Genomic DNA, 57002 nt, shown 5'->3' with positions numbered 1-57002 from the left:
GGGACGAGATCGCCCGCACGGCGGCCAGGGCGGACGACGAGCGCATCGTCGTCAACATGGGTCCGCAGCACCCCTCCACCCACGGAGTGCTGCGCCTGATCCTGGAGATCGACGGCGAGACGGTCACCGAGGCCCGCTGCGGCATCGGCTACCTGCACACCGGCATCGAGAAGAACCTCGAATTCCGGAACTGGACGCAGGGCACCACCTTCGTGACGCGCATGGACTACCTGACGCCGTTCTTCAACGAGACGGCGTACTGCCTCGGCGTCGAGAAGCTCCTCGGCATCACCGACCAGATCCCCGACCGCGCCACCGTCATCCGCGTCCTGCTGATGGAGCTCAACCGGCTCTCCTCGCACCTGGTGTGCATCGCCACCGGCGGCATGGAGCTCGGCGCGACCACGATCATGATCTACGGGTTCCGGGACCGCGAGCTGATCCTCGACGTCTTCGAGCTGATCACCGGCCTGCGCATGAACCACGCCTTCGTCCGCCCCGGCGGCCTCGCCCAGGACCTGCCCCCCGGCGCGGTCGACCAGCTGCGCGAGTTCGTCAAGACGATGAAGAAGAACCTGCCGGAGTACGACAAGCTCGCCACCGGCAACCCCATCTTCAAGGCCCGCATGCAGGACGTCGGCTACCTCGACCTCACCGGCTGCATGGCCCTCGGCGCCACCGGCCCGATCCTCCGCTCGGCCGGCCTGCCGCACGACCTGCGCAAGGCCGACCCGTACTGCGGCTACGAGGACTACGAGTTCGACGTCCCCACCACCGAGAGCTGCGACTCCTACGGGCGCTTCCTGGTCCGCCTGGAGGAGATGCGCCAGTCGCTGCGGATCGTCGAGCAGTGCCTGGACCGGCTGGAGCCCGGACCGGTGATGGTCGCCGACAAGAAGATCGCCTGGCCGGCGCAGCTCGCCATGGGCCCCGACGGCCTCGGCAACTCCCTCGACCACATCAAGAACATCATGGGCACCTCCATGGAGGCCCTCATCCACCACTTCAAGCTGGTGACCGAGGGCTTCCGGGTCCCCGCCGGACAGGCGTACGCGGCCGTCGAGTCCCCCAAGGGCGAACTCGGCGTGCACGTCGTCTCCGACGGCGGCACCCGCCCCTACCGGGTCCACTTCCGCGACCCGTCCTTCACCAACCTGCAGGCCATGGCCGCGATGTGCGAGGGCGGCCAGGTCGCCGACGTCATCGTGGCCGTCGCCTCCATCGACCCCGTGATGGGAGGCGTCGACCGATGACGGAGATCTCGCTGGGCATGCCCCAGCTGCCCGCCCCCGACTATCCGGCGGAGGTGCGCGAGCGGCTGGCGGCCGACGCCGCCGACGTCATCGCCCGCTACCCCGACAGCCGCTCCGCGCTGCTGCCGCTGCTGCACCTGACGCAGTCCGAGGAGGGCTACGTCTCGCGCACCGGCATCCGCTTCTGCGCCGAGACGCTGGGCCTGACCACGGCCGAGGTCACCGCGGTCGCCACCTTCTACACGATGTACCGCAGGAAGCCCTCCGGGGACTACCAGGTCGGCGTCTGCACCAACACCCTGTGCGCGGTGATGGGCGGCGACGCCATCTTCGACGAGCTCAAGGAACACCTGGGGGTCGGCAACAACGAGACCACCGACGACGGCAAGGTCACGCTGGAGCACATCGAGTGCAACGCGGCCTGCGACTACGCGCCCGTGGTGATGGTCAACTGGGAGTTCTTCGACAACCAGACCCCCGAGTCCGCCAAGGCGCTCGTCGACGACCTCCTCGCGGGCCGCCCGGTCGAGCCGACCCGGGGCGCGCCGCTGTGCACGTACAAGGAGACCGCCCGGATCCTGGCGGGCTTCCCCGACGAGCGCGAGGGCGCGGTGGAGGCGAGCGGCGGCGCGGGCCCCGCCTCCCTGATCGGCCTGCGCATCGCCCGCGGCGAGACCCCGCACACCCCGATCGTGCACCCGCGCGGCGAGGCGCGTACCGAAGGAGGGGAGGCATGACCGTGTCGTCCAAGGAAAGCCATGGGGGCACCTCCCAGCCGGAGGCTGGGGGAGGTACGAGTCCGGAGAAGCTGCTCTCGCCCGTCCTGTCGGCCTTCTGGGACGACCCCCGGTCCTGGACGCTGGAGACCTACCGGCGCCACGAGGGCTACGAGGGCCTGCGCAAGGCCCTCGCGATGACCCCGGACGAGGTGATCGCGTACGTCAAGGACTCAGGTCTGCGCGGACGCGGCGGCGCGGGCTTCCCCACCGGGATGAAGTGGCAGTTCATCCCGCAGGGCGACGGAAAGCCGCACTACCTCGTCGTGAACGCGGACGAGTCGGAGCCGGGCACCTGCAAGGACATCCCCCTCCTCTTCGCCAATCCGCACTCCCTCGTCGAGGGAATGATCATCGCCTGCTACGCGATCCGGTCGGAGCACGCCTTCATCTACCTGCGCGGTGAGACGGTCCCCGTGCTGCGGCGCCTGCACGAGGCCGTACGGGAGGCCTACGCCGCCGGATACCTCGGCAAGGACATCGACGGCACCGGCCGCAACCTCGACATCACGGTGCACGCGGGCGCGGGCGCGTACATCTGCGGCGAGGAGACGGCACTGCTCGACTCCCTCGAAGGCCGGCGCGGTCAGCCCCGGCTGCGTCCCCCCTTCCCCGCCGTCGAGGGGCTCTACGCGTGCCCCACTGTCGTCAACAACGTCGAGTCCATCGCCTCGGTTCCCGCGATCCTGAACAAGGGCAAGGACTGGTTCAAGGCGATGGGGACGGAGAAGTCCCCCGGCTTCACCCTGTACTCGCTCTCCGGGCACGTCGCGGGCCCCGGCCAGTACGAAGCCCCCCTCGGCATCACCCTGCGCCAGCTCCTCGACATGAGCGGCGGGATGCGTCCCGGGCACCGGCTGAAGTTCTGGACCCCCGGCGGCTCCTCCACCCCCATGTTCACCGACGAGCACCTCGACGTCCCCCTCGACTACGAGGGCGTCGGCGCCGCCGGCTCCATGCTCGGCACCAAGGCGCTCCAGTGCTTCGACGAGACCACCTGCGTGGTCCGCGCCGTCACCCGCTGGACCGAGTTCTACGCCCACGAGTCCTGCGGCAAGTGCACCCCCTGCCGCGAGGGCACGTACTGGCTCGTCCAGCTCCTGCGCGACATCGAGGCGGGCAAGGGCGTCATGTCCGACCTCGACAAGCTGAACGACATCGCCGACAACATCAACGGCAAGTCCTTCTGCGCGCTCGGCGACGGCGCGGCCAGCCCGATCTTCTCCTCGCTGAAGTACTTCCGCGCGGAGTACGAGCAGCACGTCACCGGCAAGGGCTGCCCCTTCGACCCCAGGAAGTCGACCCTCTGGGCCGACACGGAGGTACACGCATGACCGTCGTCACGAACGCCCCGGCGGGCGGCGGCGAGGCGGCCAAGCCGCCGCAGGACCTGGTGTCGCTGACCATCGACGGCATCGAACTGTCCGTCCCCAAGGGGACCCTGGTCATCCGGGCCGCCGAACAGCTCGGCATCGAGATCCCCCGCTTCTGCGACCACCCCCTCCTCGACCCGGCCGGCGCCTGCCGGCAGTGCATCGTCGAGGTCGAGGGCCAGCGCAAGCCGATGGCCTCCTGCACCATCACCTGCACCGACGGCATGGTCGTCAAGACCCAGCTGACCTCCGAGGCCGCCGACAAGGCCCAGCGCGGCGTGATGGAGCTGCTGCTCATCAACCACCCGCTGGACTGCCCCGTCTGCGACAAGGGCGGCGAATGCCCCCTGCAGAACCAGGCGATGTCCCACGGCAACGCCGAATCCCGCTTCGAGGGCCGCAAGCGGACCTACGAGAAGCCGGTCCCGATCTCCACGCAGGTGCTGCTGGACCGCGAGCGGTGCGTGCTGTGCGCGCGCTGCACCCGCTTCTCCAACCAGGTCGCCGGCGACCCGATGATCGAGCTCGTCGAGCGCGGCGCCCTCCAGCAGGTCGGCACCGGCGAGGGCGACCCGTTCGAGTCGTACTTCTCCGGCAACACCATCCAGATCTGCCCCGTCGGCGCCCTCACCTCGGCCGCCTACCGGTTCCGCTCCCGCCCCTTCGACCTCGTCTCCTCCCCGAGCGTGTGCGAGCACTGCGCGGGCGGCTGCGCGACCCGGACCGACCACCGGCGCGGCAAGGTGCTGCGCCGCCTCGCCGCCGAGGACCCCGAGGTCAACGAGGAGTGGATCTGCGACAAGGGCCGCTTCGCGTTCCGGTACGCGCAGCGCCCCGACCGGCTGACCACCCCGCTGGTGCGCGGTACGGACGGGGTCCTCGCCCCGGCGAGCTGGCCCGAGGCACTGGAGGCCGCCGCCGCCGGACTCGCCGCCGCGCGCGGCCGGGCCGGCGTCCTGACCGGCGGGCGGCTGACCGTCGAGGACGCCTACGCGTACGCCAAGTTCGCCCGGGTGGTGCTCGACACCAACGACATCGACTTCCGGGCCCGGGTGCACAGCGCGGAGGAGACCGAGTTCCTGGCCGCCGCCGTCGCCGGCACCGGCAAGGACCTCGACGGCACGGGCGTCACGTACGCCTCCCTGGAGGCGGCCCCCGCCGTGCTCCTCGTCGGGATCGAGGCCGAGGAGGAGGCCCCCGGGGTCTTCCTGCGGCTGCGCAAGGCCCACCGCAAGCACAAGCAGCGGACCTTCGCCCTCGCCCCCTTCGCCACCCGCGGCCTCACCAAGGCGGGCGGCACCCTGCTGGCCGCCGCCCCCGGCACCGAGCCCGAGTGGCTCGACGCCCTCGCCACCCGCACCGGCCTGGAGGCCGGCGGCTCCGAGGCCGCCGAGGCGGTCCGGCTGCCCGGCGCGGTCATCGTCGTCGGGGAGCGCCTCGCCGGCGTGCCCGGCGCGCTGACCGCCGCCGTACGCACCGCCACCGCCACCGGCGCCCGGCTGGTGTGGATCCCGCGCCGGGCCGGGGAGCGGGCCGCCGTGGAGGCCGGTGCGCTGCCGTCCCTGCTGCCGGGCGGCCGCCCCGCGACGGACCCGCGGGCCCGCCAGGAGGTCGCCGCCGCCTGGGGGCTGGAGGAACTCCCGCACCGCTACGGCCGCGACACCGGGCAGATCGTCGAGGCCGCCGCCGGCCGGGAGCTGTCGGCCCTGCTGGTCGCGGGCGTCGAGGTCGCCGACCTGCCCGACCCGGAGCGCGCCCGCACCGCGCTGAAGGAGGCCTTCGTGGTCTCCCTGGAGCTGCGGCCCGGCGAGGTCACCGACCACGCCGACGTGGTGCTGCCGGTCGCCGCCGTCGCCGAGAAGGCCGGCACGTTCATCAACTGGGAGGGCCGGGTCCGCCCGTTCGAGGCGGCCCTCAAGCCCGACCAGATGACCCGCCGCCTGGCCCCCGCCGACGCCCGCGTGCTGCACATGCTGGCCGACGCCGCCGACCGGCCCCTCGCGCTGCCCGACGTGCACGCCGTACGCCGGGAGCTGGAGCGGCTCGGCCCCTGGGAGGGGGAGCTCGCGCCCGAGCGGTCCACCGGCCCCGAGCCGCTGCCCCGCCCCGGCGCCGGCGAGGCGATCCTGGCCGGCCACCGGCTGCTGCTGGACCTCGGCCGGCTCCAGGAGGGCGACGACGCCCTCGCCGGGACCCGGCACGAGGCCAGTGCCCGGCTCTCTGCCGCCACCGCCGCCGAGACCGGCGTCAAGGACGGCGACGCCCTCGCCGTGACCGGCCCGGCCGGCTCGGTGGAACTCCCGCTGCGGATCACCGAGATGCCCGACCGGGTCGTGTGGCTCCCGCTGAACTCCACCGGCTCCGGCGTCCTCGCCGACACCGGAGCCCGCCCCGGAACCCTCGTACGGATCGGCCCGGCCGGGACCGGCCCCGCGGCCGGAGCGGAGGTACGACCGTGACCCACCTCGCCCAGCTCGCGGCCCAGCCGCAGCACCTCCTGGCCGCCGAGGACCTGTCCCTGTTCGGCAGGGACGTCTGGTGGCTCGTCCTCCTGAAGGCGGTGTTCTGCTTCGCCTTCCTGATGGTGACCGTGCTCTTCTCCATCGTGTGGGAGCGCAAGGTCGTCGCCTGGATGCAGCTGCGCATCGGCCCCAACCGGCACGGCCCCTGGGGCATGCTCCAGTCGCTCGCCGACGGCGTGAAGCTGATGCTGAAGGAAGACGTCGTCGTCAAGCGCGCCGACAAGGTCGTCTACGTCCTGGCGCCGATCATCGCGGCGATCCCGGCGTTCATGGCCATCGCGGTGATCCCCTTCGGCCCCTCGGGCAACGAGGTGTCCATCTTCGGGCAGCGCACCACGATGCAGCTGACCGACCTGCCGATCGCGATGCTGTACGTCCTCGCGGTCGCCTCGGTCGGCATCTACGGCATCGTCCTCGCCGGCTGGTCCTCGGGCTCCACGTACCCGCTGCTCGGCGGCCTGCGCTCCTGCGCGCAGATGATCTCGTACGAGATCGCGATGGGCGCCGCGTTCGCGTCGGTGTTCCTCTACTCCGGGTCGATGTCGACCTCGGCGATCGTGGAGGCGCAGGCGGACCGCTGGTACATCGTGCTGCTGCCGGTGTCCTTCATCATCTACGTCGTCACGATGGTCGGCGAGACGAACCGCGCCCCCTTCGACATGCCGGAGTCCGAGGGCGACCTCGTCGGCGGCTTCAACACCGAGTACTCCTCCATCAAGTTCGCGCTGTTCATGCTGGCCGAGTACGTCAACATGGTCACCGTCTCCGCGGTCTCGGTCACCCTCTTCCTGGGCGGCTGGCGGGCCCCGGCGCCGATCTCCACGTACTGGGAGGGCGCGAACCACGGCTGGTGGCCGATGCTCTGGTTCGTCATCAAGGTGCAGCTGCTGCTGTTCTTCTTCATCTGGCTGCGCGGCACCCTCCCGCGCGTGCGCTACGACCAGCTGATGAAGCTCGGCTGGAAGGTGCTGATCCCGGTCTCCGTGGTCTGGCTGATGCTGGTCGCCACCGTCCGGGCGCTGCGCAACGAGCGCTACGACTTCAGCGAGATCGTCCTCTACGTCGGGGGCGCGGTCATCGCGATCCTGCTGATCTCCTCCGTCGCCGACCACTTCAGGGACCGGCGGGAGAAGACGGCCGCGGCCGGGAAGGCCGCCGCGGCCGAGCCCTTCGACCCGATGGCGGGCGGTTTCCCCGTACCGCCCAAGCCCGGCCAGCACCTGGCACCCGTACCGCGCCGACGTCCCCGCGCGGAGCGGGAGCTGATTGTCAGTGGCGGGGCGAATACTGACAGTGACCGAGAGGAGGGTGCTGACAATGTCTGACGCTGACCAGAGCGAGAAGTGGCAGAACCCGGTGGCCGGCTTCGGCGTGACCTTCAAGGCCATGTTCAAGAAGCGGCTCACCGAGCAGTACCCGGAGCAGCAGAAGACCACCGCTCCGCGCTTCCACGGGCGGCACCAGCTCAACCGCCACCCCGACGGTCTGGAGAAGTGCATCGGGTGCGAACTGTGCGCCTGGGCCTGTCCCGCCGACGCGATCTACGTGGAGGGCGCGGACAACACCGAGGAGGAGCGCTACTCCCCGGGCGAGCGGTACGGGCGCGTCTACCAGATCAACTACGCCCGCTGCATCCTGTGCGGGCTGTGCATCGAGGCGTGCCCGACGCGCGCGCTGACGATGACGAACGAGTTCGAACTGGCCGACGCCAGCCGCGAGTCCCTGATCTACACCAAGGAGCAGCTCCTCGCCGGGCTGACCGAGGGCATGGTCGAGGCCCCGCACTCGGTCTTCCCGGGCACCGACGAGCAGGACTACTACCGCGGTCTGGTGACGGGCGCCGCCCCGGGCACGGTCCGGCAGGTGGCGGTCTCCAAGGGCGAGACGGCCGAGGGCGGGACGGCGGAGGCCGGCAAGGCCGAGGAGGTCGGGGCATGAGCGCCATCGCCGCGGCCGCCTCCGCGACCTCCACCGGCGAGGCCATCCAGTTCTGGGTGCTCGGCACGGTCGCCGTCATCGGCGCGCTGTGCACGATCCTGATGAAGAAGGCCGTGCACAGCGCCCTCTGCCTCGCCGGGACGATGATCATCCTGGCGGTCTTCTACCTCGCCAACGGGGCCTACTTCCTGGGTGTCGTCCAGGTCGTCGTCTACACCGGCGCCATCATGATGCTGTTCCTCTTCGTGGTCATGCTCGTCGGCGTCACGGCCGCGGACTCCCTGAAGGAGACCATCAAGGGGCAGCGCTGGCTGGCCGTTCTGTGCGGGCTCGGCTTCGGCATCCTGCTGATCGCCGGCATCGGCAACGCGGGCCTGACCCACTTCAACGGACTCGGCAAGGTCAACTCCGCCGGGCACGTCGAGGGCCTCGCCGAACTGATCTTCACCCGCTACATCTTCGCCTTCGAGATCACCGGCGCCCTGCTGATCACGGCGGCCGTCGGCGCGATGGTGCTCACCCACCGCGAGCGCACCGAGCGGGCCGCCACCCAGCGCGAGCTCGCCGAGCAGCGCGTACGCGACGGCGTGCAGCTCCCGCCGCTGCCGGCCCCCGGCGTCTACGCCCGGCACAACGCCGTGGACGTCGCCGGCCTGCTCCCGGACGGCACCCCGTCCGAGCTGACCGTCAACAAGACGCTGCGCGCCCGCGGCCAGATCCGCGACGTGTCCGCCCAGGCCCTGGACGACCTCAAGGCGCTGGAGCAGGCCTCCGCGGAGCGCCTCGGCCGAGAGGAGGCCTCGAAGTGAATCCGGTCAACTACCTGTACCTGGCCGCCCTGCTGTTCACCATCGGCGCGGCCGGCGTCCTCATCCGGAAGAACGCGATCGTGCTGTTCATGTGCGTCGAGCTGATGCTCAACGCCTGCAACCTCGCCTTCGTGACCTTCTCCCGGATGCACGGCAACCTCGACGGCCAGATCATCGCGTTCTTCACGATGGTCGTCGCCGCCGCGGAGGTCGTGGTGGGCCTCGCGATCATCGTGTCGCTGTTCCGTACCCGCCACTCGGCCTCGGTCGACGACGCCAGCCTGATGAAGCTGTAAGGGGCGTTCACAGTGGAGAATCTGATTGCGCTGCTCGTGGCGGCGCCCCTGCTCGGAGCGGCGGTGCTGCTGTGCGGCGGCCGGCGCCTCGACAAGGCCGGCCACTGGATCGGCACCCTGCTCGCGGCCGTCTCCTTCGGCATCGGCGTCGTCCTCTTCGCGGACATGCTGGGGCGCGGGGCCGAGGACCGGGCCCTGCACCAGCGGCTGTTCAGCTGGATCCCGGTGGAGGGCTTCCAGGCGGACATCGCCTTCCAGCTGGACCAGCTGTCGATGACCTTCGTCCTGCTGATCTCCGGGGTGGGCACGCTCATCCACGTGTACTCGATCGGGTACATGGAGCACGACGAGCGCCGCCGCCGCTTCTTCGGCTACCTCAACCTGTTCGTCGCGGCGATGCTGCTGCTCGTCCTCGCCGACAACTACCTGCTGCTGTACTTCGGCTGGGAGGGCGTCGGCCTCGCCTCGTACCTCCTGATCGGCTTCTGGCAGCACAAGCCCAGCGCGGCCACCGCCGCGAAGAAGGCCTTCCTGGTCAACCGGGTCGGCGACATCGGCCTGTCGATCGCGATCATGCTGATGTTCACCACCTTCGGGACCTTCGCCTTCGGGCCGGTCCTCGCGTCCGTCGGGGAGACGGGCGAGGGCACGCTGACGGCGATCGGCCTGATGCTGCTGCTCGCCGCCTGCGGCAAGTCGGCGCAGGTGCCGCTGCAGTCCTGGCTCGGCGACGCGATGGAGGGCCCGACCCCGGTCTCGGCCCTGATCCACGCGGCCACCATGGTCACCGCCGGCGTCTACCTGATCGTCCGCTCCGGGGCCGTCTTCAACGGGGCGCCCGACGCCCAGCTCGTCACCACCGTCGTGGGCGCGGTGACGCTCCTCTTCGGTGCGATCGTCGGTTGCGCCAAGGACGACATCAAGAAGGCCCTGGCCGGCTCGACGATGTCGCAGATCGGCTACATGATCCTCGCCGCCGGCCTCGGCCCGATCGGCTACGTCTTCGCGATCATGCACCTGGTCACGCACGGCTTCTTCAAGGCCGGCCTCTTCCTCGGCGCCGGATCGGTCATGCACGGCATGAACGACGAGGTCGACATGCGCAAGTACGGCGCCCTGCGGACGTACATGCCGGTCACCTTCGTCACCTTCGGCCTCGGCTACCTCGCGATCATCGGCTTCCCCGGCCTGTCCGGCTTCTTCTCCAAGGACATGATCATCGAGGCGGCCTTCGCCAAGGGCGGCACCCAGGGCTGGATCCTCGGCGGGGTCGCCCTGCTGGGCGCCGGCATCACCGCCTTCTACATGACCCGGGTCATGCTCCTCACCTTCTTCGGCGAGAAGCGCTGGCAGCCCGACGCAGAGGGCCACGAGCCGCACCCGCACGAGTCCCCGAAGTCCATGACCATCCCGATGATCATCCTGGCGTTCGGATCGGTCTTCGCCGGCGGGTTCTTCGAGATCGGCGAGCGCTTCCTGAACTGGCTGGAGCCCGTCACCGGCTACGAGCACGGCAACCCGCCGGTCAGCGCCATGACGGTCACCGCCTCCACCATGGTCGTCCTCGTCGTCGGCGTCGCCATCGCCTGGTCGATGTACGGCCGCCGGCCCGTCCCGGTCACCGCCCCGCGCGGCTCGTTCCTCACCCGCGCGGCCCGCCGGGACCTGTTCCAGGACGACTTCAACCACGTGGTCCTCGTCCGCGGCGGCGAGCACCTGACCCGCTCCCTCGTCTACCTCGACCACAGCGTCGTCGACGGAGTGGTCAACGGCACGGCCGCCTCGGTCGGCGGGCTCTCCGGCCGGCTGCGCAAGCTGCAGAACGGCTACGCCCGCAGCTACGCGGTGTCGATGTTCGGGGGCACGGCGATCCTCATCGCCGCGACCCTGCTGATGAGGGCGGTGTGAGATGAGTTTCCCGCTACTGACGCTGACGGCCGCGGTCCCCGCGGCCGGCGCGATCCTCACGGCGGCCGTCCCGGCCGCCCGCCGGACCGTCGCCAAATGGCTCGCCCTGCTGTTCTCGCTCGCCACGCTGGCCCTGGCCGTCCTGGTCGCGGTCCGCTTCGAGCCCGGCGGCGACCGCTACCAGCTCACCGAGTCCCACGCCTGGATCGCCGACTTCGGCGTCCGCTACGAACTGGGCGTCGACGGCATCGGCGTGGCGCTCATCGCCCTCACCGCGCTGCTGATCCCCTTCGTGATCGTCGCCGGCTGGCACGACGCCGACCCGCTGGAGACCAACTCATCCCGCTGGCGGCCCACCCAGGGCTTCTTCGCCCTGATCCTGCTGGTCGAGGCGATGGTGGTGATCTCCTTCGAGGCCACCGACGTCTTCCTCTTCTACATCTTCTTCGAAGCCATGCTCATCCCGATGTACTTCCTCATCGGCGGCTTCGGAGACCGTGCCCACGCCGGCACCGACGAGAACGCCGCCGCGCAGCGCTCGTACGCGGCGGTCAAGTTCCTCCTCTACAACCTCGTCGGCGGCCTGATCATGCTGGCCGCCGTCATCGGGCTGTACGTCGTCGCCGGGAACTTCTCCCTCCAGGAGATCGCGGAGGCCCGCGCCGCGGGCACCCTCGACATGGCGACCAACACCGAGCGGCTGCTCTTCCTCGGCTTCTTCTTCGCCTTCGCCGTGAAGGCCCCGCTGTGGCCGCTGCACACCTGGCTGCCCAACGCGATGGGCGAGTCCACCGCCCCCGTCGCCGTCCTCATCACCGCGATCGTCGACAAGGTCGGCACCTTCGCGATGCTCCGCTTCTGCCTCGGGCTCTTCCCCGAGGCCAGCAAGTGGGCCACCCCCGTGATCCTCGTCCTGGCCCTGATCAGCATCGTCTACGGCGCGCTCCTCGCCGTCGGCCAGCGCGACATCAAGAGGCTGATCGCCTACGCCTCGATCTCGCACTTCGGCTTCATCATCCTGGGCATCTTCGCGATGACCTCCCAGGGCCAGTCCGGAGCCACCCTCTACATGGTCAACCACGGGATCTCCACGGCGGCGCTGATGCTCGTCGCCGGATTCCTGATCTCCCGGCGCGGCTCCCGCCTCATCGCCGACTACGGCGGCGTGCAGAAGGTGGCCCCGGTCCTCGCCGGCACCTTCCTGATCGGCGGCCTCGCCACCCTGTCCCTGCCCGGCCTCGCCCCCTTCGTCAGCGAGTTCCTCGTCCTCGTCGGCACCTTCGCCCGCTACCCGGTCGTCGGGATCATCGCCACCGTCGGGATCGTCCTCGCCGCCCTGTACGTGCTGGTCCTCTACCAGCGCACCATGACCGGCCCCGTGAAGGAGGAGGTCCGCAGCATGCCGGACCTGCGCGCACGGGAACTGCTGGTGGTCGCCCCGCTGATCGCGCTGCTGATCGGACTGGGCGTCTACCCGAAGGTGCTCACCGACATCGTCAACCCGGCGGTGGAGCACACCATGTCGGACGTGAAGCAGACGGACCCGAAGCCCGAGGTCCCCGTCCAGAACGTGGAGGCGGCCAAGTGATCGCTGCCCAGAGCCTGCTGACCCTGGCGGCCGAAGGACCGGCCGACCGGATCCCGGCCCCGCACATCGAGTACGCACAGCTCGCGCCCACGCTGATCGTGGTGGGCGCGGCGATCCTCGGAGTCCTCGTCGAGGCCTTCGTCCCCCGCAAGTCCCGCTACCCCGTGCAGGTGTTCCTCGCCGTCGCCGCGCTGGCCGCCGCCTTCGCGGCCGTCGTCGCCCTCGCCGCCGGCGGCTACGGCAGCACCAAGGCGCACGTCGCGGCCATGGGCGCCATCGCCGTCGACGGCCCGGCGCTCTTCCTGCAGGGCACCATCCTGCTGGCCTCCGTCGTCGCGGTGTTCACCTTCGCCGAGCGCCGCCTCGACCCCAAGGCACATGGCAAGCGGGTCGACTCCTTCGCCGCCCAGGCCGCGTCCGTACCGGGCAGCGACAGCGAGAAGGCCGCCGTCAAGGCCGGGTTCACCACCACCGAGGTGTTCCCGCTGGCCCTGTTCGCGGTCTCCGGCATGCTGATCTTCCCGGCCGCCGACGACCTGCTGACGCTGTTCATCGCGCTGGAGGTCTTCTCCCTCCCGCTGTACCTGCTCTGCGCCCTCGCCCGCCGCCAGCGGCTGATGTCGCAGGAGGCCGCGGTCAAGTACTTCCTGCTCGGCGCCTTCTCCTCCGCCTTCCTCCTCTTCGGCATCGCGCTGCTCTACGGCTACGCGGGCTCGGTCTCCTACGCGGTGATCGCCGACGTCGTCGACGGCACCGTCGCCCGGATCGACCCGGCGCTCGCCTCCACCATGGGCAACGACGCGCTGCTGCTCATCGGCGGCGCGCTGATCCTGATGGGCCTGCTGTTCAAGGTCGGCGCGGTCCCCTTCCACATGTGGACCCCGGACGTCTACCAGGGCGCCCCGACCCCGGTCACCGGCTTCATGGCGGCGGCGACCAAGGTGGCCGCGTTCGGCGCACTGCTGCGGCTGCTGTACGTGGTGCTGCCCGGCCTGCGGTGGGACTGGCGGCCGGTGATGTGGGGCGTCGCGATCGTCACGATGCTCGCGGGCGCCGTGATCGCGGTGACCCAGACCGACGTGAAGCGGCTGCTGGCGTACTCCTCCATCGCGCACGCCGGGTTCATCCTGGCCGGTGTGATCGCCACCTCGGAGGAGGGCGTCAAGTCCGTCCTGTTCTACCTGGGCGCCTACTCCTTCGTGACGATCGGCGCGTTCGCGGTGGTCACCCTGGTGCGGGACGCGGGCGGCGAGGCGACGCACCTGTCGAAGTGGGCGGGGCTCGGGCGGCGTTCGCCGCTGACCGCGGCCGTCTTCGCGGTGTTCCTGCTGGCCTTCGCGGGCATCCCGCTGACCTCCGGCTTCACGGGCAAGTTCGCGGTGTTCAAGGCGGCGGCGGAGGGCGGTGCCGGGGCGCTGGTCGTCGTCGGTGTGATCTCGTCGGCGATCGCCGCGTTCTTCTACATCCGCGTCATCGTGCTGATGTTCTTCAGCGAGCCGAAGGCCGACGGCCCGACGGTTGCCGTGCCGTCGCCGCTGACGATGACCACGATCGCGGTGGGCGTGGCGGTCACCCTGGTCCTCGGTCTGGCCCCGCAGTACTTCCTGGACCTGGCGGGACAGGCGAGCACGTTCGTCCGCTGATCCGGTCCCGGCTCCGCGTACGGAAGGGCCCGGCCCCCTCGGGGGGCCGGGCCCTTCGCCGTGCGGCCTAGTGGCTGTGCGCGTGCGCGTGCGCCGGGGTCTTCTTCGGGGGACAGGTCAGGGCGGGGTTCCAGTTGTGGAAGCGGCCGGCCGGGTTGTCGGCGTACGCCCACATGTGGAGGTCGTAGTGCTTCGGCATGCCGGTCCAGTGGCCGGGCATCGGGCCGTCGAACGGCAGCCCGAACATGGTGGGCCGGTCGTCGGTGGTCTTCAGGTCCTGGTCGCGGTCGGCGGACATCCACTCCACCGTCTGGAGCTTGCGCCGGCCCTTGCTGTCCTTGTGGGTGCTGTAGAGCAGCGCGGTGGGCTTCGCGGGGTCCGTCGAACCCCAGTTGGACTCCTTGACGTAGTGGTAGCCCATGGTGCCGACCCCGAACGGGTTGGTCATGCACTCCTCGCCGTGCGGGACGTACCCGTCCTTGAGGGCCTCCCGCTCGTCCACGTACCTGGCGGTCACCGCCATCGCCGTGGCCATGTCGCGCATCGCCTGCGCGTTGCGGGGGTCGGGGGCCGGGCCGTCGACCGCCTGCGCCGCCGGGGGCAGGGCGGCCAGGACCAGGGACGCGCCGGCGACGGCACAGGCGAGCAGGGCCTTCGGGCTGCGGTGCACGGACATGGGAGCTCCTGGTGGTTCGGGGCCTGTCCCGGAGGGGCTGTCGTTCGTCCACCTTCGCGGCGGGGCCGCGGGCGTGCACGCGGCGGGATGCCAAACGGGGGGTCAGGAGGGCGCGGCGGCCGGGGGAACGGCGGGCACGGCGGCGGGCGCGGCGGGCGCGACGGGCGCGGCGGGGCGCGGCCGGGTGGTGCCGGGGCGGCAGACGACCTTCGGGTTGAAGGGCTCGAACCGCCCGGAGGGGTTCCGCTTCCACAGCCACAGGTGCAGCGAGTAGTGCACCTTCTGGCCCGCGTACCGGGCGGGCAGCGGCCCGCGGAAGGGCTGCCCGAACAGGGAGGGCCGGTCGTCGTCGGTGTCGGTGCGGCCGTCGCGGTCCACGACCATCCATTCGAGGCCGGCCAGCTTCCAGTGCCCCGCGCCGTCGCCCTCGTAGAGCAGGGCCGTGGGCTTCCTGGGGTCGGTGGAGCCGTCCAGGGCGTGGTTGAAGTGCGGGTAGCCGAGGGCCCCGCCGCCTTCACCGGGGTTGACCACGCAGTACTGGTCGGGGACGTAGCCGGCGGCGACGGCCAGCCGGTGGTCGCGGTACTTGGCGGTCGCCACGAACGTCGCGGTCAGCTGGGCGGTGGGCGTGGCCGTCGGGGTGGCGGGGGCCGCGCCGAGCGTGAGGGAGGCGGTGGCCGCGAGGGCCAGCGGGGCGAGCTTTGCGGTACGAGGGGCCATGCGAGCAGGGTCACCTCGGCCCCGGACCCCCGCCACCCGGGCGGCGCGGGCGGAGTAGGGGACGGCGGGCCGCCGTCCCCTCTCCTCCCGTCAGGCGGCGGTGATGCGGCCGGTGACCTCGCCGAGGCCGACGCGCGTGCCGTCGGCACCGGGCGCCCACGCGGTGAGGGTGACGGTGTCCCCGTCCTCCAGGAACGTGCGCTTGCCGTCGGCGAGCTCCACCGCGTCACGGCCGTTCCAGGTGAGCTCCAGCAGGGAGCCGCGCTCGTCGACCTCCGGGCCGCTGACCGTGCCGGAGCCGAACACGTCGCCGGTGCGCAGCGAGGCGCCGTTGACGGTCATGTGGGCCAGCTGCTGGGCGGCCGTCCAGTACATCGAGGCGAACGGCGGCCGGGCCACCTCCTGCCCGTTGATGGACACCGTGATGTGCAGGTCGAAGCCGCCGGGGCGGTCGACCTCGGAGTCGTCCAGGTAGGGCAGCAGCGGGAAGTCCCGGGCGGGCGGGGCGACGCGGGCCGCGTCCAGCGCCTCCAGGGGGGTCACCCAGGCGGAGACGGACGTCGCGAAGGACTTGCCGAGGAACGGGCCGAGCGGCACGTACTCCCAGGCCTGGATGTCGCGCGCGGACCAGTCGTTGAGCAGGAACAGCCCGAAGACGTGCTCCTCGAAGTCGCCGAGCGCGACCGGACGGCCCATCTGCGAGGGAGCGCCGACGACGAAGCCGACCTCGGCCTCGATGTCGAGCTTCACGGACGGCCCGAAGACCGGCGCGGGGTCGGTGGGCGCCTTGCGCTGCCCGGAGGGGCGCACCACATCCGTGCCGGACACGACGATCGTCCCGGACCGGCCGTGGTAACCGATCGGCAGGTGCTTCCAGTTGGGGGTGAGCGCGTCCCCGTCCGGGCGGAAGATCTGTCCGACGTTGGTGGCGTGGTGCTCGCTCGCGTAGAAGTCGACGTAGTCGGCGACCTCGTACGGCAGGTGCAGCGTGACCTCGTCGAGCGGCAGCAGGTGCGGCTCGACGGTCCCGCGGTGACCGGGGTCGGTGACCCAGGCGGTCAGCGCGCGGCGCACGTCGCGCCAGGCGGTGCGGCCGGCGGCCAGCAGCGGGTTCAGCGAACCCTGGGCGAGCAGCCCGGCGTACGGGGACCCGAGCGCGACGGCCACGGCCCCCGCGTCGAGCACGTACCCGCCGATGCGCACGCCGACCCGGCGGCGCTCCGGCTCCGCCGGGGTGGTGAAGACGCCGTAGGGGAGGTTGTGCGGCCCGAACGGGTCGCCCTCGGGAACATCGAGGGGGCTCTGCTGGGGCATGGGGTGCTGCCTCGCTTTCGAGGGGGTCCGGGGGTGTCCCGGGGGCTGGCTGACACGTTACGTGGCCGGTGGGGTCTGTGGGAGGCCGGATTGGGGCCATATTCATAGGACTTGTCCAACGGGGTCCGTATCCTTGGCCGGGTGACTTCCGCCCTCCCCTATACCTTGATCGCCACCGACCTGGACGGGACTCTGCTGCGCGCCGGTGACACCGTTTCCGCCCGCTCCTGCGCGGCGCTCGCGACGGCGCGCGCCGCCGGCGCCCGGCACATCGTCGTCACCGGGCGCCCCGTCCCGCAGATCCGGCACGTCCTGGACGACCTTGGTTACTCGGGGCTCGCGGTGTGCGGGCAGGGCGCGCAGGTGTACGACGCGGCGCGCGGGATCCTGCTGCACTCCGTCGCGATGGACCGGGGCCTGGCCGAGGTGGCGCTCGGGAAGATCGAGGCGGAGATCGGCGAGGTGTACGTGGCCGTCAACCAGGAGGGGCTGGACGCGGAGATGCTGGTGGGCCCCGGCTACCGGATGCCGCACCCCCACCTGCCGATGGTCCGGGTCCGGGGGCGCGGCGAGCTGTGGGCGTCGCCGATCAACAAGGTGCTGCTCCAGCACCCGCGGCTGGACGACGACGAGCTGACGCGGGTGGCGCGGTCGGTGGTCGGCGACCTGGTGAACGTCACGATGGCGGGGGAGCACACGGTGGAACTCCAGCCGCCGGGCGTCGACAAGGCGACGGGGCTCGCGCGGGCGGCGTCCGTCCTGGAGGTCGCGGCGGAGTCGACGATCGCCTTCGGCGACATGCCGAACGACATCCCGATGTTCGAGTGGGCCGCCCACGGGGTGGCCATGGCCAACGCCCACCGCGAGCTCGTCGCCGTCGCCGACGAGGTCACCCTCTCGAACGAGGCCGACGGTATCGCGGCGGTCCTGGAGCGCCTGTTTCCCTCCTAGGCGGGCTCAGCCCGCCGCGCGGGGGAGGCGGCGTTGCCAGGTGCGGTGGAAGAGGACCTCGTCGCCCTCGCGGCAGACGACCTCGTTCACCGTCAGGAAGCCGCCCTCGTCGCACGAGATCTCCGACCGGGTCTCCACCCGCGCGTCCCAGCCCTCCTCCGGCCGGTGCAGCCGGATCCGCCATTCGGAGCGGGTGCGGGCGGAGAGCGGGTCCGACTGCTGGATCTCGTAGACCTCCGCCGCGTCCTCCTCGTACTCCAGCCCGTCCGGGTACACCCGCGTCCCCCCGTAGCGGGGGTCCACCTCCAGCCGCCACACCCCGCGCGCGACGTCCCGTACGACGACCCGCTCCGGACGCGGCGCGTCCAGCGTCTCCGGGTGGACCACCCCCAGCGGCTCGGCCTGCTCCGGCGGCTCGAAGGAGATCCCCGCGTCCAGGGGGGAGTCCGAGCCTCGGATCGGGAGTTCCAGGGTGCTGCCCGCGGGGTCGAGGGTCCAGCCGGCCTCCGAGCCGGCCCGGGGCCAGATCCACGGCCAGTAGGCGGAGGACAGCGCGAGCCGGATCCGGTGCCCCGGCGGGAAGGAGTGGCCGATGCCGTTCAGCTCGAAGGTGACGTCCTCGTACGCGCCCGCCCGCCACGGCACCGCCCGGTCCCGGCCGTGGCGGGCCGACAGGTTCAGGGCTCCGCGCGTGACGAGGGTCGAGGCGCCGTCCGGGGCGACGTCGCAGAGCCGGGCCACGACCTGCCCGTACGGGACGTCCATCCGCAGCCGCAGGGTGACCGAGGGCCGGCCCAGGATCTCCACGGGTTCGCCGTCGGCCACCGGGAACTCGAAGCAGGCCGACTTCGCGTCCTCCTCCCGCTGGTCCGGCGGCAGGTCGGCGTCGTTGCCGAAGGGGAAGAAGCGCCCGGCGTCCAGCCCGGTGTGCTGCGGCGAGGCCACGGTCACCGGCGCGCCCTGGAGCCCGTACGAGACGGGGACGACCGAGGGGGAGGGCCAGGCCTTCTCGCCGGCCCAGCGGCCCGGGAGCTCCCCGTACGTCGTCGCCGGGGGGTGCGAGCCGCTGATCCAGGCGCGCAGCAGGGGCTCGTCCATCACCCCGTTGTCGGCGCCCTTGAGCCAGTGGTCCCACCAGCGCAGGGTCTCCTGCAGGAAGCCGATCGCCGGGCCCGGCGGCAGCCCCCGGTCGGGGTACTGGTGCGACCACGGGCCGATCAGGCCCCGTACCCGGCCCGCGGGCAGGGCGGAGACCAGTCGCAGCACCGTGTCCCGGTAGGGGTCGTGCCAGCCGCCGACGGCGAGGACGGCCGCGCCGATCGCCCCGTAGTCCTCGCAGACGCTGCCGTGGCGCCAGTAGGCGTCGCGGGTCTGGTGCGAGAGCCAGGTGTGGACCAGCGGTTCCACGCCCTCCAGCCGGTCCAGCCACATCTGCCGCCAGCCGTCGCCGGCGTAGCGCGGGTCCGGCGGGCGGGAGGCGAAGGCGAGCATGGTGGCGGCCCAGGCGTGCATGTCGACGGCCAGGACCGATCCGCCCATGTAGTGGACGTCGTTGTCGTAGCGGTCGTCCGTGGAGCAGACGGTGACGACGGCCTTCAGGGCCTCCGGCGCGAGGGCGGCGATCTGGAGGCTGTTGAAGCCGCCCCAGGAGATCCCGAACATGCCCACCGCGCCGGTGCACCAGGGCTGCGCCGCCAGCCACTCCACCACCGCGACCCCGTCGGCCAGTTCCCGGGCGTCGTACTCGTCGCCGGGCCGGCCCCCGCTGCAGCCGTGGCCGCGTACGTCCACGCGTACGGAGGCGTAGCCGTGTCCGGCGTACCAGGGGTGGCGCTGGCGGTCGCGGGGCGCGGTCCAGTCGGTGAGCCGGTACGGGAGGTACTCCAGCAGGGCCGGTACGGGCTCGTCCGTGACCGGGCGCCAGACGCGGGCGTACAGCTCGACCCCGTCGGGCATCGGGATCCGGACATCCTCGTGGGCGGTGGCGTACGGGAAGTCGGTACGGATGATCATCGGGTTCCTTCACCGGCCCCTCAGTGGACGGGATGCATGGTGCGGCGCAGCCAGGGTGCCGCGGCGATCACGGCCAGGCCGACGGCGACCGCGACGGCGCCGTTGACGCCGAAGTACACGGGGTTGGAGACGTGGCCGTACGCCTTGACCACCTGGGCCTGGATGCCGTTGGCGAGGGCCAGGGACAGGAACCACAGGGCCATCGTCTGGCTCGCGTAGGCGCTGGGGGCGAGCTTGGTGGTGGCGGACATGCCGGAGGTCTCCAGGAGCACGTCGCCGAGTCCGAGCAGCAGGTAGGAGCCGATGATCCACCAGGCGGCGATCCGGTAGGAGTCCCCGTCGTGGCCGGAGGTCGGCCAGACCATCAGGAGGAAGGAGAGTCCGCCCAGGACGACGCCGATGGCGATCTTGTTGGAGGCGTGCGGCTGGCGGCGGCCCATCCGCACCCACAGCGCCGCCACCACGGGGGCGAGGGCCACCTCGAAGGCGCCGAGCGCCGAGGCGTACCAGCCGGCGGGGAAGTGGAAGCCGAGGATCTCGGTCCGGGCGTTGGTCGAGGCCAGCAGCATCATCGTGGAGTAGGCCTGGAAGAGGATGAAGTTGAAGGCGACGGAGGCGAGGAAGAGCACCACGTACGGGCGCAGCCGTCCGCGCTCCTCGGGCGTCACCCGTGGGCTGCGGAACATGAGCGCGAAGTAGACGACGGGGGCGATCACCGAGACGAGGGTCAGCAGGTCGACGAATCGGGCCATCGTCAACCAGCCGATACCCGCCAGGAGGGTGGCGAGTGCGGCGGCGGCGAGGCAGCCGCCGATGATCCGGCGGACGGCGGTCCGCATGGCGTCGGGGGCCAGTGCGTACTCGGCGGAGTGCCGGCGGCCGGCGAGGTGGCGGCGGCCGAGGACGTACTGGACCAGGCCCGCGGTCATGCCGACGGCGGCGGCGGAGAAGCCCCAGTGCCAGCCCTGGTGTTCGCCGAGCCAGCCGGTGACCAGCGGTCCGGCGAAGGCGCCGATGTTGATGCCCGTGTAGTAGAGGGCGAATCCGGCGTCGCGCCGCTCGTCGTCGGTGCGGTACAGCTTGCCGACCATGCTGGCGACGTTGGGCTTGAGCAGGCCGGTGCCCGCGCTGATCAGGCCGAGGCCGGTCCAGGTCATGGCGGTGCTGGGCACGGCCATGGCGTAGTGGCCGCAGGCGATCAGGACGCCGCCGGCCAGGACGGCGCGGTAGGAGCCGAGGATGCGGTCGGCGAGCCAGCCGCCGGCCACGGAGACGAGGTAGACCATGGTTCCGTAGGCCGCCGAGACGGAGGCGGCGGTGGCCGGGTCCATGCCGAGGCCGCCGTGCAGGGCCGTGTCCGCGAAGTAGAGGACGAGGATGGCCTGCATGCCGAGGAAGGAGAACCGCTCCCAGACCTCCAGCCCGGAGAGCGTGGCCAGGCCCCTGGGGTGCCCGAGGAAGGCGTGGTCGTCGGAGGGCGGCGGCTGGTCCGCCCGGGGCTCCGCAGGCTCGTCGGCATCGATGGCAGTTCTGGACAAAACAGATTCTCCGGTTGTTTCGGTTCCCACAGAACATACCGGGGTGGATCGGACTGTGCGTGTGCGGCAACCGGACAGCCGCTCTCGGTGATCGAAAACAGACCGGATACGCTGGCTTGAGTGATGGCAGCGACACATCGACAATCCAGGTGATCGTCAGCGTGATCGTCAGCAGACAGGAGTACCCCTCGTGACCGTCGTCGGGCCGTTCGGACTGAGCGTGCGGGACCAGGCTCTTGAGACCGATGTCCAGGCCGGACTGGCCGCCGTCGAGGCGGGTCTGCTGGAGGCCACCAAGAGCGAAGTCCCCTTCATCACCGAGGCCGCGCAGCATCTGGTGCGCGCCGGAGGCAAGCGGTTCAGGCCGCTGCTGGTGATGCTGGCCTCCCGCTTCGGCGACCCCTACGCGCCCGGCATCGTGCCGTCCGCGGTGGTCGTCGAGCTCACGCACCTGGCCACGCTCTACCACGACGACGTCATGGACGAGGCGGACGTACGCCGCGGGGTGGAGAGCGCCAACACCCGCTGGGGCAACTCCGTGGCGGTCCTGACGGGTGACTTCCTGTTCGCCCGTGCGTCGCACATCCTCGCGGACCTCGGGCCGGAGGCCGTGCGCATCCAGGCCGAGGCCTTCGAGCGGCTCGTGACGGGCCAGATCCTGGAGACGGCCGGTCCGCGCGACGGCCGCGACCCGGTCGCCCACTACCTGGACGTCATCGCCGGCAAGACCGGCTCGCTGATCGCCGTCTCCGGCCGCTTCGGCGCGCTGATGTCCGGCGCCGACGAGTCCGTCGTCGACATCCTGACCCAGTACGGCGAGCGCCTCGGCACCGCCTTCCAGCTCGCGGACGACGTCCTCGACATCGCCTCCGACTCGCACGAGTCCGGCAAGACCCCGGGCACCGACCTGCGCGAGGGCATCCCGACCCTGCCCGTGCTGCGGCTGCGCGAGATGGCCGAGCGGGACCGGCGCCCCGAGGACCTGGAGCTCGTCGCCCTGCTGGACGGGGACCTCACGGACGACGCCCGGCACGCCGAGGTCCTCGCCCGGCTGCGGGTGCACCCCGCGCTGGAGCAGGCCCGCCGCGACACCGTCCAGTACGCGGAGGACGCGCGCGCCATGCTCGCCCCGCTGCCGGAGTGCTTCGCGAAGTCGGCGCTGGAAGAGCTCTGCGACGCGGTGGTCCACCGCGCGGGCTGATCCCTCCGCATCCCGCCGAAACGAACGCTTCCGGAACGGGCCCCTCCGCCTGCGACCCCTACGGGTCCTGGTGTAGGGGCCCTTCCCGTGTCATCCCACGGTCGTACGCGGAGTTGATTCCGGGGACTGACGCCCGCGACTCCCCGGTTTGGTCAGATGGAGTCATCGAACCCCACCGGATCGGGTGAGCGCGGCGCCACGGGGGCCGCCGCCGAATACACAGAGGGCAGGGCATTCAGATGGCAGCGAACACGAAGACCTCGCGCAAGGCCGCCCGGTACGCCGTACCGGTAGCCGTGGCGGGTGTCGCGGCGGCAACCGTCGCGATGGTCCCGGCCTTCGCCAACGCCGGAGGCCCGGACCTGCCCAAGGTGACGGCGCAGCAGCTGATCGAGAAGGTCGCGGCCTCCGACGTGCAGCAGCTCTCCGGCACCGCCAAGATCACCACCGACCTCGGCCTGCCGAAGATCGCCTCCGGGCTGCTGGGCGGCGGCGGGGTCGCGGGCGGCTCGGCCAACCCCGAGGACAAGATCGCCCAGCTGGCGAACGGCACGCACACCTTCCGCGTCGCGGCCGACGGCCCCGACCGCCAGAAGCTGACCTTCCTCGACGGCAAGGACGAGTACACCCTCGTCCACAACGGCCAGGACGTCTGGGGCTACGACTCCAAGTCCAACGAGGTCTTCCACGACAAGGACGCCCAGAACGCCGGCCAGGACCACAAGAAGACCGCCGAGCGCCTCCCGGCCTCCCCGCAGGAGCTGGCGCAGGAGGTCCTCAAGTCCGCCGGCCCCACCACCGACATCAGCGTGGGCGACACGGCGCAGGTCGCCGGCCGCGACGCCTACCAGCTGGTCCTCAAGCCCAAGCAGAGCGGCTCCACCGTCGGCTCGGTGCAGATCGCGGTCGACGCCAAGAACGGCGTGCCGCTGCGCATCCAGCTGCTGTCCAGCCAGGGCGGCAAGCCGATCGTCGACGCGGGCTTCACCCAGGTGGACTTCGCCAAGCCGGCCGCCGACGCCTTCACCTTCACCCCGCCGAAGGGGGCCAAGGTCACCGAGGGCACCGAGCACGGCAAGGCCGGCAAGGACGGCAAGGACGACAAGCCGTTCAAGGCGCTGGAGTCCTTCCCCGGCCTCGGCGACCTGGCCGGCGGGGCGGGCGGCAAGGGCGACGTGAAGGTCCTCGGCGAGGGCTGGTCCGCGGTGGCGCGCATCGACAGCGGCGCGGCCCAGGGCGGCAAGTCCCTCAAGGACCTGGAGAACGACAAGAACGCGCCCAAGGAGGCCAAGCAGTTCCTGAACTCCCTCGGTGACAAGGTCACCGGCAAGTTCGGCGAGGGCCGCGTCTTCTCCACCCGCCTGGTCAACGCGCTGATCACGGACGACGGCAAGGTCTACGTCGGCGCGGTCACCAAGGACCAGCTGGTCAAGACGGCCGACTCCGCCAAGTAGCGGCCACGGCACCACGGCACCACGGGGGTGGCCCGGGACCTGTGTCCCGGGCCACCCTTCTGCCGTTCCCCTCCTGCGTACAGCGGTCCCGCTGTACGGTGATGGACATGTCGAGACACGTCACCATCCGCCTGGACGAAGAGTTCCATGAACGCCTCAAGGCGCGTGCGGCGGCGCTGGGGACGACGGTCACCGCGCTCATCACCGAGGTCACGGAACGCGAACTCGACGAGGACCGCAAGAGGTTCCTCAGCGGCATAGAGGAGTTCGCCGACCACTGGGGCTACTTCCAGGAGCGGTTCGGCAATTGAAGATCACCATGGAGTGGGCCTGGACCGCGCTGGCCCACCATCTGCCGTCGGACCCCGCCGTGTGGGACCCCTCCGGGGTGGCCGCCGCCGTCGCCCGGCACCAGAACGACCTGGTCATGGTCCCGGAGCAGCCCGCTCCGGACACCGCCTGGCGGGCCGCCGCCTTCCTGCACACGCTCGCCGTCTGCCCCGCGCTGGAATCCCCGATGAACGAGTTCTACGCGGCCGCGGCCACCCGCTCGTACCTGCGGGTGGCCGGTGCGAAGCAGCTGCCCTCGCCCGAGGAGCTCGGCGACCTGGTGGAAGCCGCGAAGCTGGGCCGCGCCGACGTGGCCGCGGTCGCCCAGGAGCTGCGCGTCCGCATCCAGGAGCCGCTGCCCGCCTCGCTACGCCCCGGCACGGAGGACGCGTAGCACCATCGGGCAGCTCCGGCGTGATCCGGTCAGATCACGCCGGAGCCCCAGAGGTCTAGACCAATCTGGTCCGATCTGCCGGTTCGCGGTCAGAAGGTGATCTTCCAGCTGTTGATGTAGCCCACGTCCTGCGCGGCCACGTCCTTGACCTGGAGCTTCCAGACGCCGTTGGCGACCTCGCTGGATGCGTTCACCGTGTAGCTGGTGACCAGGTTGTCGGCCGAGTCCGAGCTGGAGTTCTTCAGCCGGTACGCCGTGCCGTCCGGGGCGATCAGGTCGATCACCAGGTCACCGCGGTAGGTGTGGACGATGTTCACGTCGACCTTGGTGGTGGCCGGGGCGTTGCCCGCGACCCCCGAGACCGTGATCGGCGAGGTCACCGCGGCACCGGGGGAGTCCGGGATGTTCACGTCCGCCGTGTTCTCGAAGGACGGGCCCGGCGGGACCGGGGTGGCCGCCCCGAGGTTCCAGATCGCGTAGGCGATGGCGTCGGCGTTGCGGTCCAGGGCGGTGTCGTTGATGTTCGCCGTGGTGTCGCAGGACGAGTGGTAGCAGCGGTCGAAGGCCTGGCCGGAGGTGCCGCCCCACTTCTGGGCCTGGGCGGCCGTCTTGGTGTAGTCGGCGCCGGAGAACAGGCCGCCGACCGGGATCCCGGCGCTCTTGAACGGCGCGTGGTCGGAGCGGCCGTCGCCCTCGGTCTCGATCTCGGTGGGGATGCCGAGGCCCGCGTAGTAGTTCTTGAAGGTCTGCTCGATCGTCGGGTCGTCGTCGTAGACGAAGTAGCCCGGGTTCGGCGAGCCGATCATGTCGAAGTTCAGGTAGCCGGAGATCTTCGCCTTCTCCGCCGCCGGCAGGCTGTTCACGTAGTACTTCGAGCCGACCAGGCCCAGCTCCTCCGCGCCCCACCAGCCGAAGCGCAGGTGCTTCGTCGGCTGCAGGTTGGCGCGGGACACCGCGAGCGCGGCCTCCAGGACGGCCGCCGAGCCGGAACCGTTGTCGTTGATGCCGGGGCCCGAGGTCACCGAGTCCAGGTGGGAGCCGGACATCAGGACCGAGTTCGGGTCGCCGCCCGGCCAGTCGGCTATCAGGTTGTAGCCGGTCGCGCCGCTGGAGGTGAAGGTCTGCAGGCTGGTCGTGAAGCCCGCCGCGTCCAGCTTGGCCTTCACGTAGTCGATCGAGGCCTTGTAGCCGGCCCGGCCGTGGGCGCGGTTGCCGCCGTTGTTGGTGGCGATGGTCTGGAACTGGGCCAGGTGCGCCTTGACGTTGGCCAGCGGGATGTCCGGCGGGGTCGGCGCCGCGGTGACGGCCGTGGGTGCCGCGAGCGCGGCGGGAGAGGTGGCGGCCAGCAGCCCCGCGACCGCGATCGCGGTCGCGGCGGCAAGACGCCGGGAGACGGACAGGCTCATGTGGGGGCTCCGGGATTCCGTTGGGATGATCCGTTTGGGATGAGACGGAACGTGCGGGAATCGTGCAGGTGAGCGTTGGTGCGTCAGTGCGAGCCTGATGTTCAGCGAGAGTATGACTGTCCGTCAAGACCACAATCCGGTCAGGGTCGTTCGGAAAACGGACGATCCCCGGTACGGGTGTTCCGTACCGGGGATCGTGTGGTGTAGCGCTGTGGCGGTTACGCGGGTTCGCGGCTCGGTGCCGGGTCGGCACCGGCCGCGGCCGGAGCGCCCGCGGCGCCGGTGCCGGCGCCGGTGTCCGAAGCGGACGCGGACGCGGCCCCGGCCGCCGCCGAGGTGGAGGCCTCGGCGAGCAGGGCCCGCGAGCGCCGCGCGGTCCGCAGCGCGTCCCAGGTCAGCAGCAGCAGCGCGGCCCAGACCAGGGAGAAGCCGGCCCACCGCTCCGGCGGCATCGCCTCGTGGAAGTAGACGACCCCGAGTGCGAACTGGAACACCGGCGCCAGGTACTGGAGCAGCCCCAGCGTGGACAGCGGCACCCGGATCGCGGCCGCCCCGAAGCAGACCAGCGGGATCGCGGTGACCAGCCCGGTCGCGGCCAGCAGCGCCGAGTGCCCGAGCCCTTCTGCGGCGAAGGTGGACCGTCCCTGGACGCCCAGCCACACCAGGTAGCCCAGGGCGGGCAGGAACTGCAGGGCCGTCTCGGCGGCCAGCGACTCCAGCCCGCCCATGTCGAGCTTCTTCTTGATCAGCCCGTAGGTGGCGAAGGAGAAGGCCAGCGTGAGCGAGATCCACGGCAGCCGCCCGTAGCCGACGGACAGCACCACCACGGCGGCGAAGCCGATCCCCACCGCCGCCCACTGGGCCCGGCGCAGCCGCTCGCCCAGCACCAGGACGCCGATGGCGATGGTGACCAGCGGGTTGATGAAGTACCCGAGGCTGGCCTCGACGACCTGGCCGTTGTTGACCGCCCAGATGTAGAGGCCCCAGTTCACGCTGATCACGGCCGCCGCCAGGGCCGTCAGCCCGAGCTTGCGCGGCTGCCGGACGATCTCGGCGATCCAGCTCCAGCGGCGCAGCGCGAGGAGCGCGATGCCGACCACGGCCAGCGACCAGACCATGCGGTGGGCGAGGATCTCGATCGCCCCGGACGGCTTGAGCAGCGGCCAGAAGAGGGGGACGAGCCCCCACATCCCGTACGCGCCGAATCCGTAGAGCAAACCCGTGCGCTGCTCGTTCTCCGCCTTCACGGGCCCTCCAGTGCTACTTCCGGCCAATCTCACAACCTCACGACGGTATCGCCGCAAGGCGCCGCTGTCATGCCCGTTCCAGGGAGATACTCATGACACCGCGGGGGCGGGAGGGTCGGGATCAGGCCAGGGCGGCGGCGATGGCCTCCGCCACCGGCGTCGTCGGGCGCCCGATCAGGCGCGCCAGGTCGCCGCTGGTCCCCGCCAGCCGGCCGCGCGAGATCGCCGCGTCCACGTCCACGAGGATCGCCGCGAAGGGTCCGGGCACCCCGGCGCCGGTCAGCACCGTCAGGTGCGCGTCGGCCTCGACGGCGGCGTACGCGACCTCCTGGCCGGACTGCCGCGCCACCTCGTCGGCGTACTCGGCCAGGCTCCAGGCGGTGTCCCCGGACAGCTCGTAGACCTTGCCCAGGTGGCCCTCGCCGGTCAGCACCGCCGCCGCGGCCGCCGCGTAGTCGGCCCGCGCCGCCGAGGCGATCCGGCCCTCGCCGGCGCTGCCGACGACCGCGCCGTGCTCCAGGACGGAGGGCAGGTGGGCGGTGTAGTTCTCGTGGTACCAGCCGTTGCGCAGGAAGGTGTGGGGGAGCCCGGAGTCGAGGATCGCCCGCTCGGTGGCCTTGTGCTCGGCGGCCAGCTCGAAGTCGGCCTCGGGCCCGCCGAGGATGCCGGTGTAGGCCAGCTGGGCGACCCCGGCGGCCGCGGCGGCCTCGACCACGGCCGTGTGCTGCGGGACGCGCCGCCCGACCTCGCTGCCGGAGATCAGCAGGACCCGGTCGCCGGCCCGGAAGGCGCCGGCCAGGGCCGCGGGGTCGCCGTAGTCGGCGATCCGTACGTCGATGCCGCGCGCGGCCAGGTCGGCGGCCTTCTCCGCGCTGCGGACGACCACGGCCAGCTCGGTGGCCGGGACCCGGCGCAGCAGCTCCTCGACGACGAGGCGGCCGAGGGATCCGGTGGCTCCGGTGACGACGATGCTCATGATGCGCTCCTGGTGCGTGGGGTGGGGGATCCCGCGGTCCTTCGCGGGATGACACCAGCCTATGGAGAGCGCTAACTATTCGTAAGTACCCACTTCAAAGTAAGGTACTGGTATGGAAGTAAGCGTCAAAGCCCCCATGTGCCCGTCGCGCGGGATCCTGGAGCACGTCACCAGCCGCTGGGGCGTACTCGTCCTCGCCGCCCTGGTGGAGCGCCCGTACCGGTTCAGCGAGCTGCGCCGCGAGGTGGGCGGGGTCAGCGAGAAGATGCTCGCCCAGACCCTCCGGACGCTGGAGCGCGACGGCTTCCTGCTCCGCCACGCACACCCGGTGATCCCGCCGCACGTGGACTACTCCCTGACGGAACTGGGCCGCGAGGCCGCCGAGCAGGTGTGGGCCCTGGCCCGCTGGACGGAGCGCCGCACCGGCGAGGTCCAGCGGGCCAGGGCGGCGTACGACGAAGCCCGGACCCCGTAGCGGGGTCCGGGCTCGTGGTCGTCGGCCGGGTGCCTCAGCCGACGGGTGCCTCAGCCGATCACGGTCCAGGTGTCGGAGCCGGCCAGCAGGGTCGCCAGGTCGCCCTTGCCGCGCTGGTCGACGGCCGCGTCGAGCTGTTCGGCCATGAGGGTGTCGTAGACGGGCCGCTCCACGCTGCGGAAGACGCCGATGGGAGTCCGGTGCAGGGTGTCGGGGTCGGTGAGCCGGGACAGCGCGAAGGCGGTCGTGGGGGTGGCGGCGTGGGCGTCGTGGACCAGGATCCGGTCCTCGTTGGCCGCGGTCACTTCGACGACTTCCAGGTCACCGGTGCGTTCGTTGCGGACGACTCCCTTGTCGCCGTCGGCGCCGAAGCGGATGGGCCGGCCGTGTTCCAGGCGGATGACGGCTTCGCGGGCCTGGTCCTGGTCCTTGAGGGCGTCGAAGGCGCCGTCGTTGAAGATGTTGCAGTTCTGGTAGATCTCGACGAGGGCGGTGCCGGGGTGGTCGGCGGCCTGGCGCAGGACCTCGGTGAGGTGCTTGCGGTCGGAGTCGATGGTGCGGGCGACGAAGGAGGCCTCGGCGCCGAGGGCGAGGGAGACCGGGTTGAAGGGGGCGTCGAGGGAGCCCATCGGCGTGGATTTGGTGATCTTGCCGAGTTCGGAGGTGGGGGAGTACTGGCCCTTGGTGAGGCCGTAGATCCGGTTGTTGAAGAGGAGGATCTTGAGGTTGACGTTGCGGCGCAGGGCGTGGATGAGGTGGTTGCCGCCGATGGAGAGGGCGTCGCCGTCGCCGGTGACGACCCAGACGGACAGGTCGCGGCGGGAAGTGGCCAGGCCGGTGGCGATGGCGGGGGCGCGGCCGTGGATGGAGTGCATCCCGTAGGTGTTCATGTAGTACGGGAAGCGGGAGGAGCAGCCGATGCCGGAGACGAAGACGATGTTCTCCTTGGCGAGGCCGAGCTCGGGCATGAAGCCCTGGACGGCGGCCAGGACCGCGTAGTCCCCGCAGCCCGGACACCAGCGGACCTCCTGGTCCGACTTGAAGTCCTTCATCGACTGCTTGGCCTCGGCCTTCGGGACCAGGGACAGCAGCGTGGACACACTGGCGGGGACGTCGGCGGCGACGCCGTCGGGAACGTCGGTGGGGGCGTCGGTCACCTCAGTCATTGATGGCCTCCTCGAGAACCTTCGCGAGCTGCTCCGCCTTGAAGGGCATTCCGTTGACCTGGTTGTACGACTGGGCGTCGACCAAGTACTTCGCCCGGATCAGGGTGGCCAGCTGCCCGAGGTTCATCTCCGGCACCACTACCTTGTCGTAACGCTTCAGGACCTCTCCGAGATTCCTCGGGAAGGGGTTGAGGTGGCGCAGGTGGGCCTGCGCGATGGGGGTGCCGGCGGTGCGGAGCCGGCGGACGGCGGCGGTGATGGGGCCGTAGGTGGAGCCCCAGCCCAGGACGAGGGTGCGGGCGCCGTCCGGGTCGTCGACCTCCAGGTCCGGGACCTCGATGCCGTCGATCTTGGCCTGCCGGGTGCGGACCATGAAGTCGTGGTTGGCCGGGTCGTAGCTGATGTTGCCCGTCCCGTCCTGCTTCTCGATCCCGCCGATCCGGTGCTCCAGCCCCGGCGTGCCCGGCACCGCCCACGGACGGGCCAGGGTCTGCGGGTCCCGCTTGAAGGGCCAGAACACCTCGGTGCCGTCCGCGAGGGTGTGGTTGGCCGCCGTCGCGAACTGGACCTTCAGGTCGGGAAGGTCCGCCACGTCCGGGATCCGCCACGGCTCGGAGCCGTTGGCGAGGTACCCGTCGGAGAGCAGGAACACCGGCGTCCGGTAGGTCAGGGCGATCCGCGCCGCGTCCAGCGCGGCGTCGAAGCAGTCCGCCGGGGTGCGCGGGGCGACGACAGGGACGGGGGCCTCGCCGTTGCGGCCGTACATGGCCTGCAGGAGGTCCGCCTGCTCCGTCTTGGTCGGCAGCCCGGTGGACGGGCCGCCGCGCTGGATGTCCACGATCAGCAGCGGCAGCTCCAGGGACACCGCCAGCCCGATGGTCTCGGACTTCAGCGCCACACCGGGCCCGGAGGTCGTCGTCACGCCGAGCGCGCCGCCGAAGGCCGCGCCGAGGGCGGCGCCGATGCCGGCGATCTCGTCCTCGGCCTGGAAGGTCCGTACGCCGAAGTTCTTGTGCCGGCTCAGCTCGTGCAGGATGTCCGAGGCCGGGGTGATCGGATAGGAGCCCAGGTAGAGCGGCAGATCGGCCTGCCGGGCCGCCGTGATCAGCCCGTAGGAGAGCGCCAGGTTCCCGGAGATGTTGCGGTAGGTGCCGGTCGGGAAGGCCTTGGTGGCCGGGGCGACCTCGTAGGAGACGGCGAAGTCCTCGGTGGTCTCGCCGAAGTTCCAGCCCGCCCGGAAGGCGACGATGTTCGCCTCGGCGATGTCGGGCTTCTTCGCGAACTTCTGCCGCAGGAAGTTCTCCGTGCCCTCCGTGGGCCGGTGGTACATCCAGCTCAGCAGGCCCAGCGCGAACATGTTCTTGCTGCGCTCGGCCTCCTTGCGGGAGAGCCCGAAGTCCTTCAGGGCCTCCACCGTGAGGGTGGTCAGCGGCACCGGGTGGATGTTGTACGCGGAGAGGGAGCCGTCCTCCAGCGGGGAGGTCTCGTAGCCGACCTTGGCCATGGGGCGCTTGGTGAACTCGTCGGTGTTGACGATGATCTCCGCGCCGCGCGGCACGTCCGCGATATTGGCCTTCAGCGCCGCCGGGTTCATCGCGACCAGCACGTTCGGAGCGTCGCCCGGGGTGAGGATGTCGTGGTCCGCGAAATGCAGCTGGAACGACGACACGCCCGGCAGGGTCCCGGCAGGGGCCCGGATCTCGGCGGGGAAGTTCGGCAGCGTCGAGAGGTCGTTGCCGAAGGACGCCGTCTCCGAGGTGAAACGGTCACCCGTCAGCTGCATACCGTCACCCGAGTCACCCGCGAAACGGATGATCACCCGGTCGACGCGGCGGATCTCCTTGCCGGCTCCATGGGGCGCAGTCGCGGTGCGCTGCTCCCCGATGGACCCGCCGGCCCCGTCGGCCTGCTCGGCCGGGCTACTGACCTGGCTGGTCACTGAACTGGACCTCCTTCGAGGCGGGGCGCTCGTTCCCAGGACCAACCCTACGTCCGTGAGGTCGTCAGGCCCTGGGATCGCCCGCATTCTGGACCGCCCCTCACGGGGCGGTCTGTCCGACAGACGTCGTGCACAACTCGAAATATTCCAAATCACCCGGCGGTCGCCGTGGCGCGCCGGAACGGCGCGCCCCACCTGACGCATTGTCAGTTAATCAAGACCTCAGGACCTCAGGTAGGTGAGGACCGCCAGTACACGCCGGTGATCCCCGTCACTCGGGGACAAACCCAGCTTCATGAAGATATTGCTGACGTGCTTCTCGACGGCCCCGTCACTGACCACGAGTTGCTTCGCTACAGCGGAATTCGTGCGTCCTTCAGCCATCAGGCCCAGCACCTCGCGCTCGCGCGGGGTCAGACCGGCCAGGACGTCCTGCTTACGGCTGCGTCCGAGCAGCTGTGCCACGACCTCGGGGTCCAGCGCCGTCCCGCCCCGCGCGACGCGGACGACGGCGTCGAGGAACTCCCGCACTTCGGCCACCCGGTCCTTCAGCAGATACCCCACGCCGGTGCTGGAACCGGCCAGCAGTTCGGTGGCGTACTGCTCCTCCACGTACTGCGACAACACGAGCACACCGATGCCGGGATAGTCCCGGCGCAGCCGCACGGAGGCCCGTACGCCCTCGTCGGTGTGCGTCGGCGGCATCCGCACGTCGGCCACCACCACATCGGGCAGCGCCCCCTCGGCGGCCAGGTCCGCCACCGTCTTGATCAGGGCTTCCGCGTCCCCGACGCCGGCCACGACGTCATGCCCCCGGTCGGTCAGCAGCCGGGTCAGGCCCTCACGGAGCAGCACTGAATCCTCGGCGATGACGACCCGCACCCTGTCTTCCACGTTCCCGCAGCTCCCGCGTCCACTCGTCGACCCACTTGGCAGAGCCAAGCATCCCAGCCGGACCGGCGCTGGGGGGCGGATCCAAGCCAAGGCCGGAAGACATGTCCGAATCAAGCCGACGGGACCTTCTCGGGGGAGGAGCTGGGGCCCTAAGGGGTCCAATTCAAGCCTCGCCGGCGATTGAGGCGCGGGGGTCCAGGGCGCAGCCCCTGGGCGCTTCCAGCCCCGCCGGCGTTTGAGGCGCGGGTCCGGGCGGAGCCCGGGGATGCTTCCAGCCTCGCCGGCGTTTGAGGCGCGGGTCCGGGCAGAGCCCGGGGATGCTTCTAGCCCCGCCGGCGATTGAGGCGCGGGTCCGGGCGGAGCCCGGGGAACGGTGGAAGGGCGGGTAGGGGACCTCGCCCGCGCAGCGGCCCACCAACCCGCACCGGCCCCACCGGCCCGGCGCAGCGGCACCCCCCGCCTCGCGGCCCCGGCCCCGCGCAGCGCCCGGCCCCGGCTACGCGCGGGAGCGCCACGGCAGCTCCGCCGTGACCACCGTCCCCTCCCCCTCGGGGGAATCCACCACGAACACCCCGTCCACCGCATCCAGCCGCTCCGCGAGCCCCGCCAGCCCGCTCCCGCCGGAGGCATCCGCTCCGCCCCGCCCGTCATCCGCGACCCGCAGCAGCAGCCGGTCCCCCGACCGCCACACCTCGACGCTCGCTCCCCGCGCAGACGCCCCCGCGTGCTTGCTGACGTTCTGCAGCAGCTCCGACACCGTGAAGTACGCGATCCCCTCGATCGCCTCGGCGGGCCGCTCCGCCAGGTCCACCTCCACCCGCACCGGCACCGCGCACCGCGAGGCCACCGACGACAGCGCCGCGTCGAGCCCCCGGTCGGTCAGCACCGCCGGGTGGATGCCCCGCGCCAGGTCCCGCAGCTCCTGGAGGGCGATCTTCACCTCGCCGTGCGCCTCGTCCACCATCCTGGCCGCGGCCTGCGGGTCCTCGGTGAGCTTCTCCTTCGCCAGGCCCAGGTCCATGGCCAGCGCCACCAGCCGGGCCTGCGCCCCGTCGTGCAGGTCGCGTTCGATCCGCCGCAGGTCGGCCGCCGCCGTGTCCGCGACCGCCCCGCGGTCGGACTCCAGCTCCATGACCCGGTCGTCCAGCCGGGACCGGCCGAGCAGCCCGCTGACCAGCACCCGGTCGGCGCTGGTGAGCGCCCGCAGCACCCACGGGGTGGCCAGCGTCAGGCCCAGCCCGATGACGGCGGTGCCGACGACCGTCGCGGGGGAGTCCAGGTACAGGACGTAGTCGTCGTTCTGGAGGACCGGCAGCCCCGGTAGGTCGGTGAAGGCCGGGAAGACCCAGAACCACAGCGGGTACAGCAGCAGGCTCCAGCCGGTGGTCCACAGCACGAGCGCCGTCGTGAAGGTGAAGACCGCCCACGGCAGGTGCACCACGGAGTACAGCACGTGGCGCCAGGCGCTGCCGTTCTTGAGCAGCGCCCCGAGCCGGGCCACCGCCCCGCCCTTCGCCGCCCGGACCGGCGCCGGATCGGCGAGCGGCACGCGCAGCATCCCGCGCACCCGGGCCCGCTCCACCTGCCCGAAGCCCCGGCACATGGCCAGCACCCCGGCCAGTACCGGCACGCCGACGAACGTCACGAGCAGCCCGGCGCCGATGGCCACGCCGGTGACGGCGAGCGAGAAGTACAGGGTGCTGAGCGGCAGGCCCACCAGCAGGTACGCGAACTCGCGCCAGGTCTGCGCCGCCACCGGAGCCCGCAGCACCGCCCGCATGATGCCCTTGCCGTCGCCCATGATCCCGCCCGCCCTTCATCTCATCCCTTGACCCTCCAACCCTGCCGCCGGCCCCTCTGCCCGAACCATGCGGCAGGTCACCGTCTCCCCCGGGGGTTAACCCCACCCCGTCCCACCCCCGGGCCGGCCAATCCCAGCCCCGCCGACGTCTGGCAATTCCAGCCCCGCCGGCGTTTGAGGCGCGGGGGTGCGGGGCGCAGCCCCGGGGAACGATGGAAGGGCGGGTAGGGGACCAGCCCCGCGCAGCGGCCCACCCACCCGGACCGGCCCCACCGGCCCGGCGCAGCGGCACCGCCCCGCCGCCGCCCCGCGGCACCGGCCCGGCGCAGCGGCCCGGCCCCGGCTACGCGCGGGAGCGCCACGGCAGCTCCGCCGTGACCACCGTCCCCTCCCCCTCGGGGGAGTCCACCGTGAACACGCCGTCCACCGCCCCCAGCCGCTCCGCGAGCCCCGCCAGCCCGCTCCCGCCGGAGGCATCGGCTCCGCCCCGCCCGTCATCCGCGACGCGGATCAGCAGCCGGTTCCCCGACCGCCACACCTCGACGCTCGCGCCCCGCGCCGACACCCCCGCGTGCTTGCTGACGTTCTGCAGCAGCTCGGACACCACGAAGTACGCGATCCCCTCGATCGCCTCGGCGGGCCGCTCCGCCAGGTCCACGTGCACCTTCACCGGCACCAGGCACCGCGAGGCCACCGACGACAGCGCCGCGTCGAGCCCCCGGTCGGTCAGCACCGCCGGGTGGATGCCCCGTGCGAGGTCCCGCAGCTCCTGGAGCGCCAGCTTCACCTCGCCGTGCGCCTCGTCGACCATCGCCGCCGCGCCCTCCGGGTCCTCCAGCAGCTTCTCCTTCGCCAGGCCGAGCCCCATGGCCAGCGCCACCAGCCGGGCCTGGGCCCCGTCGTGCAGGTCGCGTTCGATCCGCCGCAGGTCGGCGGCCGCCGTGTCCACGACGACCCCGCGCCCCGACTCCAGCTCCGCGATGCGCCGCTCCAGCTCGTCGGAGGGCGACAGCAGGCCCCGTACCATCGCGCGGTCCACGTTCGCCAGGGCGCGCGCCAGGTACGGCAGTACGGGCCACAGCACGAACAGACCGGGCAGCGCGATACTGAAGGTCAGCACTCCCCACGGCAGCCGGACCAGTTCGTACAGGACGGTCCGCCAGCCCACCGGGTCCTTGATCCCGGCCCACAGCCAGGGGAAGAACCCGCCGGCCCGGTACGGCGGAGGCAGCGGGGTCGGCTCGTCCACCCGTACACCGAGCAGGGCCCGCGCCCGCGCGCGTTCGAGTTTCCCGAGCTGCCGCGATCCGAGCAGACCGCAGGCGAGCAGCGGCAGTCCGATCGCGGTCACGGACAGACCGCCCGTCGTCGAAATCATGACAACCGTGTAAACAAATCCGATCAACGCCACCGGCAGGTTGCTCAGCAGGTAGGCGATCTCCTTCCACGTGGCCGCGTCGAAGGCGGGACGTACGGGAGGGGGAGCGGAAGCTTGATCGTTCGCGGTCATGCGGCTCAGCCTGCCAATTCCGCCCCGCCGACGCCATGGGGTAGCCAGGCGGCAGTGAACGGGGGGTAACCCCACCCTGTGCAGCCCAGGCCCTAGACTCCCTGCCGTACCAGATCAACCTGATCGTCGACAGTGGCCGAGGAGCGAGGAACGGACGTGCCCGACCCAACGGTATCGACAGCAACCGTGATCGCAGCGGACTACTTCCGGAGCTATTCGGTCGTCGGCCTGCTCGCTGTCGTCGGCGTGCTCTTCGTCGCCGTGGCCTTCGGCGCCGGCCGCCTGCTGCGGCCCGTGGTCCCGACCCCCGAGAAGCTGCTGACGTACGAGTGCGGCGTGGACCCCGTGGGCGAGGGCTGGGCGCACACCCAGGTCCGCTACTACGTCTACGCGTTCCTGTACGTCATCTTCGCCGTCGACTCGATCTTCCTCTTCCCGTGGGCGACGGTGTTCGCCGCCGCCGGTTACGGCGCCACGACCCTGGTCGAGATGTTCATCTTCCTCGGGTTCCTGGCCGTCGGCCTGCTCTACGCGTACAAGAAGGGCGTCCTCGAATGGACGTGACACCGGCGGTCACCCCGGAGACCCAGCCCCAGCCCCAGTCCCAGCCCCAGCTGCTTCCGGAGCCGAAGAGGCTGGGAGTGCTCTCCCGCCTCGCCCCGGAGCCCATGAAGGTGGTCCTGAACTGGGGCCGCCGCTACAGCCTGTGGGTCTTCAACTTCGGCCTCGCCTGCTGCGCGATCGAGTTCATCGCCGCGTCGATGGCCCGACACGACTTCATCCGCCTGGGTGTCATTCCGTTCGCGCCGGGCCCGCGCCAGGCCGACCTGATGATCGTCTCGGGCACGGTGACGGACAAGATGGCCCCGGCCGTCAGGCGCCTGTACGAGCAGATGCCCGAGCCGAAGTACGTCATCTCCTTCGGCGCCTGCTCCAACTGCGGCGGCCCGTACTGGGACTCGTACTCCGTCACCAAGGGCGTGGACCAGATCATTCCGGTCGACGTCTACGTGCCGGGCTGCCCGCCCCGCCCGGAGGCCCTCCTCCAGGGCATCCTCAAGCTCCAGGAGAAGATCGCCCGAGAGTCCCTCGCGGACCGCTACGCGGCATCGCCCTCCGTCGCCCAGCTCACCAGCGGCCTCGTCGCGGCGCCGCCCGCACCGGGGGCCGGCGCGTGAACCTCTACGACTCCCTCCCCGAAGCGGCCGGCACGGTCTTCGGCGCCGAGGCCGTGGCCTCGTCCGCGTACGAGCTCCTCACCGTCGACGTCCCCGTCGGCTCCTGGATCTCCGCGCTGGAGATCGCCCGCGACAAGCTGGGCTGCACCTACTTCGACTGGCTGAGCGCGGTCGACGAGCCCGGTACGGGCTTCCGCGTCTGCGCGCACGTCGTCTCCCTGGAGAACCACCGGGTACGCCGCCTGCTGCTGCGCACGACCGTCCCGCACTCGGCGCCCTCGCTGCCGTCCGCCGTCGACGTGTACGCGGGCGCGGCCTGGCACGAGCGGGAGACCTTCGAGATGTTCGGGGTCACCTTCACCGACCACCCCAACCTCGTGCACCTGCTCCTCCCCGAGAACTTCGAGGGGCACCCGCTGCGCAAGGACTTCGTCCTGGCGGCGCGCGTCGCCAAGGCGTGGCCCGGCGCCAAGGAGCCGGGCGAGGCGCACGACCCGGACGCGCCCAAGCGCCGCCAGATGCTCCCGCCCGGCGTGCCGGACCCCAACGACTGGGGCCCGCTCAAGGGCCAGCTGCCCCCGGCCCCCGCCCGGCCGGCCCGCACCCCGCGCGCCGCCGGCGCCGGCCCGGCGCGCGCCCCGCGCGAGGGCGCCCCGGTGCGCCGCACGCGCTCGGTGACGGAGGGCTCCGCCACCCAGGCCGCCCCGGCCGACACCCCGGAAACCCCGCGCCCACCGCGCCGCACCCGCTCGGTCACGGACGGCTCGGCCAGCCAGGCGACCCCTGCGGACACCCCGGACACCCCGGACACCCCAGGCCCGGCCCGCCGCACCCGCTCGGTCGCGGACGGCTCGGCGAGCCAAGCGGCCCCCGACGCCCCGCGCCCGGCCCGCCGCACCCGCTCGGCCTCCGAAGGCTCCGCGAGCCAGGCGGCCGCCCCGGTGGAGCCGGGCACCCCGGACACCCCGGCCGGCCAGGCAGCCGCGGCGGCGCCGGAGCCGGAGGCTCCCAGGCGCCCGGTACCGCGCAGCGCCGACGCCCCCTGGCACAACCCGAAGCCCGCCTTCGAGGAGCCCCCGGCCCCCGAGGCCGAGCCCGGACCCAAGCCCGAATCCGACACCGACACCGACACCGACACCGACACCACCGGAGGCGACGCGTGAACGACGTCCTCGACGTCGCCCTGCGACTGATCGTCGTCTTCGCCGTCTTCCTCGTGCTCCCGCTCGTCATCGGGCAGACCGAGCACAAGGTGATGGCGCACATGCAGGGCCGCCTCGGCCCCATGTACGCCGGCGGCTTCCACGGCTGGGCCCAGCTCGTCGCCGACGGCGTGAAGTTCGCGCAGAAGGAGGACATCGTCCCGGCCAACGCCGACCGGCGGATCTTCCAGCTCGCCCCCGCCGTCGCGCTGCTGCCGTACCTCCTCGTCCTGATCGCCATCCCCATCGGCCCGGGCGACAGCTGGATCGGCCAGGTCATCGACGCCGGCCTCTTCTACGCACTCGCCGTCATGGGCGTCGGCGTGCTCGGCAGCCTCATGGGCGGCTGGGCCTCCGCGAACAAGTTCTCCCTGCTCGGCGGCCTGCGCACCGCGGCCCAGCTGCTCGCGTACGAGCTGCCCATGCTGCTCGCCGCCGCCTCGGTCGCGATGGCCGCCGGGACCGTGTCCCTGCCCGGCATCGTCGGAGCCTTCGAGTGGTGGTGGCTGCCCTGGCAGATCATCGGCGCGGTCGTCTTCTTCACCGCCGGCCTCGCCGAACTCCAGCGGCCCCCGTTCGACATGCCCGTCGCCGACTCCGAGATCATCTTCGGCGCGTACACCGAGTACACCGGCCTGCGCTTCGCGCTGTTCCTGCTCGCCGAGTACGCCGGCATCGTCGTCCTGTGCGGCCTCACCACCGTCCTCTTCCTCGGCGGCTGGCACGGCCCCTTCGGCGGTGACGGCCTCGGCTGGTTCTGGACCCTCCTCAAGACCGCCGTCCTCGCCTTCGTCGTCATCTGGCTCCGGGTGAGCTACCCGCGCCTGCGCGAGGACCAGCTCCAGAAGCTCGCCTGGACCGTACTCATCCCGCTCGCGCTCGCCCAGATCGCGCTCACCGGCATCGTGAAGGTGGCGATCCAGTAATGCCCCCGATTCCCGGATCCGGCCTCGCCAAGGGCCTGGCCGTCACCCTGCGCACGATGACCAAGCGCGCGCACACCGCCCAGTACCCCGAGGTGCAGCCCGAGCTCCCGCCCCGCAGCCGCGGGGTCATCGGCCTGTTCGAGGAGAACTGCACGGTCTGCATGCTGTGCGCCCGCGAGTGCCCCGACTGGTGCATCTACATCGACTCCCACAAGGAGACGGTGCCCGCCGCCACCCCCGGCGGCCGCGAGCGCAGCCGCAACGTCCTCGACCGCTTCGCCATCGACTTCTCCCTCTGCATGTACTGCGGCATCTGCATCGAGGTGTGCCCCTTCGACGCCCTCTTCTGGTCGCCGGAGTTCGAGTACGCGGAGACCGACATCCACGAGCTCACCCACGAGCGCGACAAGCTGCGCGAGTGGATGTGGACCGTGCCGGCCCCGCCCGCCCTCGACCCCGCGGCGGAGGAGCCCAAGGAGATCGCGGCCGCCCGCAAGGCAGTCGAGAAGGCCGAAGCCACCGCTGCCGCCGCCGCGGCGGCAGCCGCCGCCCAGGCCGAAGCGGCCCCGCCCGCCGACGGCACCCCCGACACCCCGGCGGGAGGCACCGCCTGATGTACCCCGCCCACCTCGCAGCCGCCGCGGCCGCGGGCGCCCCCGCGCCCGGCCCCGGCTTCCTCTCGCCGACCGGCGTCGAGATCGCCTTCCTCCTCGTCGGCCTCGCCACCCTCGGCGCGGCCGTCATCACGGTCACCACCAAGCAGCTCGTGCACGCCGCCCTCTGGCTGGTCGTCGCGCTCGGCGGGATCGCCGTCGAGTACCTGCTGCTGACCGCCGAGTTCATCGCCTGGGTCCAGGTCCTGATCTACCTCGGCTCCGTGGTCGTCCTCCTCCTCTTCGGGCTGATGCTCACCAAGGCCCCCATCGGGCGCTCCCCGGACGCCGACTCCGGCAACCGCTGGGTCGCGCTCGGCGTCGCCGGCACCGCCGGGGCGGCGCTCGTCTGGGTGGTCGCCGACGCCTTCCGCACCACCTGGATCGACCTCGACGGCCCCGCCCAGGGCTCCACCAAGGTCTCCGGAGAGATCCTCTTCCAGCACTGGGTGCTGCCCTTCGAGGCGCTCTCCGTGCTCCTCCTCGCCGCCCTCATCGGCGCCATCGTGCTCTCCCGCCGCAACACCCCCGCCGAGGACGCCGCCGACGCGGCCGACGCCGCCGCCCGCGCGGGCACCGAGAAGGGGCAGAGCTGATGCACCTCGCCTACCCCGCGGTCCTCGCGGCCCTGCTCTTCGCCACCGGCCTGTACGGCGTGCTCGCCCGCCGCAACGCCATCCTGGTCCTGATGTCCGTCGAGCTGATGCTCAACGCCGTCAACCTCAACCTGGTGGCCTTCGACGTCTGGCTGCGCGACACCCTGCACGCCGGCCAGGCCCTCACCCTCTTCACCATCGCCATCGCCGCCGCCGAGATCGGCATCGGCCTCGCCATCGTGCTGATGGTGTACCGCAACCGCGGCACCTCGGACGTCGACAAGCTGCGCGACACCGCCGAGGGCCACGAACCCGGCCCGTCCGACGACATCACTGCCCGGCCGGAGGTCGCCGCGTGAGCACCACGACCCTCGCGGTCCTCGTCCCCGTCCTCCCCTTCCTCGGCGCCCTCGCCGGCCTGCTCCTGGGCCGCACCGCCCCCGGCTTCGTCAGGCCGCTCGCCGTCCTGCCGACGCTGGCCGCGGCCGTCCTGGCCGTCCTCGTCGCCGTCCGCCAAGGCGGCGGCCCGGCCATCGACACCGCCACCGAGCTCACCCCGACCGGCTCCGTGCCGATCGACCTGTCGCTGCACCTGGACGGCTTCGCCGCCCTCGTCGCCGTCCTCGTCGGGGTCGTCGCCACCTGCGTCCAGCTCTACTCGACGGCCTACCTGCGCGAGGACCCGCGCTACCCGTCCTACGCCGCCCTCGTCTCCCTCTTCACCTCCGCCATGCTGCTCGTCGTCTACTCCGGCGACCTGATGGTGCTGCTGGTCGGCTGGGAGATCATGGGTATCTGCTCGTACTTCCTCGTCGGCCACTACTGGGAGACCGAAGCCGCCCGCTCCGCCTCCCTCAAGGCCTTCCTCGTCACCAAGCTCGGCGACGTCCCCTTCCTCATCGGACTGTTCGCGCTCGCCGCCGACGCCGGCTCCTTCCGGATCACCAAGATCCTCGGAACCGTCGCCGCGGGCGGACTCGACCACCCGACGCTCATCGCGCTGCTCCTGCTCGCCGGCGTCGCCGGCAAGTCCGCGCAGTTCCCGCTCCACACCTGGCTGCCCGACGCCATGGCCGGCCCCACCCCGGTCTCCGCGCTCATCCACGCCGCGACGATGGTCGCCGCCGGCGTCTACTTCATCGCCCGCCTGCTGCCGGTCTTCACGGCCTCGCGGGCCGCACTCGTCGTCATGGCCGTCATGGCCGCCGTCACGATGATCGGCTCCGGCCTCGCCGCGCTGGCACAGGACGACATCAAGCGCGTACTCGCCTACTCCACCATCGGCCAGCTCGGCTACATGACCGGCGCCCTCGCCGTCGGCGACCGCGGCGCCGCCGTCTTCCACCTCCTGTCGCACGGCGCCTTCAAGGCGCTCCTCTTCCTCGGCGCGGGCGTCATCATCCACGCCGCCGGAACGAACTCCCTGGCCGCCATGTCCCGCATGGACGGCCTGGCCAAGCGCATCCCCGACGCCTTCTGGACGATGACGATCGCGCTGCTCGCGCTCGCCGCCATCCCGCCCTTCGCCGGCTTCTTCTCCAAGGAAGCCGTCCTCGTCGCCGCAGAGCACGCCGCCGGCGGACACTCCGACCTCGTGCCCGGCGCGGCCGGCTGGATCGTCCTGGCCGCCGGAGTGCTCACCGCCCTGCTCACCGCCGCCTACGCCACCCGGCTGTGGCTGATGGCCTTCCGGGGCCGCGGCGCCGCCGCCCCCGACCACGGCAGGGAACCCGTCGCCATGACCGGCGTGCTGTGGCTGCTGGCAGTCCCCTCGACCGCCTTCGGCCTCGCCGCCGGCCCCCTCGCCGACTGGTTCGACGGCGAGGAACTCACCCCGTCCGTGACCACCTCGGTCCTCGGCACCGGCGCCGCGCTCATCGGCATCGTGCTCACCTACGGCCTCTGGCAGCGGGCCACTGCCCGCGCCGCCGCCGGGATCCGCAACGGAGCCGCCGTACCCGCGTCCGTCGCCGCAGCCGAATCCGCCGCCGAGACCCCCGAGGTCGCCGAGGTGACCCACGACCACCCCGCCGTCCCGGCCACCCCTGCGGCCGACCCCGGCCGGGCGCTGCTCGGCCCGCTGCACCGCCACGCCGCCGCCGGCTTCCACCTCGACGCCGTCTACGACCGGCTCTTCGTACGCCCCACCCGGGCGGCCGCGGGCCTGGTCCGCTTCCTGGACCGCGAGGTCGTCGACACGTACGTCCGCGGCGCGGGCACCGGCCCCCGGCTGCTCGGCAGCCTCGTACGCCGCGCCCAGACCGGCAACGTACAGAGCTACCTGAGCGCCCTGCTCGCCGGCGCCGTGGTCCTGGCCATCGCCACCGCCGTCCTCGCCAACGTCAACGCCGGATCGTGAGCCGAGAGTCAGCCGTGATCGATATCAGCCCGTCCGTGATGCAGTTCCTTCTGGCGTTCACCGTGGCCGCACCGCTCCTCGGCGCCGTCGCGGCCCTCCTGCCGGCCCCGCCCGGACTGAAGGGCAAGAGCCCCGAACAGGCCGTGCTCCGCCACGGCGTCACCGTCACCGGAGTCGTCCTCGCCGCGGCCGTCGCCCTCACCCTGGGCTTCGACCACGACGCCCCGTCCCGCTTCCAGGCGACGACGGACATCAGCTGGATCCAGGCGCTGAACATCCGGATCCACCTCGGCATCGACGGCATCTCGCTCCCCCTCCTCCTGATGACCGCGCTGCTGTTCTTCCTCTGCGCGGTGTACAGCTACTTCAAGCTCCCCGAAGGCCCCTCCCCGAAGGCCTTCGTCGCGCTGCTCCTCGTACTCGAGGCCGGCACCCTCGCGACCTTCGCCGTCCTCGACCTGATGCTGTTCTTCCTCGCCTTCGAGATGGTCCTCATCCCGATGTACTTCCTCATCGCCCGCTGGGGCGGTGCTCAGCGGCAGGCCGCCGCCTGGAAGTTCATCCTCTACACCCTCCTCGGCTCCGTGGTCATGCTCCTCGGCCTGCTGCTGATCGGCCTGAACAGCGGCACTTTCGACATGGTGGCACTCGCCTCTGACAACGGGCGCGGACTGAGCCACACCACCCAGCTCCTGGCCGTCCTCGCCATCGGCATCGGCCTCGCCGTGAAGACCCCGATGTGGCCGCTGCACACCTGGCTGCCCGACGCCCACACCGCCGCCCCCACCGTCGGCTCCGTGCTCCTCGCCGGCGTCATGCTGAAGATGGGCACCTACGGCTTCGTCCGCATCCTGCTGCCCGTCACCCCCGACGGCATGCACACCTTCGCCCCCTACCTGGGCGCCTTCGCCGCCGTCGGCATCGTCTACGGATCCCTCGCCTGCCTCGCGCTGACCCGCCGCAACGGCAAGGGCGACCTCAAGCGCCTCATCGCGTACTCCTCCGTCGGCCACATGGGCTTCGTCCTCCTCGGCATCGCGTCCATGACCCCCACCGGGGTCAACGGCGCGCTCTTCGCCAACATCGCCCACGGCCTGATCACCGGCCTGCTCTTCTTCCTCGTGGGCGCCCTCAAGGACCGCTACGGCAGCAGCGACCTCGACACCCTCGCCGGGGCCACCGGCGCCGCCCTCTACGGCCGCGCCCCCCGCCTCGGCGCCCTCCTGGCCTTCGCCGCCGTCGCCTCCCTCGGCCTGCCCGGCCTCGCCGGCTTCTGGGGCGAGATGCTGGCCCTCTTCGGCGCCTTCGACCCGGCCGAGGGCCTCTCCCGCCCGGCCTTCCTCACCTACATGGCCGTCGGCGCGTTCGGCACCCTCCTCACCGCCGCCTACCTGCTGATCGTCGTACGGCGCGTCTGCATGGGCGACCCGAAGGCCGGCCCCGAGATCACCGTCGCCGACGTCCAGCGCTACGAGTTCGCCGCCTGGACCCCGCTCGTCGCCCTCACCGTCCTCGCCGGCCTGTGGCCGGCGGTCCTCCTCGGCCTCACCGACCCGGCCGTACAGAAGCTCCTCGCAGGAGGCAACGCATGACGGCCGCCACGGTCCTCGCCGCCGACACCCCCAGCCTCGTCCAGTCCGTCGACTGGCTCGCGATCGCGCCCGTGGTCATCACCGCCGCCGTCGCCGTGTTCGCCCTGGTCGCCGACCTGTTCATGTCCGAGGCCCGCAAGCCGGTCCTCGGCTGGATCTCCGTGGCCGGCCTGGCCGCCGCGACCGCCTCCCTGCTCCCGCTGCGCGCCGGCGACCGCTCCACCTTCTGCCTCACCGGCGACCCGGCCGCGTGCAGCTACACCGCCGACCACTTCGCGCTCGTCGTGCAGTTCCTGGTGCTGGCCGGAGCCCTGGTCACCGCCCTGCTGTCGGTCACCGCCGTCCGCGACGCGCGCACCCCGGCCGGCGAGTACTGGTTCCTGCTGCTGTCCTCCGCCGCCGGCGCCGCCCTGCTGCCCGCCTCCCGCGACCTCGCCACCCTGATCGTCGCCCTCGAAGTGGCCTCGCTGCCCGCCTTCGCCCTCGTCGGCATGCGCCGCGGCGACCGGCTCTCCTCCGAGGCCGCCCTCAAGTTCTTCCTGTCCTCCGTCACCGCCACCGCCGTCTCCCTGATGGGCGTCAGCTTCGTCTACGCCGCCACCGGCTCCCTGCACCTGTCGCAGGTCGCGGGACGGCTCGAAGAAGTACCCGGGCAGCTCGACACCCTCGCCATGGCGGGCGTCGCGCTCACCCTCGTCGGCTTCGCCTTCAAGACCGCCGCCGTCCCCTTCCACTTCTGGGTCCCCGACACCTACGTCGGCGCCCCCCTGCCCGTCGCCGGCTACCTCTCGGTGATCGGCAAGGCCGTCGGCTTCACCGGCCTCATCCTCGTCACGGTGATCGCCTTCCCCGCGTACTCCGACGTCTGGGGCCCGGCCCTGGCCGTCCTCGCCGCGCTCACCATGACCCTCGGCAACGCCGCCGCCCTGCGCCAGTCCGCCGACCGCGCCCACAGCGCCGTACGCCTCCTCGCCTGGTCCTCCGTCGGCCAGGCCGGCTACCTCCTGGTCCCGATCGCCGCGGCCGCGTACACCGACCGCGACCAGATCGGCTCCACCGTCGCCTACGCGCTCATGTACGCGGCCGTGAACCTCGGCGCCTTCGCCGTGGCCGCCCTCGTGGCCCGTACGAAGCCGCTGCACCGGATCAGCGACTACCGCGGCCTGTACGCGGAGCGGCCCGCCGCCGCCCTCGCGATGGCCTTCTTCCTGCTCTGCCTCGCCGGACTGCCGCCGGGCATCATCGGCCTCTTCGCCAAGGTCGCCGTCTTCCGCTCGGCTGTGGACGCGGGCCTCGGCTGGCTGGCCGTGCTCATGGCCGTCAACGTCGTCGTCGCCCTGTACTACTACCTGCGCTGGACCGCGCTCCTGTTCCGCACCCCGGAGCCCGGCACCGGGCCCGCAGCGGCCGTGCCCGCCCGCACGAAGGCGCCCTGGCCCGTCGCGGCCGCCATCGCCCTCACCGCGGTGACCGCCCTCGTCCTCTCGGGCGCCCCGCAGCTCGTCCTGCGCTTCGCCTCGGGCAGCCTCTTCCCGCTGTAGCCCGTCCGGCCGCGTCCTTCCCGCAGCGACTCACCCGTACGGAGTAACGCCCGCCGTCGCCCCCCGGCCCGTGCCACCGGGGCGGCGGCCCCGCCGTGCCCTGGGAACCAGACGCCGCCACCTCGCGTTGACCAGGAAGGGAGGGTCCACTGGACCGAAGTCCCTCAGATCCACGACGGGGCTCCCCTGCCGCACCACTTGGAGGGCGTACCGTGCACCGCCGGCACAACGGGCTGAAGACCGCCGTACTCCTCGGCGGGATGTCCGCACTCATCATCCTCATCGGAAGCTTCTTCGGACGGGGCGGCCTGATAGTCGCCGTCCTCGTCGCCCTGGGGACGAACGCCTACGCGTACTGGAACAGCGACAAGCTGGCTCTACGCGCGATGCGCGCCCGTCCCGTGAGCGAGTTCGAGGCCCCCGAGCTCTACCGCATGGTGCGCGAGCTCTCCACCTCCGCGCGCCAGCCCATGCCCCGGCTCTACATCTCCCCGACCGAGGCGCCCAACGCCTTCGCGACGGGCCGCAACCCGCGCAACGCCGCCGTCTGCTGCACCGAGGGCATCCTGCGCATCCTGGACGAACGCGAGCTGCGCGGGGTCATCGGGCACGAGCTGAGCCACGTCTACAACCGCGACATCCTCATCTCGTCCGTCGCCGGAGCACTCGCCTCCGTGATCATGTTCCTGGTGAACTTCGCCTGGCTGATCCCGGTGGGCCGCTCCAACGACGACGAGGGCCCCGGCATCTTCGGCATGCTGCTGATCATGATCCTCGGCCCGCTGGCGGCGTCCGTGATCCAGCTCGCCATCAGCCGCTCGCGCGAATACGAGGCCGACGCCTCCGGCGCCCAGCTCACCGGCGACCCGCTCGCCCTGGCCGACGCCCTGCGCAAGCTCGACGCCGGCACCAAGCAGCTCCCGCTGCCCCCCGAGCCCCGCCTGGAGACGGCGAGCCACATGATGATCGCCAACCCCTTCCGGCCCGGACAGGGGCTCTCCAGGATGTTCTCGACCCACCCGCCGATGGCCGAGCGCATCGCCCGGCTCGAACAGATGGCAGGACACAGCCGGTGAAAACCATCCTGAACGTCATTTGGCTCCTGCTCAGCGGGATCTGGCTCTTCCTCGGCTACTGCGTCGCCGGCCTGATCCTCTGCATCACCATCATCGGCATCCCCTTCGGGATAGCCGCCTTCCGCATAGCCGTCTACGCCCTCTGGCCCTTCGGCTACACCACGGTCGAACGCCACGACGCGGGCGCGCCGTCCTGCGTCGGCAACGTCCTGTGGCTGGTCCTGGCCGGCTGGTGGCTGGCCCTCGGCCACATCGTCACCGGCATCGCCCTCTGCGTCACGATCATCGGCATCCCCTTCGGCATCGCCAACTTCAAGATGGTCCCCCTCTCCCTCCTCCCCCTGGGCCGCGAGATCGTCCCCACCGACGCCCCCTTCGCCTCCCGGTGACGGCCGGCATCCGCTTCGCCCTGTGGGGCGAGGACGAGGAGCACGCGGAAGAGCAGCTCTGGGCGCTGTGCGAGGAGGCCGAGGACCTCTTCGCCGACCCGCCGGAGCCCGTACGCAGACGGTACGAACTGCTGGGCTGCGCCTTCGAGCAGGAGCTGCCGTCGGCGCTGGGCTTCCTGGTCCTCCAGCCACTCGACAAGAACGGCCGGGCCACGGGGGAGTGGTACCTGGAGGGCGCCCGCGTCCTCGCCACCCGCCCCTGCGCCCGCGACCTCTCGCGGACCGACATGACGATCGAGGCCGTACCCTCCGACCATCAGCCCGACTACCCGGACCGGGTCGCCCTCTCCGTCGGCTTCGCCCTCTCGGACGCCCAGGACCGGCCCCTGGGCCGGTTCCGGGACCTCGCCGAGGTACTGCCGGCCGAAGAGCCGCCACCGCACCTCGTACGCCTCCTCGGGTGCGCCGTGCAGGGGCCGCTGCTCGACGCGCTGGACGCGCCGGAAAGCCGCAAGAAGTGGCGCAGGCTCGGCTATCGCCGCCTCGACGCGCTGGACGGCACGGGCGGGCTCCTCGCCGTGGCCGGGCACCCGCACGTCGTCGACTGGCAGCCTTCACCGCGAGGGCCGGGCCTCTACGACCTCACCGTGGACATGGACCCGCAGCCGCCCGTCGTCGCCGACATCTGGCCGCTGTGGCGCCAGGGCAGTCCGGCCGTCCCCAACCTGTGGGCGAACTTCGACGGCGAGGGCCGCGAACTCTGGCTGGACCCGGCCCTGGCGCACAGGGAAGGCCCCGACCGGCCCGCCGGAGGCACCTACCACCTCGACGGGCGGCACGTCACCGACGCCGAGGGATTCTTCTGCGCCCTCGGCGAGGCCGTCAACGGCCCGGGCGGCTACTTCGGGCGCTGCCTGAACGGCGTCGCGGACGCCCTGTGCGGCGGGTTCGGAGTCACCAGACCCTTCACCCTCGTCTGGCACGACCACGAGGTGGCCCGCCGCAGCCTGGGCCTCCAGCCGCTGACCAGCCGCCCCGAAACCTTCCGGGAGCTGCTCGGGTTCCTGAGGGAAGAGCGCATCGAAGTCGTCCTCGCCTGAGTTGTCCACAGGCCCGGGCGGCTGTCAGCGGGGTGCGCCACCATGAACACATGAACGAAACCGAGCAGTTGCTGGAGCAAGTCGCCGACCGAGTACGAGCCTCCGCGCGCGAGCGCGGCAAACCCCTGCCCGCACCCCTGCCGGCCGACGAGGCCGAACGGGCGGCGCAGGCCCTGGGCTTCGCCCTGCCGCCCCTCCTCACCGCGCTCTACACGCGCATCGGCGACGGCGGATTCGGTCCCGAGTACGGCCTGCTGCCGCTGCGTCAGTCCATAAGGAAGTACGAGGCCGGCCGCGCCTCCGACTGGGGCCGGCCCGAGGGCGTCCTGCCGATAGCCGACCTGGGCTGCGCCATGTCCGCCTGCGTGGACTGCCGCTCCGACACCGCGCAGATGCTGCTCTTCGAGCCCAACCCCGGGGAACGCGACCTCGCCTGGTACCACAAGTCCGCGGGCCTGGCCGACTGGCTGCGCGACTGGCTCGACGGCACGGGCTGGTTCCGCGACGAAGAGGAGTGGGGTGAAGAGGACGACGGGGACGAGACGGAGATGACCCCCTGGGCGGAGTTCAGCTCCCGGTGCGCGGCCTGAGCCCACCCCGCCGCACCGCGTAGACCAGCGCGCCCGCAGCCAGCACCGCCGCCCCCGACACCGCCGACGCGAGGGGCAGCGCACACGCCAGCACCACACAGCCGGACAGCCCCACCGCTGCCACGGCCCGGTCCTTGACAGCTGAACCGAGAGTCCACGCGGAAGCGTTCGCGATCGCGTAGTAGACGAGCACTCCGAACGAGGAGAAGCCGATCGCGCCCCGCAGATCGGCGGTGGCCGCGAGCACCGCCACGACCGCACCCACCGCGAGCTCCGCGTGGTGCGGCACCTGATGCCGGGGATGTACGGCCGCCAGCGCGCGCGGCAGATGGCCGTCCCGGGCCATCGCCAGGGCCGTGCGCGACACCCCGAGCACGAGGGCCAGCAGAGAGCCCAGCGCGGCCAGCGCCGCGCCCGCCCGGACCACGGGGGACAGTCCGGGCCACCCGGCCGCGCGCACCGCGTCGGCCAGCGGGGCGGCCGACGCCGCCAGCCCCTCGCTGCCGAGCACCGACAGGACCGCCACCGTCACCGCGGCGTACACCAGCAGCGCGATCCCCAGCGCGAGCGGCACCGCGCGCGGGATCGTCCGCTCCGGATCACGCACCTCCTCGCCCAGGGTGGTGATCCGGGCGTAGCCCGCGAAGGCGAAGAACAGCAGCCCCGCCCCCTGCAACAGCCCGGCCGCCCCCCACCCGCCGCCGGCCAGGGCCCCCGGATCCGCCGCACCGGAGGTCAGGCACACCACGACGACCCCGGCCAGCACCGCCAGTACCGCCGCCACGATCAGCCGGGCGATCCGGGCCGACTTCTGCACCCTGCCGTAGCCCGCGGCGGTCAGCGCCACCACCGCCGCGACGGCCACCGCGTGCTGCCGCCCCGGCCACACGTACGCCCCGATGGTCAGCGCCATCGCCGCACAGGAGGCCGTCTTGCCGACCACGAAACCCCAGCCGGCCAGGTACCCCCAGAACGGGCCCAGCCGCTCGCGGCCGTAGACGTAGGTCCCGCCGGAGGCCGGATACCGGGCGGCCAGCCGGGCCGAGGACCAGGCGTTGCAGTACGCCACCAGGGCCGCCACCGCGAGGGCCGCGAGCAGTCCGCCGCCCGCCGCACGCGCCGCCGGGGCGAGGGCGGCGAAGATCCCCGCGCCGACCATGGCGCCGAGTCCGACCACGACGGCGTCGGAGACCCCCAGGCTGCGCTTCAGCTCGTTGTCCACGGGCGGAGGGTAGCCGTGCCGGGTGACGGGCCGGTTCACCAGGCCGGCGGCCCGCTAACTGACGCCCTCCCGGCCCGGGAGCGGCATGCGCGCCCGCTCCCACCCCTCCAGGGCGGTCAGGCAGGCGTGGTCCAGGTGCCGCAGCCCGCTGAGGTCCAGCCGCACCGACGGCCCGTGCGGCAGCGCCTCCAACGCGTCCAGCAGCTTCGGCAGCCGCAGGAAACTGGCGTTCCCCACGACCCGGACGCACAGCTCTTCGCCCTCCCACGCCTCCTCGATGTGCACGTGCGAGGTCTCCCAGGCCGCCTTGGCCACCGCCAGGCCCAGCCCGATCAGCACCCCCTCGAAGAGGCTGGTGGCCACGATCGAGACGGCGGTCACCACCAGCACCACCGCCTCGCCCCGGTGGCTCCGCCACAGGGCCGCCACCGCCCGGGCCGGCAGCAGCTTCCAGCCCGCGTGGAGCAGCACCCCGGCGAGCGCCGCCAGCGGGACCACCTCCAGCAGCTGCGGAAAGGCCACCGCGAACAGCAGCAGCCAGCCGCCGTGCATGATCCGGGCCGCCCGGGTGCGGGCCCCGGCCTCCACGTTCGCCGAGCTGCGCACGATCACGGCCGTCATCGGCAGCGCCCCGAGCAGCCCGCACACGGTGTTCCCGATGCCCTGCGCCACCAGCTCCCGGTCGTAGTCGGTGCGCGGCCCGTCGTGCATCCGGTCGACGGCCGCGGCGCTGAAGAGGGTCTCGGCGGACGCGATCAGCGCGAGCGCGATCACGGTCCCGACGGCTCCGACCGACCCCAGCACCCCGAACCCCGACCATCCCGGCGGCGCCACCGCGTCCAGCACCCCGGTCACCCGGACCCGTTCGACGGGCAGCCGCAGCACCGCGGCCACGACGGTGGCCGCCGCCACCCCGACCAGCGCGCCCGGCACCAGCCGCGCCCGGGCCGGCACCCGGCGCCACAGCACCAGGACGGCGATGGTCCCCGCCCCCAGCGCCACGGCCGCCCAGTCGGCCTGCGCCCCCAGCTCGTGCACCGTGGCCAACTTGGCCAGCGTCTGGCCGGGAGCCGCCACCCCGCCCACGGCGTAGAGCTGCCCGGCGATCAGCACGAGCCCGATCCCCGCCAGCATCCCGTGCACCACGGCGACCGAGATCGCCCGGAACCACCGCCCCAGCCGCAGCACCCCCATGCCCAGCTGGAGCACCCCGGCCGCCAGCACCAGCACCCCGAGGGCGGCCAGGCCGTAACCCTGCACGGCCTCGTAGACCAGCACCGTCAGCCCGGCCGCGGGACCGCTGACCTGGAGGGCGCTGCCCCGGAACCAGCCCGTGACCAACCCCCCGACCACCCCGGTGACGATCCCCAGCTCGGCCGGGACGCCCGAGGCGACGGCCACCCCGACACAGAGCGGAAGCGCCACCAGCGCGACGACGACGGACGCGCCGAAGTCCGCTCGGAAATTGCCGGCCCCGGGCATGCGGGAACCCCCTCGTCACGCGGTGATGGATGTCACCCAGCGTGGTGGGCGCATCCGCCGCCGCCCAGTCACCACCGGGAGGCCGGGCAGGAGCACGCGCCGCTCACGCCCCGCACACACCTTGCGCTCCCCGCCGGGCGCCCGTGCCGAATGACGAAGGGGGCAACACGGTGACCCTGGCCGGGGGAGTGGGGACGTCCCGGATCAGCGGTAGTGGACCTCGTTGTTCCGCTTGCGGTACTGGTCCCGATGGAACACCTCGAAGGCCACTGCGGGACGGCCGCCGAACCTCTCACCGGCCGCCGCGAGGTTCCGCTCCATGAAGCCCCGGACGTACGCTGCGGGGTCCTCGTCGGTGAGCGCCTCCAAGTAGGTGGCGTGTGCGAGCACGGCCTGCACACCGCGCTCCGCCGCCCAGGTGACGTCGACCGCGTGGGTCGGATACGGCGAGTTGGCCACCGCCTGCCAGCGCACGCCCTCCCACGGAGCCAGGCCCTCCTCCGCGAACAGGAAGCGGTTGGCGGCGTCGGTGGCGGAGTCCAGTGCCGCGCGGCCGACGTTGCGGTGGTCCGGGGTGTTCCACGAGACGCCGCGCCAGTGGTCGTGGTGGTTGAGCGTCAGGATGAGCTCCGGGCGGTGCCGCCGGACGGCGTGGGCCAGGTCCCTGCGCAACTCGGGTCCGTACTCGATCAGCCCGTCCGGGTGGTCGAGGAACTCCACCTCCGTCACGCCGACCACGGCCGCGCTGGCCCGCTGCTCCCGCTCCCTGACCACCTTGGCCTGCTCGGGATCCATGCCGTCGATGCCGGCCTCGCCCCGGCTGGCCATGAGGTACACGACTTCCTTGCCCTGGTCGACCCAGGTGGCCACGGCCGAGGCAGCGGCGTACTCCACGTCGTCGGGATGAGCGACGATGGCCAGGGCGCGTGTCCAGTCCGTCGGCATTTCCTTGAGCTGATCCGGCATGGTCATTCCTTGTCCGTGGATGAGGGGGAACCCGGTCTCAGGGGAGACGGGTGGAGAGAGACGGGTGGAGGGAGACGGGCGAGGGCCGGGGCACCCGAGACGCGGCGCGGACGGGCCCGGTCAGGTACGCGGCGGTCCCGGCTCCGATCGGAGGCGCCGGTCGTCCAGCAGCGTGCCGATTCGTGCCAGCCCTTCTCTCAGCACGTCCTCCTCGCGGGCGAAGGTGATCCGCAGACCGCGTTCGGCGCCGAACACCTCGGCGGGCATCAACAGCACCCGCGCCTGTTCCAGCACCTGACGGCAGAAGGACAGCGAGGTTTCCTCGCCGGACAGCGTCAGCCAGGCGAAGGGAGTGCCCTGAGGTGCCCGCAGGGCCACCTGGCCGGCGTGCCCGGCCGCCCAGCTGCTCAGCACCCGGCCGCCGACCGACGTCAGTCGCCGGTAGCGGTCCAGGTAGTGGTCGCGCCGGTCCAGTACCTCGGCGGCCAGCCACTCGGTCAGTACGGAGTTGGAGATGGTGGTGTAGTGCTTGTGCTCCATGGCGGCGCGCACCACGTCGGCCGGGCCGCACATCCAACCCGTCCGGAGTCCGGGGAATCCGTACACCTTGGAGACGCTGGAGACGGAGACCGCCCGCTCGTAGCACCTGAGGAGGGAGTCGCCGGGCAGGTCGGCGACGTACTCCTCGTCGAGCAGCAGGTGGCTGCCGTGCCTCCGTGCGGCCCGCACCAGGACATCGACCTCGTGCTCGGTGAAGCGCATGCCCGTGGGATTGCAAGGGGAGTTGAGCACGACGGCCTTGGTGTCCCGGCCGATCAGCCCGGCGGCCCGTGCCACGTCCGGCCGGCCCTCGGGGGTGGTGCCGATGAGGTCGGTCCGGCACCCCATGCGCGCCGGCGCCTCCCAGGCCTGCTGCCAGCCGGGGGCGAAGACCACCACATGGTCACCGGGGCGCAGCAGCACGCTGTACAGGAGGTAGAGCGCCTCTTGCGCGCCGTGGGTGATACCGACCTCGTCCGTGGAGCGGCCGTAGAGTCCCGCCACGAGTTCGCGGAGCCGGTCGCCGCCCCGGTCGGTCCCGTAGTCCAGGACCAGGTCGGCGGGGAAGGGCAGGTCGGCGACCGTGCCGCAGTCGACGTTGCTGTCGCCGAGGTCGATGTCGTACCGGTTTCGCGCGTCCTGGAAGACCCAGCGGCGCATCGGATAGCCGGCTTCCGGGCCGAGGGCCGTCACGCGGAGGCCCCCCGTCCCGAGAGCTGCTGCCCGATCCGCGGCGCCCAATGGCCCCGCAGTACCGGGAGGACCTCACCGCCGAGTGCGAGGCGGCCGTCCTCGTCGATCTCCACGGTGACCCGGCCGCCGGGCATGTGGACGGTCGTCCGGGCTCCGGTGAGTCCGCGGGCGTGGGCCGCGAAGGCCGCCGTGCAGGCGCTGGTGCCGGAGGAGAGCGTGTAACCGGCTCCGCGTTCGAATATCTCGATCCGGATGTTCTCCCGGTCGATGACGTTCAGCAGTTCGACGTTGACCCGCTGCGTGAACAGCTCGTGGTCGCGCACGGCCGGACCGATCCGGCGGGCGAGTTCCTCGCCGGCCGGCTCGTCGTCCAGGAAGACGACGCAGTGCGGGTTGCCGAGCTGTACGCAGGTGACGCTCAGGGATCCGCCGTCGTCGGCGGTGTGCAACGGCTCGTGCAGCATCGGGCGGGCGGGGCCCGTCGCCCCGACGGCCCGGCTGTCCGTCGTGGCGGGTCCGAGATCGATGCGCACCGTCTCCGCACGACCGTCGAGGATGCGCACGGCCGAGGGCCCGGCGAGCGAGTGCAGGGTGAACGCGTCGGTGTCGGCGTGCCCGGACTCGCGGAGGTAGCGGGCGAAGATGCGCAGGCCGTTGCCGCTCTTCTCGCATTCGGTGCCGTCCGGATTGAAGATCCGCAGCCGGAAGCCGTCGTCGGCCGGCAGCGGTCCGTACAGGAGGCCGTCCGCGCCGAGGCCGAAGTGCCGGTCGCAGGCGAGCCGGACGTTTTCCGGGGTGGGATCGAAAGCCGTGTACCGCGGGTCGATGACGATGTAGTCGTTGCCCAGGGCCTGGTACTTCGCGAAGTCGACGGCCGGGGCGGTGTCCTGGGACATGGTGGCGCCCCCTCAGGCCGTGCCGGGTGTCGTTGTCGACATCGCCGGCGCGGAGCACCGCTCCAGGAGCGCGTCGAGGTAGTCCTGCGAGGTGTTGAGCCGGATCATGGCGCCCAGGGCGATCTCCCTGCCGATCCGTGGATCGGAGTTCACCAGCGGGCCGACGACGTTCTTGAACCATCCTGCGGCATGGCCCGCGTCCACTCCGATGTGCAGGTCGTGGTAGACGATGCCGACCTCGTCCAGGCCGTGGCGCCGCCAGGCGTCGACCACGCAGCGGAAGCGGCGCGGAGCCAGGTACTCGGTGACGCCGAAGTACCCGACCGCCTTGAAGTAGTGCCTGCGGGAGAGGGCGAGGCAGGCCGAGATGTTGCCGGAGACACCGGCTTCCAGCAGGAAGGTGTCACGGACGTACCCGGGGTCGGCCCCGATCGAGGCCAGCGCCTCGCCGAACAGCTTCGTGTGTACCTGCATCGGGTCGCCGTTGCCCATCTCGTCCCAGTAGTTGGCGGCGATCTCCAGCTTCTCGCCGCCGTGCCGACCGACCTGCATGAGGGCGAGGATGTCGTCGAAACGCGGGTCGAGGTTGGTCTCCTGGGCGAGCAGCAGGCGCAGGTCCTCACGGGTGCCCCGCTCGGTGAGGTGCTGGTGGTAGAAGGGGTGCCAGCCGGCCGGATGCTCGCCCACCATCTTCTTGAGCCAGTGGACGTACTCGGTGCCCGAGGTGGGATGGCCGGTGACGCTCGCTTCGGATATCCGCGACAGTTCGCGGTCCAGTACGGCCCGTTCCAACAACGCGGCCACATCGCGGAGGATCGGCTGCCGCTCGTGATCCACGTCGGTGACGCGGGTACCGGAGAAGTCCCGTTCGTAGACCAGGGCCAACGCCGCGTGCAGCTCCTCCAGCGCGGACCGCTCACTGTTCCCGTACGCACGGACGGCCAGGGACCGGCATGCTTCGGCGAGTTCGCCTCGGAACGGGTAGTGCTCGGACAGCAGGGCCAGCTCGTCGGCGGTGCTCCCGTCCAGTGCCCGCAGCGTGGCGAGCAGTCCGGTGGAGAGCAGGTCGTTCCAGTTCGTACACATTCGGTGATATGCCGTTTCTCTTCTATCGGACTTCCGTGTCGGCGAGTGCGGCCGCGTCGTGTTCGGCGCCGTACCACTTCTCGCTCCAGCGGGAGAAGGCGACGATGAAGATGTCGCGGTGGCCGGGCTCGTCGGCCGCGGCCACGACGTCCGTGACGTCGTGCGCGAGCCGCCTGTCGTCGAGGAGTACGGCCTGGCCGGCCGCCACGGTGCCGGTCCAGAAGGGCTGCTCGGCGTCCGGTCGCCACAGCCGGGTCTGGCCGCCGGCCACCCGCTCGCGGCGCAGCACGCCGATCATGACGAACTCGTGGCCGTCGTGATGGACACCTTCAGGAGTGAGCGGACCGGGCCGGCCCGGCTCGGCGCGGGTGCGGTTCTGGTGCAGGTTGATCTGCCAGTCCTCGCTGCGATCGAGCCCGAACGCCTCGGCTCCGACGGCGATGAGCGGGGTGAAGTCGACCGCTACCGGAAGATAGGCGCGGCGCATTCCGCCGCCGACCGTGTTGAATTTCTTGTACGCGGTGTAGTCCCGGTGCGGCAGCAGAGCGAAATTCCATTTCTCGCCCTCGGCCGGTGACAGGCGGTACTGGGAGAACTTCTTGTAACGCGTGCCGTGCCCCATGTGTTCGTCGACGGGTAGGTCGTCATAGCTCGCCAGCAGCTCGGCCGGTGCTTCGGGAAGGTCTATCAGGGAGAATCCGGAAGGTCCCAATGGCATGGCGGTGTCCTTGTTCTTGATCTGTTTCCCCAGATCAACTGGTGGAGGGTGCTGGCCTGGTCCGGGCGGAGGGCGCCTCCGGCCCG

At 71.8% G+C, this 57002-nt stretch carries 51 protein-coding genes (1 of these 51 only partly in view); 31 read left to right on the top strand and 20 right to left on the bottom strand.

The features are described 5' to 3' along the window. The 11 genes in view from ACQKM2_RS11630 to nuoN are tightly spaced (at most 12 nt apart) and all read left to right on the top strand, a layout consistent with a single transcriptional unit that may run on beyond the window. Positions 1-1253, top strand: partial view of an NADH-quinone oxidoreductase subunit D gene (locus ACQKM2_RS11630; protein WP_427708580.1) — the 3' portion only. Its footprint begins 88 nt before the window's first position; the window shows 1253 of its 1341 coding nt (coding positions 89-1341); its start codon lies off the left edge, out of view; it ends in the stop codon at positions 1251-1253. Then, positions 1250-1990: an NADH-quinone oxidoreductase subunit NuoE gene (nuoE, locus tag ACQKM2_RS11625; RefSeq protein ID WP_427708579.1), complete on the top strand. Its 741-nt coding sequence runs from the start codon at positions 1250-1252 to the stop codon at positions 1988-1990. The genes ACQKM2_RS11630 and nuoE overlap by 4 nt, the downstream gene beginning before the upstream one ends. Continuing rightward, complete coding sequence (nuoF, locus tag ACQKM2_RS11620) at positions 1987-3363, top strand: NADH-quinone oxidoreductase subunit NuoF (RefSeq protein WP_427708577.1); 1377 nt, start codon at positions 1987-1989, stop codon at positions 3361-3363. The genes nuoE and nuoF overlap by 4 nt, the downstream gene beginning before the upstream one ends. Beyond that, on the top strand, positions 3360-5861 hold the full coding sequence (locus tag ACQKM2_RS11615; RefSeq protein WP_427708575.1) for an NADH-quinone oxidoreductase subunit G: 2502 nt from the start codon (positions 3360-3362) through the stop codon (positions 5859-5861). Before nuoF ends, ACQKM2_RS11615 begins: the two co-directional genes overlap by 4 nt. Further along, positions 5858-7249, top strand: coding sequence for an NADH-quinone oxidoreductase subunit NuoH (gene nuoH, locus ACQKM2_RS11610; protein WP_427708573.1), 1392 nt, complete (start codon positions 5858-5860; stop codon positions 7247-7249). The genes ACQKM2_RS11615 and nuoH overlap by 4 nt, the downstream gene beginning before the upstream one ends. After that, positions 7242-7862, top strand: a complete 621-nt coding sequence (gene nuoI / locus ACQKM2_RS11605) for an NADH-quinone oxidoreductase subunit NuoI (RefSeq protein ID WP_427708571.1) — start codon at positions 7242-7244, stop codon at positions 7860-7862. The genes nuoH and nuoI overlap by 8 nt, the downstream gene beginning before the upstream one ends. After that, positions 7859-8671, top strand: coding sequence for an NADH-quinone oxidoreductase subunit J (locus tag ACQKM2_RS11600; protein ID WP_427708570.1), 813 nt, complete (start codon positions 7859-7861; stop codon positions 8669-8671). The genes nuoI and ACQKM2_RS11600 overlap by 4 nt, the downstream gene beginning before the upstream one ends. Then, the gene (nuoK, locus tag ACQKM2_RS11595) at positions 8668-8967 is read left to right on the top strand and encodes an NADH-quinone oxidoreductase subunit NuoK (RefSeq protein WP_007265827.1); all 300 of its coding nucleotides are present in this window, start codon (positions 8668-8670) and stop codon (positions 8965-8967) included. Before ACQKM2_RS11600 ends, nuoK (ACQKM2_RS11595) begins: the two co-directional genes overlap by 4 nt. 12 nt (positions 8968-8979) lie before the next feature. Then, complete coding sequence (nuoL, locus tag ACQKM2_RS11590) at positions 8980-10875, top strand: NADH-quinone oxidoreductase subunit L (RefSeq protein ID WP_427708568.1); 1896 nt, start codon at positions 8980-8982, stop codon at positions 10873-10875. 1 nt (position 10876) lies between these two features. After that, entirely contained in the window at positions 10877-12463 is a 1587-nt protein-coding gene (locus ACQKM2_RS11585) for an NADH-quinone oxidoreductase subunit M (RefSeq protein ID WP_427708567.1), read from the top strand. Beyond that, positions 12460-14106, top strand: coding sequence for an NADH-quinone oxidoreductase subunit NuoN (gene nuoN, locus ACQKM2_RS11580; RefSeq protein ID WP_427708565.1), 1647 nt, complete (start codon positions 12460-12462; stop codon positions 14104-14106). The genes ACQKM2_RS11585 and nuoN overlap by 4 nt, the downstream gene beginning before the upstream one ends. A 67-nt stretch (positions 14107-14173) precedes the next feature. Here nuoN and ACQKM2_RS11575 read toward each other — a convergent pair whose 3' ends face one another. From ACQKM2_RS11575 to fahA, 3 genes are all read right to left on the bottom strand, one after another. Beyond that, positions 14174-14782 carry a hypothetical protein gene (locus ACQKM2_RS11575; protein ID WP_427708563.1) on the bottom strand — a complete coding sequence of 203 codons (609 nt, stop codon included), beginning with the start codon at positions 14780-14782 and terminating at the stop codon, positions 14174-14176. 102 nt (positions 14783-14884) lie between these two features. Next, positions 14885-15502 carry a hypothetical protein gene (locus ACQKM2_RS11570; protein ID WP_427708561.1) on the bottom strand — a complete coding sequence of 206 codons (618 nt, stop codon included), beginning with the start codon at positions 15500-15502 and terminating at the stop codon, positions 14885-14887. Positions 15503-15592: 90 nt separating this feature from the next. After that, positions 15593-16816, bottom strand: coding sequence for a fumarylacetoacetase (gene fahA / locus ACQKM2_RS11565; RefSeq protein WP_427708559.1), 1224 nt, complete (start codon positions 16814-16816; stop codon positions 15593-15595). Between the two features lie 141 nt (positions 16817-16957). Here fahA and ACQKM2_RS11560 point away from each other — a divergent pair, with 141 nt between their 5' ends. Then, the gene (locus ACQKM2_RS11560) at positions 16958-17767 is read left to right on the top strand and encodes an HAD family hydrolase (RefSeq protein ID WP_427708557.1); all 810 of its coding nucleotides are present in this window, start codon (positions 16958-16960) and stop codon (positions 17765-17767) included. Between the two features lie 6 nt (positions 17768-17773). Here the strand turns inward: ACQKM2_RS11560 and ACQKM2_RS11555 are convergent, their stop codons facing one another. Beyond that, on the bottom strand, positions 17774-19780 hold the full coding sequence (locus tag ACQKM2_RS11555; protein WP_427708555.1) for a CocE/NonD family hydrolase: 2007 nt from the start codon (positions 19778-19780) through the stop codon (positions 17774-17776). 20 nt (positions 19781-19800) lie between these two features. Further along, positions 19801-21318 (bottom strand): peptide MFS transporter, encoded by a 1518-nt coding sequence (locus tag ACQKM2_RS11550; protein WP_427708554.1) that lies wholly within the window; start codon positions 21316-21318, stop codon positions 19801-19803. Positions 21319-21508: 190 nt separating this feature from the next. Here ACQKM2_RS11550 and ACQKM2_RS11545 point away from each other — a divergent pair, with 190 nt between their 5' ends. The 4 genes from ACQKM2_RS11545 to ACQKM2_RS11530 all read left to right on the top strand — a co-directional run bounded on the left by ACQKM2_RS11545 (position 21509) and on the right by ACQKM2_RS11530 (position 24697). Continuing rightward, on the top strand, positions 21509-22519 hold the full coding sequence (locus ACQKM2_RS11545; protein ID WP_427708552.1) for a polyprenyl synthetase family protein: 1011 nt from the start codon (positions 21509-21511) through the stop codon (positions 22517-22519). A 239-nt stretch (positions 22520-22758) separates the two neighbouring features. Next, positions 22759-23973 carry a LolA family protein gene (locus tag ACQKM2_RS11540; protein WP_427708550.1) on the top strand — a complete coding sequence of 405 codons (1215 nt, stop codon included), beginning with the start codon at positions 22759-22761 and terminating at the stop codon, positions 23971-23973. A 107-nt stretch (positions 23974-24080) separates the two neighbouring features. After that, the gene (locus ACQKM2_RS11535; protein ID WP_241253340.1) at positions 24081-24284 is read left to right on the top strand and encodes a hypothetical protein; all 204 of its coding nucleotides are present in this window, start codon (positions 24081-24083) and stop codon (positions 24282-24284) included. Continuing rightward, positions 24281-24697, top strand: a complete 417-nt coding sequence (locus ACQKM2_RS11530; RefSeq protein ID WP_427708549.1) for a hypothetical protein — start codon at positions 24281-24283, stop codon at positions 24695-24697. The genes ACQKM2_RS11535 and ACQKM2_RS11530 overlap by 4 nt, the downstream gene beginning before the upstream one ends. Before the next feature lie 89 nt (positions 24698-24786). Here the strand turns inward: ACQKM2_RS11530 and ACQKM2_RS11525 are convergent, their stop codons facing one another. From ACQKM2_RS11525 to ACQKM2_RS11515, 3 genes are all read right to left on the bottom strand, one after another. Then, positions 24787-26103 carry a M28 family metallopeptidase gene (locus ACQKM2_RS11525; protein ID WP_427708547.1) on the bottom strand — a complete coding sequence of 439 codons (1317 nt, stop codon included), beginning with the start codon at positions 26101-26103 and terminating at the stop codon, positions 24787-24789. A 218-nt stretch (positions 26104-26321) separates the two neighbouring features. Beyond that, complete coding sequence (gene rarD / locus ACQKM2_RS11520; protein ID WP_427708545.1) at positions 26322-27350, bottom strand: EamA family transporter RarD; 1029 nt, start codon at positions 27348-27350, stop codon at positions 26322-26324. 121 nt (positions 27351-27471) lie between these two features. Next, a complete protein-coding gene (locus ACQKM2_RS11515) occupies positions 27472-28326 on the bottom strand; it encodes an NAD(P)H-binding protein (RefSeq protein ID WP_427708544.1) in 855 nt (284 codons plus the stop codon). A 112-nt stretch (positions 28327-28438) separates the two neighbouring features. Here ACQKM2_RS11515 and ACQKM2_RS11510 point away from each other — a divergent pair, with 112 nt between their 5' ends. Beyond that, positions 28439-28801, top strand: coding sequence for a winged helix-turn-helix transcriptional regulator (locus tag ACQKM2_RS11510; RefSeq protein WP_007265846.1), 363 nt, complete (start codon positions 28439-28441; stop codon positions 28799-28801). Positions 28802-28851: 50 nt separating this feature from the next. On the opposite strand, the gene ACQKM2_RS11505 is transcribed toward ACQKM2_RS11510, so the two are convergent. The 5 genes from ACQKM2_RS11505 to ACQKM2_RS11485 form a co-directional block, all read right to left on the bottom strand. Then, positions 28852-29967, bottom strand: a complete 1116-nt coding sequence (locus tag ACQKM2_RS11505) for a 2-oxoacid:ferredoxin oxidoreductase subunit beta (RefSeq protein ID WP_427708541.1) — start codon at positions 29965-29967, stop codon at positions 28852-28854. Beyond that, positions 29960-31906, bottom strand: a complete 1947-nt coding sequence (locus tag ACQKM2_RS11500) for a 2-oxoacid:acceptor oxidoreductase subunit alpha (protein WP_427708539.1) — start codon at positions 31904-31906, stop codon at positions 29960-29962. Before ACQKM2_RS11500 ends, ACQKM2_RS11505 begins: the two co-directional genes overlap by 8 nt. A 222-nt stretch (positions 31907-32128) precedes the next feature. Then, the gene (locus ACQKM2_RS11495; RefSeq protein WP_427708661.1) at positions 32129-32788 is read right to left on the bottom strand and encodes a response regulator transcription factor; all 660 of its coding nucleotides are present in this window, start codon (positions 32786-32788) and stop codon (positions 32129-32131) included. Between the two features lie 508 nt (positions 32789-33296). Beyond that, on the bottom strand, positions 33297-34601 hold the full coding sequence (locus ACQKM2_RS11490; RefSeq protein ID WP_427708536.1) for a sensor histidine kinase: 1305 nt from the start codon (positions 34599-34601) through the stop codon (positions 33297-33299). 343 nt (positions 34602-34944) lie between these two features. After that, positions 34945-36111: a sensor histidine kinase gene (locus ACQKM2_RS11485; RefSeq protein WP_427708535.1), complete on the bottom strand. Its 1167-nt coding sequence runs from the start codon at positions 36109-36111 to the stop codon at positions 34945-34947. A gap of 156 nt (positions 36112-36267) precedes the next feature. On the opposite strand from ACQKM2_RS11485, the gene ACQKM2_RS11480 reads away from it, so the two are divergent. From ACQKM2_RS11480 to ACQKM2_RS11415, 14 genes are all read left to right on the top strand, one after another. After that, the gene (locus tag ACQKM2_RS11480; protein WP_042801540.1) at positions 36268-36675 is read left to right on the top strand and encodes an NADH-quinone oxidoreductase subunit A; all 408 of its coding nucleotides are present in this window, start codon (positions 36268-36270) and stop codon (positions 36673-36675) included. Then, positions 36666-37289 (top strand): NADH-quinone oxidoreductase subunit B, encoded by a 624-nt coding sequence (locus ACQKM2_RS11475; RefSeq protein ID WP_427708534.1) that lies wholly within the window; start codon positions 36666-36668, stop codon positions 37287-37289. The genes ACQKM2_RS11480 and ACQKM2_RS11475 overlap by 10 nt, the downstream gene beginning before the upstream one ends. Further along, on the top strand, positions 37286-38452 hold the full coding sequence (locus ACQKM2_RS11470) for an NADH-quinone oxidoreductase subunit C (RefSeq protein ID WP_427708533.1): 1167 nt from the start codon (positions 37286-37288) through the stop codon (positions 38450-38452). The genes ACQKM2_RS11475 and ACQKM2_RS11470 overlap by 4 nt, the downstream gene beginning before the upstream one ends. After that, positions 38449-39417, top strand: coding sequence for a complex I subunit 1/NuoH family protein (locus tag ACQKM2_RS11465; protein WP_125598587.1), 969 nt, complete (start codon positions 38449-38451; stop codon positions 39415-39417). Before ACQKM2_RS11470 ends, ACQKM2_RS11465 begins: the two co-directional genes overlap by 4 nt. Next, the gene (locus ACQKM2_RS11460) at positions 39417-40031 is read left to right on the top strand and encodes a NuoI/complex I 23 kDa subunit family protein (RefSeq protein ID WP_427708532.1); all 615 of its coding nucleotides are present in this window, start codon (positions 39417-39419) and stop codon (positions 40029-40031) included. The genes ACQKM2_RS11465 and ACQKM2_RS11460 overlap by 1 nt, the downstream gene beginning before the upstream one ends. Then, the gene (locus ACQKM2_RS11455; protein WP_427708531.1) at positions 40031-40666 is read left to right on the top strand and encodes an NADH-quinone oxidoreductase subunit J family protein; all 636 of its coding nucleotides are present in this window, start codon (positions 40031-40033) and stop codon (positions 40664-40666) included. Before ACQKM2_RS11460 ends, ACQKM2_RS11455 begins: the two co-directional genes overlap by 1 nt. After that, positions 40666-41025: an NADH-quinone oxidoreductase subunit NuoK gene (gene nuoK / locus ACQKM2_RS11450; protein WP_427708530.1), complete on the top strand. Its 360-nt coding sequence runs from the start codon at positions 40666-40668 to the stop codon at positions 41023-41025. Before ACQKM2_RS11455 ends, nuoK (ACQKM2_RS11450) begins: the two co-directional genes overlap by 1 nt. Continuing rightward, positions 41022-43025: an NADH-quinone oxidoreductase subunit L gene (locus tag ACQKM2_RS11445; protein ID WP_427708529.1), complete on the top strand. Its 2004-nt coding sequence runs from the start codon at positions 41022-41024 to the stop codon at positions 43023-43025. Before nuoK (ACQKM2_RS11450) ends, ACQKM2_RS11445 begins: the two co-directional genes overlap by 4 nt. 38 nt (positions 43026-43063) lie before the next feature. Beyond that, a complete protein-coding gene (locus ACQKM2_RS11440; protein WP_427708660.1) occupies positions 43064-44617 on the top strand; it encodes a complex I subunit 4 family protein in 1554 nt (517 codons plus the stop codon). Next, positions 44614-46158, top strand: coding sequence for an NADH-quinone oxidoreductase subunit N (locus tag ACQKM2_RS11435; RefSeq protein WP_427708528.1), 1545 nt, complete (start codon positions 44614-44616; stop codon positions 46156-46158). Before ACQKM2_RS11440 ends, ACQKM2_RS11435 begins: the two co-directional genes overlap by 4 nt. Before the next feature lie 212 nt (positions 46159-46370). Beyond that, complete coding sequence (gene htpX, locus ACQKM2_RS11430) at positions 46371-47234, top strand: zinc metalloprotease HtpX (protein WP_427708527.1); 864 nt, start codon at positions 46371-46373, stop codon at positions 47232-47234. Further along, positions 47231-47623: a YccF domain-containing protein gene (locus ACQKM2_RS11425; RefSeq protein WP_427708526.1), complete on the top strand. Its 393-nt coding sequence runs from the start codon at positions 47231-47233 to the stop codon at positions 47621-47623. Before htpX ends, ACQKM2_RS11425 begins: the two co-directional genes overlap by 4 nt. Further along, positions 47620-48723 (top strand): barstar family protein, encoded by a 1104-nt coding sequence (locus ACQKM2_RS11420; protein WP_427708525.1) that lies wholly within the window; start codon positions 47620-47622, stop codon positions 48721-48723. Before ACQKM2_RS11425 ends, ACQKM2_RS11420 begins: the two co-directional genes overlap by 4 nt. A gap of 50 nt (positions 48724-48773) precedes the next feature. Then, positions 48774-49313: an SMI1/KNR4 family protein gene (locus tag ACQKM2_RS11415; RefSeq protein WP_427708524.1), complete on the top strand. Its 540-nt coding sequence runs from the start codon at positions 48774-48776 to the stop codon at positions 49311-49313. On the opposite strand, the gene ACQKM2_RS11410 is transcribed toward ACQKM2_RS11415, so the two are convergent. The 7 genes from ACQKM2_RS11410 to ACQKM2_RS11380 all read right to left on the bottom strand — a co-directional run bounded on the left by ACQKM2_RS11410 (position 49291) and on the right by ACQKM2_RS11380 (position 56916). Next, positions 49291-50535, bottom strand: a complete 1245-nt coding sequence (locus ACQKM2_RS11410; RefSeq protein ID WP_427708523.1) for an APC family permease — start codon at positions 50533-50535, stop codon at positions 49291-49293. The genes ACQKM2_RS11415 and ACQKM2_RS11410 overlap by 23 nt on opposite strands. A 54-nt stretch (positions 50536-50589) precedes the next feature. Continuing rightward, complete coding sequence (locus ACQKM2_RS11405; RefSeq protein WP_427708522.1) at positions 50590-52017, bottom strand: SulP family inorganic anion transporter; 1428 nt, start codon at positions 52015-52017, stop codon at positions 50590-50592. A gap of 204 nt (positions 52018-52221) precedes the next feature. After that, positions 52222-52983, bottom strand: a complete 762-nt coding sequence (locus ACQKM2_RS11400) for a PIG-L deacetylase family protein (protein ID WP_427708521.1) — start codon at positions 52981-52983, stop codon at positions 52222-52224. 120 nt (positions 52984-53103) lie between these two features. After that, positions 53104-54216 carry an aminotransferase class I/II-fold pyridoxal phosphate-dependent enzyme gene (locus tag ACQKM2_RS11395; RefSeq protein ID WP_427708520.1) on the bottom strand — a complete coding sequence of 371 codons (1113 nt, stop codon included), beginning with the start codon at positions 54214-54216 and terminating at the stop codon, positions 53104-53106. Then, positions 54213-55112 (bottom strand): diaminopimelate epimerase, encoded by a 900-nt coding sequence (gene dapF, locus ACQKM2_RS11390; RefSeq protein WP_427708519.1) that lies wholly within the window; start codon positions 55110-55112, stop codon positions 54213-54215. Before dapF ends, ACQKM2_RS11395 begins: the two co-directional genes overlap by 4 nt. A gap of 12 nt (positions 55113-55124) precedes the next feature. Then, on the bottom strand, positions 55125-56198 hold the full coding sequence (locus ACQKM2_RS11385) for an iron-containing redox enzyme family protein (protein ID WP_427708518.1): 1074 nt from the start codon (positions 56196-56198) through the stop codon (positions 55125-55127). 22 nt (positions 56199-56220) lie between these two features. Beyond that, complete coding sequence (locus ACQKM2_RS11380) at positions 56221-56916, bottom strand: 2OG-Fe dioxygenase family protein (protein ID WP_427708517.1); 696 nt, start codon at positions 56914-56916, stop codon at positions 56221-56223. Positions 56917-57002: the final 86 nt, after the last annotated feature.

This window comes from Streptomyces sp. NPDC004126, from assembly GCF_050275515.1.
Classification (GTDB): Bacteria; Actinomycetota; Actinomycetes; order Streptomycetales; family Streptomycetaceae; genus Streptomyces.
Note: the sequence above shows the minus strand (reverse complement) of the source record. Positions and strands in the feature narration are given on the sequence as shown.

Excerpts from the sequence above, each read along its gene's own strand:
- nuoK (WP_427708530.1), top strand. The coding sequence starts at position 40,666 with ATGCACCTCGCCTACCCCGCGGTCCTCGCGGCCCTGCTCTTCGCCACC.
- ACQKM2_RS11440 (WP_427708660.1), top strand. The coding sequence starts at position 43,064 with ATGCAGTTCCTTCTGGCGTTCACCGTGGCCGCACCGCTCCTCGGCGCC.
- ACQKM2_RS11485 (WP_427708535.1), bottom strand. The coding sequence starts at position 36,111 with ATGACCGCGAACGATCAAGCTTCCGCTCCCCCTCCCGTACGTCCCGCC.
- ACQKM2_RS11405 (WP_427708522.1), bottom strand. The coding sequence starts at position 52,017 with ATGCCCGGGGCCGGCAATTTCCGAGCGGACTTCGGCGCGTCCGTCGTC.
- ACQKM2_RS11540 (WP_427708550.1), top strand. The coding sequence starts at position 22,759 with ATGGCAGCGAACACGAAGACCTCGCGCAAGGCCGCCCGGTACGCCGTA.
- nuoE (WP_427708579.1), top strand. The coding sequence starts at position 1,250 with ATGACGGAGATCTCGCTGGGCATGCCCCAGCTGCCCGCCCCCGACTAT.
- ACQKM2_RS11510 (WP_007265846.1), top strand. The coding sequence starts at position 28,439 with ATGGAAGTAAGCGTCAAAGCCCCCATGTGCCCGTCGCGCGGGATCCTG.
- nuoF (WP_427708577.1), top strand. The coding sequence starts at position 1,987 with ATGACCGTGTCGTCCAAGGAAAGCCATGGGGGCACCTCCCAGCCGGAG.
- ACQKM2_RS11455 (WP_427708531.1), top strand. The coding sequence starts at position 40,031 with ATGTACCCCGCCCACCTCGCAGCCGCCGCGGCCGCGGGCGCCCCCGCG.
- dapF (WP_427708519.1), bottom strand. The coding sequence starts at position 55,112 with ATGTCCCAGGACACCGCCCCGGCCGTCGACTTCGCGAAGTACCAGGCC.
- ACQKM2_RS11535 (WP_241253340.1), top strand. The coding sequence starts at position 24,081 with ATGTCGAGACACGTCACCATCCGCCTGGACGAAGAGTTCCATGAACGC.
- ACQKM2_RS11505 (WP_427708541.1), bottom strand. The coding sequence starts at position 29,967 with ATGACTGAGGTGACCGACGCCCCCACCGACGTTCCCGACGGCGTCGCC.
- fahA (WP_427708559.1), bottom strand. The coding sequence starts at position 16,816 with ATGCCCCAGCAGAGCCCCCTCGATGTTCCCGAGGGCGACCCGTTCGGG.
- ACQKM2_RS11515 (WP_427708544.1), bottom strand. The coding sequence starts at position 28,326 with ATGAGCATCGTCGTCACCGGAGCCACCGGATCCCTCGGCCGCCTCGTC.
- ACQKM2_RS11415 (WP_427708524.1), top strand. The coding sequence starts at position 48,774 with ATGAACGAAACCGAGCAGTTGCTGGAGCAAGTCGCCGACCGAGTACGA.
- ACQKM2_RS11585 (WP_427708567.1), top strand. The coding sequence starts at position 10,877 with ATGAGTTTCCCGCTACTGACGCTGACGGCCGCGGTCCCCGCGGCCGGC.
- ACQKM2_RS11570 (WP_427708561.1), bottom strand. The coding sequence starts at position 15,502 with ATGGCCCCTCGTACCGCAAAGCTCGCCCCGCTGGCCCTCGCGGCCACC.
- ACQKM2_RS11475 (WP_427708534.1), top strand. The coding sequence starts at position 36,666 with ATGGACGTGACACCGGCGGTCACCCCGGAGACCCAGCCCCAGCCCCAG.
- ACQKM2_RS11615 (WP_427708575.1), top strand. The coding sequence starts at position 3,360 with ATGACCGTCGTCACGAACGCCCCGGCGGGCGGCGGCGAGGCGGCCAAG.
- ACQKM2_RS11385 (WP_427708518.1), bottom strand. The coding sequence starts at position 56,198 with ATGTGTACGAACTGGAACGACCTGCTCTCCACCGGACTGCTCGCCACG.
- ACQKM2_RS11600 (WP_427708570.1), top strand. The coding sequence starts at position 7,859 with ATGAGCGCCATCGCCGCGGCCGCCTCCGCGACCTCCACCGGCGAGGCC.
- ACQKM2_RS11435 (WP_427708528.1), top strand. The coding sequence starts at position 44,614 with ATGACGGCCGCCACGGTCCTCGCCGCCGACACCCCCAGCCTCGTCCAG.
- ACQKM2_RS11490 (WP_427708536.1), bottom strand. The coding sequence starts at position 34,601 with ATGGGCGACGGCAAGGGCATCATGCGGGCGGTGCTGCGGGCTCCGGTG.
- ACQKM2_RS11575 (WP_427708563.1), bottom strand. The coding sequence starts at position 14,782 with ATGTCCGTGCACCGCAGCCCGAAGGCCCTGCTCGCCTGTGCCGTCGCC.
- ACQKM2_RS11460 (WP_427708532.1), top strand. The coding sequence starts at position 39,417 with ATGCCCCCGATTCCCGGATCCGGCCTCGCCAAGGGCCTGGCCGTCACC.
- ACQKM2_RS11400 (WP_427708521.1), bottom strand. The coding sequence starts at position 52,983 with ATGCCGGATCAGCTCAAGGAAATGCCGACGGACTGGACACGCGCCCTG.
- ACQKM2_RS11525 (WP_427708547.1), bottom strand. The coding sequence starts at position 26,103 with ATGAGCCTGTCCGTCTCCCGGCGTCTTGCCGCCGCGACCGCGATCGCG.
- ACQKM2_RS11555 (WP_427708555.1), bottom strand. The coding sequence starts at position 19,780 with ATGATCATCCGTACCGACTTCCCGTACGCCACCGCCCACGAGGATGTC.
- nuoI (WP_427708571.1), top strand. The coding sequence starts at position 7,242 with ATGTCTGACGCTGACCAGAGCGAGAAGTGGCAGAACCCGGTGGCCGGC.
- ACQKM2_RS11380 (WP_427708517.1), bottom strand. The coding sequence starts at position 56,916 with ATGCCATTGGGACCTTCCGGATTCTCCCTGATAGACCTTCCCGAAGCA.